This is a genomic window from Micromonospora sp. CNZ297, from assembly GCF_007827625.1.
In genome coordinates, this window is record NZ_VISU01000004.1 from 1 (window position 1) to 56061 (window position 56061).

Annotated in this window: 60 protein-coding genes (1 of these 60 only partly in view); 24 read left to right on the forward strand and 36 right to left on the reverse strand. The window is 73.1% G+C overall.

The genetic code is table 11. The features are described 5' to 3' along the window. Nucleotides 1–103: 103 nt before the first annotated feature. From dxs to FB454_RS08850, 4 genes are all read right to left on the reverse strand, one after another. Nucleotides 104–2047, reverse strand: a complete 1944-nt coding sequence (gene dxs, locus FB454_RS08835) for a 1-deoxy-D-xylulose-5-phosphate synthase (protein ID WP_013474513.1) — start codon at nt 2045–2047, stop codon at nt 104–106. Nucleotides 2048–2105: 58 nt separating this feature from the next. Beyond that, nucleotides 2106–3266: an anhydro-N-acetylmuramic acid kinase gene (locus tag FB454_RS08840; RefSeq protein WP_145754653.1), complete on the reverse strand. Its 1161-nt coding sequence runs from the start codon at nt 3264–3266 to the stop codon at nt 2106–2108. Between the two features lie 88 nt (nt 3267–3354). Then, complete coding sequence (locus FB454_RS08845; protein WP_145822888.1) at nt 3355–4569, reverse strand: TRAM domain-containing protein; 1215 nt, start codon at nt 4567–4569, stop codon at nt 3355–3357. 92 nt (nt 4570–4661) lie between these two features. Continuing rightward, the gene (locus FB454_RS08850) at nt 4662–6713 is read right to left on the reverse strand and encodes an APC family permease (RefSeq protein ID WP_013474510.1); all 2052 of its coding nucleotides are present in this window, start codon (nt 6711–6713) and stop codon (nt 4662–4664) included. Between the two features lie 158 nt (nt 6714–6871). On the opposite strand from FB454_RS08850, the gene FB454_RS08855 reads away from it, so the two are divergent. Next, nucleotides 6872–7537 carry a potassium channel family protein gene (locus tag FB454_RS08855; protein ID WP_013284798.1) on the forward strand — a complete coding sequence of 222 codons (666 nt, stop codon included), beginning with the start codon at nt 6872–6874 and terminating at the stop codon, nt 7535–7537. Nucleotides 7538–7540: 3 nt separating this feature from the next. Then, the gene (locus FB454_RS08860) at nt 7541–8230 is read left to right on the forward strand and encodes a potassium channel family protein (protein WP_013284797.1); all 690 of its coding nucleotides are present in this window, start codon (nt 7541–7543) and stop codon (nt 8228–8230) included. 10 nt (nt 8231–8240) lie between these two features. Here FB454_RS08860 and FB454_RS08865 read toward each other — a convergent pair whose 3' ends face one another. From FB454_RS08865 to dut, 4 genes are all read right to left on the reverse strand, one after another. After that, nucleotides 8241–8921, reverse strand: coding sequence for a DUF3159 domain-containing protein (locus FB454_RS08865; RefSeq protein WP_145822801.1), 681 nt, complete (start codon nt 8919–8921; stop codon nt 8241–8243). Then, nucleotides 8918–9298 carry an OB-fold nucleic acid binding domain-containing protein gene (locus FB454_RS08870; RefSeq protein WP_013474509.1) on the reverse strand — a complete coding sequence of 127 codons (381 nt, stop codon included), beginning with the start codon at nt 9296–9298 and terminating at the stop codon, nt 8918–8920. Before FB454_RS08870 ends, FB454_RS08865 begins: the two co-directional genes overlap by 4 nt. A gap of 169 nt (nt 9299–9467) precedes the next feature. Then, nucleotides 9468–10088 carry a DUF3710 domain-containing protein gene (locus FB454_RS08875; protein ID WP_145822802.1) on the reverse strand — a complete coding sequence of 207 codons (621 nt, stop codon included), beginning with the start codon at nt 10086–10088 and terminating at the stop codon, nt 9468–9470. Nucleotides 10089–10113: 25 nt separating this feature from the next. Next, nucleotides 10114–10611 carry a dUTP diphosphatase gene (gene dut / locus FB454_RS08880; RefSeq protein WP_030274559.1) on the reverse strand — a complete coding sequence of 166 codons (498 nt, stop codon included), beginning with the start codon at nt 10609–10611 and terminating at the stop codon, nt 10114–10116. 85 nt (nt 10612–10696) lie between these two features. Between dut and FB454_RS08885 the strand changes: the two genes are divergently transcribed. Then, nucleotides 10697–11188, forward strand: a complete 492-nt coding sequence (locus tag FB454_RS08885; protein WP_013284792.1) for a DUF3093 domain-containing protein — start codon at nt 10697–10699, stop codon at nt 11186–11188. Nucleotides 11189–11237: 49 nt separating this feature from the next. Here FB454_RS08885 and FB454_RS08890 read toward each other — a convergent pair whose 3' ends face one another. Together FB454_RS08890 and FB454_RS08895 are read right to left on the reverse strand one after the other, a co-directional pair. Further along, nucleotides 11238–12047, reverse strand: a complete 810-nt coding sequence (locus FB454_RS08890) for a hypothetical protein (RefSeq protein WP_145822803.1) — start codon at nt 12045–12047, stop codon at nt 11238–11240. Between the two features lie 135 nt (nt 12048–12182). After that, nucleotides 12183–12479 (reverse strand): DUF4193 domain-containing protein, encoded by a 297-nt coding sequence (locus FB454_RS08895; protein WP_013284790.1) that lies wholly within the window; start codon nt 12477–12479, stop codon nt 12183–12185. Between the two features lie 439 nt (nt 12480–12918). Between FB454_RS08895 and FB454_RS08900 the strand changes: the two genes are divergently transcribed. Further along, nucleotides 12919–13434 carry a LytR C-terminal domain-containing protein gene (locus tag FB454_RS08900; protein ID WP_030274563.1) on the forward strand — a complete coding sequence of 172 codons (516 nt, stop codon included), beginning with the start codon at nt 12919–12921 and terminating at the stop codon, nt 13432–13434. A gap of 69 nt (nt 13435–13503) precedes the next feature. On the opposite strand, the gene FB454_RS08905 is transcribed toward FB454_RS08900, so the two are convergent. Then, entirely contained in the window at nt 13504–14325 is an 822-nt protein-coding gene (locus tag FB454_RS08905; protein WP_071096249.1) for an inositol monophosphatase family protein, read from the reverse strand. 286 nt (nt 14326–14611) lie between these two features. Between FB454_RS08905 and FB454_RS08910 the strand changes: the two genes are divergently transcribed. After that, the gene (locus FB454_RS08910; RefSeq protein WP_041784477.1) at nt 14612–16213 is read left to right on the forward strand and encodes an RNA polymerase sigma factor; all 1602 of its coding nucleotides are present in this window, start codon (nt 14612–14614) and stop codon (nt 16211–16213) included. Nucleotides 16214–16457: 244 nt separating this feature from the next. After that, nucleotides 16458–16691 (forward strand): DUF7455 domain-containing protein, encoded by a 234-nt coding sequence (locus FB454_RS08915; RefSeq protein ID WP_013284786.1) that lies wholly within the window; start codon nt 16458–16460, stop codon nt 16689–16691. A 152-nt stretch (nt 16692–16843) separates the two neighbouring features. Here FB454_RS08915 and FB454_RS08920 read toward each other — a convergent pair whose 3' ends face one another. From FB454_RS08920 to FB454_RS08930, 3 genes are all read right to left on the reverse strand, one after another. Continuing rightward, nucleotides 16844–18565, reverse strand: a complete 1722-nt coding sequence (locus FB454_RS08920) for a DEAD/DEAH box helicase (RefSeq protein WP_145822889.1) — start codon at nt 18563–18565, stop codon at nt 16844–16846. Between the two features lie 190 nt (nt 18566–18755). Then, nucleotides 18756–19406 (reverse strand): TRIC cation channel family protein, encoded by a 651-nt coding sequence (locus FB454_RS08925; protein WP_145822804.1) that lies wholly within the window; start codon nt 19404–19406, stop codon nt 18756–18758. Nucleotides 19407–19446: 40 nt separating this feature from the next. Continuing rightward, nucleotides 19447–19665 carry a DUF3039 domain-containing protein gene (locus FB454_RS08930; protein WP_013284783.1) on the reverse strand — a complete coding sequence of 73 codons (219 nt, stop codon included), beginning with the start codon at nt 19663–19665 and terminating at the stop codon, nt 19447–19449. A gap of 88 nt (nt 19666–19753) precedes the next feature. Between FB454_RS08930 and FB454_RS08935 the strand changes: the two genes are divergently transcribed. Together FB454_RS08935 and FB454_RS08940 are read left to right on the forward strand one after the other, a co-directional pair. Next, nucleotides 19754–20686: a pseudouridine-5'-phosphate glycosidase gene (locus tag FB454_RS08935; RefSeq protein WP_013284782.1), complete on the forward strand. Its 933-nt coding sequence runs from the start codon at nt 19754–19756 to the stop codon at nt 20684–20686. Next, nucleotides 20683–21579 carry a carbohydrate kinase family protein gene (locus FB454_RS08940; RefSeq protein ID WP_047891703.1) on the forward strand — a complete coding sequence of 299 codons (897 nt, stop codon included), beginning with the start codon at nt 20683–20685 and terminating at the stop codon, nt 21577–21579. The genes FB454_RS08935 and FB454_RS08940 overlap by 4 nt, the downstream gene beginning before the upstream one ends. A 39-nt stretch (nt 21580–21618) precedes the next feature. Here the strand turns inward: FB454_RS08940 and FB454_RS08945 are convergent, their stop codons facing one another. Continuing rightward, nucleotides 21619–21975 (reverse strand): DUF3099 domain-containing protein, encoded by a 357-nt coding sequence (locus FB454_RS08945; RefSeq protein ID WP_013284780.1) that lies wholly within the window; start codon nt 21973–21975, stop codon nt 21619–21621. Between the two features lie 106 nt (nt 21976–22081). Between FB454_RS08945 and FB454_RS08950 the strand changes: the two genes are divergently transcribed. Both FB454_RS08950 and FB454_RS08955 read left to right on the forward strand, forming a co-directional pair. Next, nucleotides 22082–22393 (forward strand): hypothetical protein, encoded by a 312-nt coding sequence (locus FB454_RS08950; RefSeq protein ID WP_225319724.1) that lies wholly within the window; start codon nt 22082–22084, stop codon nt 22391–22393. Continuing rightward, nucleotides 22383–22694, forward strand: a complete 312-nt coding sequence (locus tag FB454_RS08955) for a hypothetical protein (protein WP_013284778.1) — start codon at nt 22383–22385, stop codon at nt 22692–22694. The genes FB454_RS08950 and FB454_RS08955 overlap by 11 nt, the downstream gene beginning before the upstream one ends. A 4-nt stretch (nt 22695–22698) precedes the next feature. On the opposite strand, the gene FB454_RS08960 is transcribed toward FB454_RS08955, so the two are convergent. The 3 genes from FB454_RS08960 to FB454_RS08970 all read right to left on the reverse strand — a co-directional run bounded on the left by FB454_RS08960 (nt 22699) and on the right by FB454_RS08970 (nt 25927). Continuing rightward, complete coding sequence (locus tag FB454_RS08960) at nt 22699–23931, reverse strand: low temperature requirement protein A (protein ID WP_145822805.1); 1233 nt, start codon at nt 23929–23931, stop codon at nt 22699–22701. 72 nt (nt 23932–24003) lie between these two features. Then, nucleotides 24004–24588, reverse strand: coding sequence for an HhH-GPD-type base excision DNA repair protein (locus FB454_RS08965; RefSeq protein ID WP_145754667.1), 585 nt, complete (start codon nt 24586–24588; stop codon nt 24004–24006). Nucleotides 24589–24706: 118 nt separating this feature from the next. Further along, complete coding sequence (locus FB454_RS08970; protein WP_013284775.1) at nt 24707–25927, reverse strand: S8 family peptidase; 1221 nt, start codon at nt 25925–25927, stop codon at nt 24707–24709. Nucleotides 25928–26106: 179 nt separating this feature from the next. Between FB454_RS08970 and FB454_RS08975 the strand changes: the two genes are divergently transcribed. Further along, a complete protein-coding gene (locus FB454_RS08975) occupies nt 26107–27591 on the forward strand; it encodes a DUF7782 domain-containing protein (RefSeq protein WP_186461563.1) in 1485 nt (494 codons plus the stop codon). Then, nucleotides 27591–28013: a D-aminoacyl-tRNA deacylase gene (dtd, locus tag FB454_RS08980; RefSeq protein ID WP_013474500.1), complete on the forward strand. Its 423-nt coding sequence runs from the start codon at nt 27591–27593 to the stop codon at nt 28011–28013. Before FB454_RS08975 ends, dtd begins: the two co-directional genes overlap by 1 nt. A 3-nt stretch (nt 28014–28016) precedes the next feature. Here the strand turns inward: dtd and FB454_RS08985 are convergent, their stop codons facing one another. Next, a complete protein-coding gene (locus FB454_RS08985; RefSeq protein ID WP_013284772.1) occupies nt 28017–28805 on the reverse strand; it encodes a sporulation protein in 789 nt (262 codons plus the stop codon). Between the two features lie 220 nt (nt 28806–29025). On the opposite strand from FB454_RS08985, the gene sigB reads away from it, so the two are divergent. The 4 genes from sigB (at nt 29026) to FB454_RS09005 (ending at nt 31349) form a co-directional block, all read left to right on the forward strand. Further along, a complete protein-coding gene (gene sigB, locus FB454_RS08990) occupies nt 29026–30012 on the forward strand; it encodes an RNA polymerase sigma factor SigB (RefSeq protein ID WP_145754670.1) in 987 nt (328 codons plus the stop codon). A gap of 103 nt (nt 30013–30115) precedes the next feature. Continuing rightward, the gene (locus tag FB454_RS08995; RefSeq protein WP_198039690.1) at nt 30116–30457 is read left to right on the forward strand and encodes an ArsR/SmtB family transcription factor; all 342 of its coding nucleotides are present in this window, start codon (nt 30116–30118) and stop codon (nt 30455–30457) included. Next, nucleotides 30454–30945 (forward strand): SRPBCC family protein, encoded by a 492-nt coding sequence (locus FB454_RS09000; protein WP_145754672.1) that lies wholly within the window; start codon nt 30454–30456, stop codon nt 30943–30945. Before FB454_RS08995 ends, FB454_RS09000 begins: the two co-directional genes overlap by 4 nt. Further along, the gene (locus tag FB454_RS09005) at nt 30942–31349 is read left to right on the forward strand and encodes a VOC family protein (protein ID WP_013284768.1); all 408 of its coding nucleotides are present in this window, start codon (nt 30942–30944) and stop codon (nt 31347–31349) included. Before FB454_RS09000 ends, FB454_RS09005 begins: the two co-directional genes overlap by 4 nt. 55 nt (nt 31350–31404) lie before the next feature. Here the strand turns inward: FB454_RS09005 and FB454_RS09010 are convergent, their stop codons facing one another. The 3 genes from FB454_RS09010 to FB454_RS09020 are packed head-to-tail and all read right to left on the reverse strand — an operon-like array spanning nt 31405 to nt 36072. Next, the gene (locus FB454_RS09010) at nt 31405–33960 is read right to left on the reverse strand and encodes a bifunctional GNAT family N-acetyltransferase/acetate--CoA ligase family protein (protein WP_145754674.1); all 2556 of its coding nucleotides are present in this window, start codon (nt 33958–33960) and stop codon (nt 31405–31407) included. 25 nt (nt 33961–33985) lie between these two features. Then, entirely contained in the window at nt 33986–35167 is a 1182-nt protein-coding gene (locus FB454_RS09015; RefSeq protein WP_013474498.1) for an acetoin utilization protein AcuC, read from the reverse strand. Nucleotides 35168–35214: 47 nt separating this feature from the next. Continuing rightward, the gene (locus tag FB454_RS09020) at nt 35215–36072 is read right to left on the reverse strand and encodes a sulfurtransferase (protein ID WP_145754676.1); all 858 of its coding nucleotides are present in this window, start codon (nt 36070–36072) and stop codon (nt 35215–35217) included. A gap of 97 nt (nt 36073–36169) precedes the next feature. Here FB454_RS09020 and FB454_RS09025 point away from each other — a divergent pair, with 97 nt between their 5' ends. Then, complete coding sequence (locus tag FB454_RS09025; protein WP_145754679.1) at nt 36170–36856, forward strand: iron-dependent transcriptional repressor DtxR; 687 nt, start codon at nt 36170–36172, stop codon at nt 36854–36856. A 40-nt stretch (nt 36857–36896) separates the two neighbouring features. Here the strand turns inward: FB454_RS09025 and FB454_RS09030 are convergent, their stop codons facing one another. The 4 genes from FB454_RS09030 to FB454_RS09045 form a co-directional block, all read right to left on the reverse strand. Continuing rightward, complete coding sequence (locus tag FB454_RS09030) at nt 36897–37445, reverse strand: hypothetical protein (RefSeq protein WP_145754681.1); 549 nt, start codon at nt 37443–37445, stop codon at nt 36897–36899. Nucleotides 37446–37532: 87 nt separating this feature from the next. Further along, nucleotides 37533–37766 carry a DUF5522 domain-containing protein gene (locus FB454_RS09035; RefSeq protein ID WP_071096262.1) on the reverse strand — a complete coding sequence of 78 codons (234 nt, stop codon included), beginning with the start codon at nt 37764–37766 and terminating at the stop codon, nt 37533–37535. A 29-nt stretch (nt 37767–37795) separates the two neighbouring features. After that, nucleotides 37796–39238, reverse strand: a complete 1443-nt coding sequence (locus FB454_RS09040) for an alpha/beta fold hydrolase (protein ID WP_145754684.1) — start codon at nt 39236–39238, stop codon at nt 37796–37798. A gap of 103 nt (nt 39239–39341) precedes the next feature. Continuing rightward, entirely contained in the window at nt 39342–39983 is a 642-nt protein-coding gene (locus FB454_RS09045; protein ID WP_145754686.1) for a class I SAM-dependent DNA methyltransferase, read from the reverse strand. A 276-nt stretch (nt 39984–40259) separates the two neighbouring features. On the opposite strand from FB454_RS09045, the gene FB454_RS09050 reads away from it, so the two are divergent. From FB454_RS09050 to FB454_RS09060, 3 genes are all read left to right on the forward strand, one after another. Further along, the gene (locus tag FB454_RS09050; RefSeq protein ID WP_145754746.1) at nt 40260–40853 is read left to right on the forward strand and encodes an RNA polymerase sigma factor; all 594 of its coding nucleotides are present in this window, start codon (nt 40260–40262) and stop codon (nt 40851–40853) included. Continuing rightward, entirely contained in the window at nt 40850–41806 is a 957-nt protein-coding gene (locus tag FB454_RS09055; RefSeq protein WP_145754689.1) for a hypothetical protein, read from the forward strand. The genes FB454_RS09050 and FB454_RS09055 overlap by 4 nt, the downstream gene beginning before the upstream one ends. Nucleotides 41807–42029: 223 nt before the next feature. Then, nucleotides 42030–42563: a hypothetical protein gene (locus tag FB454_RS09060; protein ID WP_145754692.1), complete on the forward strand. Its 534-nt coding sequence runs from the start codon at nt 42030–42032 to the stop codon at nt 42561–42563. A gap of 25 nt (nt 42564–42588) precedes the next feature. Here the strand turns inward: FB454_RS09060 and FB454_RS09065 are convergent, their stop codons facing one another. From FB454_RS09065 to FB454_RS09085, 4 genes are all read right to left on the reverse strand, one after another. After that, nucleotides 42589–43536 carry a DUF2332 domain-containing protein gene (locus FB454_RS09065; protein WP_145754694.1) on the reverse strand — a complete coding sequence of 316 codons (948 nt, stop codon included), beginning with the start codon at nt 43534–43536 and terminating at the stop codon, nt 42589–42591. Nucleotides 43537–43585: 49 nt separating this feature from the next. Beyond that, on the reverse strand, nt 43586–43765 hold the full coding sequence (locus FB454_RS09070) for a hypothetical protein (protein ID WP_145754696.1): 180 nt from the start codon (nt 43763–43765) through the stop codon (nt 43586–43588). Nucleotides 43766–43976: 211 nt separating this feature from the next. Beyond that, the gene (locus FB454_RS09080) at nt 43977–44156 is read right to left on the reverse strand and encodes a hypothetical protein (protein ID WP_145754701.1); all 180 of its coding nucleotides are present in this window, start codon (nt 44154–44156) and stop codon (nt 43977–43979) included. Next, nucleotides 44153–44341, reverse strand: a complete 189-nt coding sequence (locus tag FB454_RS09085) for a hypothetical protein (RefSeq protein WP_145754704.1) — start codon at nt 44339–44341, stop codon at nt 44153–44155. Before FB454_RS09085 ends, FB454_RS09080 begins: the two co-directional genes overlap by 4 nt. Nucleotides 44342–44422: 81 nt before the next feature. On the opposite strand from FB454_RS09085, the gene FB454_RS09090 reads away from it, so the two are divergent. Continuing rightward, nucleotides 44423–45313 carry a DUF5753 domain-containing protein gene (locus tag FB454_RS09090; RefSeq protein WP_486485406.1) on the forward strand — a complete coding sequence of 297 codons (891 nt, stop codon included), beginning with the start codon at nt 44423–44425 and terminating at the stop codon, nt 45311–45313. Nucleotides 45314–45330: 17 nt separating this feature from the next. Then, nucleotides 45331–45519, forward strand: coding sequence for a DUF397 domain-containing protein (locus FB454_RS09095; RefSeq protein ID WP_013284754.1), 189 nt, complete (start codon nt 45331–45333; stop codon nt 45517–45519). 107 nt (nt 45520–45626) lie between these two features. On the opposite strand, the gene FB454_RS09100 is transcribed toward FB454_RS09095, so the two are convergent. The 3 genes from FB454_RS09100 to nrdR all read right to left on the reverse strand — a co-directional run bounded on the left by FB454_RS09100 (nt 45627) and on the right by nrdR (nt 49435). Next, on the reverse strand, nt 45627–45863 hold the full coding sequence (locus FB454_RS09100) for a DUF2188 domain-containing protein (protein ID WP_013284753.1): 237 nt from the start codon (nt 45861–45863) through the stop codon (nt 45627–45629). A gap of 139 nt (nt 45864–46002) precedes the next feature. After that, nucleotides 46003–48900, reverse strand: coding sequence for a vitamin B12-dependent ribonucleotide reductase (locus FB454_RS09105; RefSeq protein WP_145822806.1), 2898 nt, complete (start codon nt 48898–48900; stop codon nt 46003–46005). Between the two features lie 34 nt (nt 48901–48934). After that, complete coding sequence (gene nrdR, locus FB454_RS09110) at nt 48935–49435, reverse strand: transcriptional regulator NrdR (RefSeq protein WP_013284751.1); 501 nt, start codon at nt 49433–49435, stop codon at nt 48935–48937. 489 nt (nt 49436–49924) lie between these two features. On the opposite strand from nrdR, the gene lexA reads away from it, so the two are divergent. Beyond that, nucleotides 49925–50707 carry a transcriptional repressor LexA gene (lexA, locus tag FB454_RS09115; RefSeq protein ID WP_128137231.1) on the forward strand — a complete coding sequence of 261 codons (783 nt, stop codon included), beginning with the start codon at nt 49925–49927 and terminating at the stop codon, nt 50705–50707. Nucleotides 50708–50763: 56 nt separating this feature from the next. Here lexA and FB454_RS34815 read toward each other — a convergent pair whose 3' ends face one another. Together FB454_RS34815 and hflX are read right to left on the reverse strand one after the other, a co-directional pair. Then, nucleotides 50764–52518, reverse strand: a complete 1755-nt coding sequence (locus FB454_RS34815) for a hypothetical protein (RefSeq protein WP_184977137.1) — start codon at nt 52516–52518, stop codon at nt 50764–50766. A gap of 50 nt (nt 52519–52568) precedes the next feature. Then, a complete protein-coding gene (gene hflX / locus FB454_RS09130) occupies nt 52569–54032 on the reverse strand; it encodes a GTPase HflX (RefSeq protein ID WP_145754708.1) in 1464 nt (487 codons plus the stop codon). Nucleotides 54033–54227: 195 nt separating this feature from the next. Between hflX and FB454_RS09135 the strand changes: the two genes are divergently transcribed. After that, nucleotides 54228–55700: an NAD-dependent malic enzyme gene (locus FB454_RS09135; RefSeq protein WP_013284747.1), complete on the forward strand. Its 1473-nt coding sequence runs from the start codon at nt 54228–54230 to the stop codon at nt 55698–55700. Nucleotides 55701–56033: 333 nt separating this feature from the next. Here the strand turns inward: FB454_RS09135 and dapF are convergent, their stop codons facing one another. Next, on the reverse strand, nt 56034–56061 hold the 3' portion of the coding sequence (gene dapF, locus FB454_RS09140; RefSeq protein WP_145822807.1) for a diaminopimelate epimerase. The gene runs 818 nt beyond the window's last position; only the last 28 of its 846 coding nucleotides appear in the window; the start codon falls outside the window, past its right edge; its stop codon occupies nt 56034–56036.

The following is a 56061-nucleotide window of genomic DNA, read 5'->3' on the forward strand; positions in this document are numbered from 1 at the left end:
ACCCCCCGGATCATCCGAACGACAGGGGCAGGAAGTCATACCGGGCCGGGCGACCGAGGAGTCCCCGGCTGGGGACGATCAAAAAGGTAACGGGCAGGTCGGGTCAGCTCTGGGCTCGGGCTCCGTTTGTGGCCGGGTCGACCGGGGCGGCGTCCAGGCCGGAGATCCAGCCGGTGACGTCACGCGCCACGTCCTGGGCGGTCAGCCGCAGGTCGGCCAGGATCTGCGCGCGGCTGCCGTGCGGGTGCCAGTCGGCCGCTACGCCGAGGTCCTTGACCGGTACGCGGACGTCGGCGTCGCGCATCGCCTGGGCCAGCGCCGAGCCGACGCCGCCGATGCGTACGCCGTCCTCCACGGTGACCACGAGCCGGTGCGCGGATGCCAGCTCGACCAGTTCGGCCGGCACCGGGCGCACCCAGCGCGGGTCGACCACTGTCACGCCGTAGCCCTGCTCGGCGACCCGGGCGGCGACCTCGACGCCGAGGCCGGCGAACGAGCCGACCGCTACCAGCAGCACGTCGGTACGCGCCGACTCGGCCAGCACGTCGACCGGGCCGACCCGGCGTACGGCCGGCAGGTCGGCGGCGACGGTGCCGGTCGGGAAGCGCAGGATGGTCGGGCCGTCGTCCACGGCGACCGCCTCGCGCAGCTCCTCGCGCAGCGTGGCCGAGTCGCGGGGCGCGGCGATCCGCAGGCCGGGCACCACGCCGAAGACCGACATGTCCCAGATGCCGTAGTGGCTGGGCCCGTCCGGGCCGGTGATGCCGGCCCGGTCCAGCACGAACGTGACCGGCAGCTTGTGCATGGCCACGTCCAGCAGGACCTGGTCGAACGCCCGGTTGAGGAACGTGGCGTAGACCGCGACCACCGGGTGCAGCCCGCCCATGGCGAGGCCGGCGGCGGAGGTGGCCGCGTGCTGCTCGGCGATGCCCACGTCGTACACCCGCTCCGGGTACTTGCGGGCGAGCGTGGCGATGCCGGTGGGCTCGGCCATGGCGGCGGTGATGCCGACCACGTCGGGACGCTCGTCGGCGATCGCGACCAGCTCGTCGGCGAAGACGTTCGTCCACTTCACCGACGGCACGGCGAGCAGCTTGCCGGTCTCGGCGTCGAACGCGCCGGGGCCGTGCAGGCAGTCGGCCTCGTCGTCCTCGGCGGGACGGTAGCCGTAGCCCTTGCGGGTGACCGCGTGCACGATCACCGGGCCGCCGAAGTTCTTCGCGGCGCGCAGCGCCGCCTCGACCGCCGGTACGTCGTGACCGTCGACCGGGCCGACGTACTTGATGCCGAGGTCCTCGAACATGGCCTGCGGGGCGACCGCGTCCTTGATGCCCTTCTTGACCGCGTGCAGCACCTCGTACATCGGCTTGCCGACGAACGGGGTGTTGCCGAGCGCGTCCTTGACCGTGTCGAGCACCTTCTCGTAGCCGGGGTTGAGCCGCAGCGACGACAGGTGGTCGGCGAGGCCACCGATGGTCGGCGAGTAGGACCGGCCGTTGTCGTTGACCACGATCACCAGCGGGTTGCCGGCGGTGGCGATGTTGTTCAGCGCCTCCCAGCACATGCCGCCGGTGAGCGCGCCGTCGCCGACCACGGCGACAACTGAGCGCTTCTCGCCGCGCAGCGCGTACGCCTTGGCCAGGCCGTCGGCGTACGACAGGGCGGTGGAGGCGTGCGAGTTCTCGATCAGGTCGTGCTCGCTCTCCGCCTGGCTGGGGTAGCCGGAGAGGCCACCGCGCTGGCGGAGCTTGTCGAAGCCCTCCTGCCGGCCGGTGAGGATCTTGTGCACGTACGCCTGGTGGCCGGTGTCGAAGAGGAGCCGGTCACGCGGGGAGTCGAAGACCCGGTGCATCGCCAGGGTCAGCTCGACCACACCGAGGTTGGGGCCGACGTGGCCGCCGGTGCGGGAGACCTTGGCGATCAGGAAGTCACGGATCTCGGCGGCGAGGATGTCCAGCTGCTCGGCGGTCATCCGCTTCACGTCCTGCGGGCCGCGGACGGTGCCCAGCAGCCGACCGTGGTTGGCCGTGCCCTCTTCAACACTCATGACCGGAGAGTCTATCGGCCGCGGAACAGTCCGCAGCCTGGCCGTGCATCGACCCAGGTCAGGCGTCCACCACGAGCCGCCGGGGCGCGGGTGGGCGCGGCGCGGCGACGGACGGGCCCGCAGGGGTCCAGGAGCCGAGCACGGCGGCCCGGGACGCCCCGGTCACCGACGGCACCGCGCCGGGTAGCCCGTGCCAGGACAGCCAGCCCAGCAGCGCGAACGCGTACGCCTCCTTGGCCTGGGCCGGTACGCCCAGCTCGTCGGTGGTGCGCAGCCGCCAGCGTCCCGCGCCCAGGGCCGCCAGCCGCGCCCGGAGTGTGGGATTGCGCACTCCCCCGCCGGCGGCCACCACCTCGGTGACCCGGTGCCGGTCGCAGGCGTCCGCGACGGTTCGGGCGGTCAGCTCGGTGAGCGTGGCCAGCACGTCGTCGGCCGCCACCGGCTCACCCAGCCCGCTCAGCGCGGCGTCCAGGTAGCCGCCGTGGAACAGCTCCTTACCAGTCGACTTGGGCGGCGGCGCGGCATAGTACGGCTCGGCGAGCAGCCGGGCCAGCAGCGCCGCGTGCACCCGGCCGGCCGCGGCCCGCGCCCCGTCGACGTCGCAGGGCCGGTCCAGGAAGCGCCGGGCGGCGGCGTCCAGCAGCGCGTTCGCCGGGCCCACGTCGTACCCGAGGACCGGTGCCCCGGGCGCGACCACGGTGAGGTTCGCGATCCCGCCGAGGTTCAACGCGGCCCTGGCACCGGCCTCCGGGTCGAGCAGCAGCGCGTCGAACGCCGGGACCAGCGGCGCGCCCTGGCCGCCGGCCGCGACGTCCGCCGAGCGCAGGTCGTGCAGCACCGGTACGCCCACCCGGGCGGCAACCCGGGCCGGCGCGCCGAGCTGGAGCGTGCCGCGTACCCGGCCGTCCTCGACCCAGTGGAAGACCGTCTGCCCGGGCGACACCACCGCGTCGGCGGTGCCCCCGGCCAGTTCGACGCCGGCCGCCGCCGCCTCCGCGAACACCTCGCCGAGCCGGTTGTCCAGCCGGCAGACCGCCTCGATCGTGGTGGCCGCCGGGGGCAGCAGCGCGCCGATCTCGGCCCGCAGGTCGTCCGGGTACGCCAGCTCCCGGTGCCCGAGCGGCCGCAGCCGCAGCGTGTCGCCGTCGGCGGTGAACTCGGCCGCCACCACGTCCACGCCGTCGTAGGACGTGCCCGACATCAGCCCGACGATGCGCAAGGAAGGGCCCCTTCTTAACGGATCCGGTAGTGGAAGGGCCCCTTATTAACGCGATCAACGCGACCAACGCGCGGAGCCGGGGACAAGATCAACGCTGTGGAGGCAGGAACAGGCCGACCAGCTCCACGTGCTGGGTCATCGGGAACAGGTCGAAGCCGCGCAGCGCAGCCAGCCGCCACCCCGCCTCGGCGAACGTGCGCACGTCCCGGGCGAAGGCCGCCGGGTCGCAGGCCACGTAGGCGACAGCACGCGGCCCGGCGGCCACCACACCGCGGACCACCGCCGCGCCCGCGCCCGAGCGCGGCGGGTCGAGCACCACCAGGTCGACCGGCCCGGTGATCCGGCGCCGGGACAGCGCCGCCTCCACCCGCGCGGCGACCACCTCGACGGCGCGCAGGTCGGCCAGGTTCTGCCGGGCCGCGGCCACCCCGTCCGGCGCCGACTCGACGAGCGTCACCCGGGCCCCGTCGACCCGTTCCGCGAGCGCGGCGGCGAACAGGCCGGCCCCGCCGTACAGGTCCCAGGCCGTCTCCCCCGGCCGCGGGTCGAGCAGGTCGAGGACCGCGCCGGTCAGCGCGTCCGCCGCGGCCGGGTGCACCTGCCAGAACCCGGAGGCGGGCAGCGTGAAGGACCGCCCGGCCGCCGTCTCCCGGACCCGCTCCGGCCCGCTCACGGCCGTCGGAACCCCATCGGTGTACGCGACCACGGCGACGTCCCCGCCGGTGCTGGCGACCGTCTCCACCGCGTCGGCGTCGGGCCAGCGGGCACCGGTCGGCGGGAGCACCGGCAGATCCTGGATCGCCGGGTGCGCGATCAGGCACCTGTCGATCGGCACCACCTCGTGCGAACGGTGCTTGAGCAGCCCGGCCCGGCCGGCCGCGTCGACCGCGTAGCGGACCCGGGAACGCCAGCCCAGCGGCCCGCCGGGCAGCGCCTCGATGCGTACGCCGAGCGCGTCCACCTGCTCCGCGGTGAGGCCGCCCAGCCGGGTGAGCTGCTCGCGCACCACGGAGAGCTTCCAGTCGAGCTGGGCGGCCGGGGCGACGTGCTGGAGGTCGCAGCCGCCGCACCGGCCCGGACGGGCGTACGGGCACGGCGGGGTGACCCGGTCCGGCGAGGCGGTGAGGATCTCCACGGCATCGGCGCGGGCGAAGCCCCGGTGCAGTTCGGTCACCTCGGCCACCACCCGCTCACCGGGCAGCGCGTGCCGGACGAAGACCACCTGCCCGCCGACCCGGGCCACGCAGTGCCCGCCCGGCGCGACCGCGTCGACTGTCAGCTCGACCCGCTCGGCCTCCTCCAGCCCCGGCCGCTCCGCCGACGCAGGACCGGAGGGCGCAGCCGTCGGCGCGGAACCGGACCGCCCGGCCGCAGGACCGGAATGCTCGTCGCCGCTCACGGCCGCTCCTCGCGCTCGGTGCCGGGTGTGGACGCCACCGGCGGCGGCAGGGTGCTCTGCGGCGCCACCCGGGGGCCGCGCGCCGGGCCCCGGCTCAGCGTGGCGTCCAGCCGGTCCAGGTTCTTGCCGGCGGTGGACGCGAGCTGCCAGGGCACGCTGGTCACCATCACGCCCGGCTCGAACAGCAGCCGCCCCTTGAGCCGCAGCGCGCTCTGGTTGTGCAGCAGGTTCTCCCACCAGCGCCCCACCACGTACTCGGGAATGAAGACGGTGACCACGTCGCGCGGCGACTCACGGCGCACCGACGCGACGAAGTTGAGGATCGGGCGGGTGATCTCCCGGTACGGGGAGTCGATCACGGTGAGCGGCACCGGCAGCTCGCGGCGCTCCCAGTCGGCCTGGAGGTCGCGGGTGTCCTGCTCGTCCACGTTCACGGTGACCGCGGTGAGCGTGTCCGGCCGGGTGGCCCGGGCGTACGCGACGGCCCGCAGCGTCGGCTTGTGCAGCTTGCTGACCAGCACGATGGCGTGGTTGCGGGCGGGCAGCACGCCCCGCTGCTCGGTCGGCTCCAGTTCCTCGGCGATCCGGTCGTAGTGCCGGCGGATGCCGAGCATCACCACGTACATCACCGCCATCGCGACGATCGCGATCCAGGCGCCGAGCAGGAACTTGGTGGCCAGCACGATGATCAGCACCACGCCGGTCATGACCATGCCGAACGTGTTGATCGCCCGGGAACGGAGCATGCGGCGGCGCGCCTCCGGGTCGCGCTCGCGGCGCAGGTGCCGGTTCCAGTGCCGGATCATGCCGGCCTGGGAGAGCGTGAACGAGACGAACACCCCGACGATGTAGAGCTGGATGAGCTTGGTCACCTCGGCCTGGAAACCGATGATCAGCACGATCGCGAAGACGGCCAGGAAGAGGATGCCGTTGGAGAACGCGAGCCGGTCGCCGCGGGTGTGCAGCTGGCGGGGCAGGTAGCGGTCCTGCGCGAGGATCGAGCCGAGCACCGGGAAGCCGTTGAAGGCGGTGTTGGCGGCCAGGAACAGGATCAGCGCGGTCATCCCGGCGACCACGTAGAGCAGCACCGAGCCACCGCCGAACACGGTCTCGCCGAGCTGGGTGGTGACAGTCTTCTGCACGTACCCGTCCGGGCCGGAGATGATCTGCGTGCGCGGGTCCTCGACGAACTGGAGGCCGGTGAGGCGGGCCAGCCAGATGATGCCGACGAGCATGGCCACCGCGATGCCGCCGAGCAACAGCAGCGTGGTCGCCGCGTTCTTCGACTTCGGGCTCTTGAACGCCGGTACGCCGTTGGAGATCGCCTCCACGCCGGTGAGCGCGGCGCAGCCCGAGGAGAACGTCCGTAGCAGCAGGAACACCAGCGCGAACCCGGTGACGCTGTGCTCGGCCTGGATCTCCAGGCCGGCGCTCGGCGCGCGCAGGTCGTCGCCGAGCACGAAGACGCGGATCAGCCCGGTCAGCAGCATGCCGCCGATCACGATCACGAAGCCGTACGTGGGGATGGCGAAGGCGGTGCCCGACTCGCGCAGGCCGCGCAGGTTGATCGCGGTGAGCAGCACCACCGCGCTGACCGCGATGAGCACCTTGTGGGTGGCCACGAACGGCACCACCGAGCCGAGGTTCGCCACGCCGGAGGAGACCGAGACGGCGACCGTGAGCACGTAGTCGACGAGCAGCGCGCTCGCCACCGCGAGGCCGGCCTTGGGCCCGAGGTTGACAGTCGCCACCTCGTAGTCGCCACCGCCGGAGGGGTAGGCGTGCACGTTCTGCCGGTAGCTCGCCACCACCGTCAGCATGACCACGACGACCGCGAGCGCGACCCACGGCGAGAAGATGAACGCCGAGGCGCCGGCGATGGACAGCGTCAGGAGGATCTCGTCCGGGGCGTACGCCACGCTGGAGAGCGCGTCCGAGGCGAAGACCGGCAGCGCGATGCGCTTCGGCAGCAGGGTGTGCTGGAGGCGGTCGGACCGGAACGGTCGACCGAGGAGGAGTCGCTTCAGCAGCGAGGTGGGTCGGGCCACAACCGCCAAGCGTACGACCACCGGGTCCGGGGCGCTGGGGTGGTCGATCTCCCCCGCGTGCGGCCGCGCGGTACGGTTCGGTCCCCCGTCCGGCAGGGGGACGTGGCAGGCTCGCAGACGACGGGTCGGCGGGCGGCGCCGTGGGAGGAGCGGACACCGTGCATGTGGTGATCATGGGCTGCGGGCGGGTCGGGTCGACCCTGGCGCACAGCCTGGAGTCGCGTGGACACTCGGTGGCGGTGATCGACCAGGACGCGGACGCGTTCCGCCGTCTCGGGCCCGACTTCGCCGGCATCACCGTCACCGGTGCGGGCTTCGACGGCGAGGTGCTGCGTCAGGCCGGCATCGAACGGGCCGACGCGTTCGCGGCGGTGTCCAGCGGCGACAACTCCAACATCATCTCGGCCCGGCTGGCCCGGGAGACGTTCGGCGTGTCCCGGGTCGCGGCCCGCATCTACGACCAGCGCCGCGCCCAGGTCTACGAGCGGCTCGGCATCCCCACCGTGGCGACCGTCCGGTGGACCGCCGACCGGATGCTGCGCCACCTCGTCCCCGAGGGCAACGTGGAGATCTTCCGCGACCCGACGAGCACCGTCTCGATCATCGAGGTGCCGGTGCACAAGGACTGGATCGGCCGTCCGCTGCGGCAGCTGGAGCAGGCAGTCGGTGCCCGGGTGGCCTACCTGAACCGGTTCGGGATCGGCACGCTGCCCACCGCCTCCACGGTGATCCAGGAGGGCGACCAGGTCTACATGCTGGTGACCGACGACATCAACGGCCCGGTCACGTCGGTGGCGGCGGCGCCGCCGGAAGGGGGGCACTGAGCCATGCGGATCGCCATCGCGGGCGCCGGCAACGTGGGCCGCTCGATCGCCCAGGAGCTGATCGACAACGGCCATCAGGTGATGCTGATCGAGCGGCAGCCGAAGATGCTGCGGCCCGACCGGGTGCCGGCCGCGGACTGGGTGCTCGCCGACGCGTGCGAGCTGGCCAGCCTGGAGGAGGCCGACGTGGCCGGGTGCGACGTGGTGGTGGCCGCCACCGGCGACGACAAGGTCAACCTGGTGGTGTCGCTGCTGGCCAAGACCGAGTTCGCGGTGCCCCGCGTGGTGGCCCGGGTCAACCGGGCGGAGAACGAGTGGCTGTTCACCGAGCAGTGGGGCGTGGACGTCGCGGTGAGCAAGCCGCGGGTGATGGCGGCGCTGGTCGAGGAGGCGGTCACCGTCGGCGACCTGGTCCGGCTGATGACGTTCCGGCAGGGCGAGGCGAACCTGGTCGAGATCACGCTGCCGCCGACCGCGCCCTACGTGGGGCAGGCGATCCACGCGGTGCCGATCCCCCGGGACGCGGCGCTGGTGGCGATCGTGCGCGGCAAGCGGGTGCTGGTGCCGACCCCGGACGACCCGATCGAGGCCGGCGACGAGCTGGTGTTCGTCTGCACTGCGGCGGTGGAGGACGACGTGCGCGCGGTGATCCTCGGCCCGCCCAGCGCGGACCGGCACCGCGACCGTGCCTGAGGCGGCGGCGTCAGGAGCCTGGTAACGGGGTGGGTGCGGTCTCCCGGGTGACCCGGCGCACCACCCACACCGTGATCAGCAGCAGCAGCGCGTACGGCGGGTAGCCCAGGGCGAGCCGGGCCACGCCGAGCGCGGTGTCCTGGTGGGCCAGGTAGAGCCCGGCCTGTACGCCGACCTTGGCCAGCCACACCACGCCCCACAGCACGGTGAGCTGGGTGAAGGTGCGTACCAGCTTGGGGTCGTCGCGCCACTCGGAGCGGCCCTTGGCGACCAGCACCGACCAGATCCAGCCGACCAGCGGCTGCCGGATCGCGGCCGACAGCAGCAGCGCCAGGCCGTACCCGATGCCGTAGAGGATGCCCGGCAGGTAGAAGTCGCGCTCGTCGCCGGTGCGCAGCGCCAGCAGCGCGCCGACGCCGACGCCGAACAGCCCGTTGACCGCGTGCCGCACCGGCTTGCGCTGGGCCAGCCGCAGCCCGGCGATCAGCAGCGCCACCACCACCGAGGCGTACACGGCGGGGCGCAGCTCGCCGATCACGTTGGCGATCACGAAGACGACCACCGGGATGCTCGACTCGACCAGCCCGCGCCATCCGCCGAGCTGGTCGGCCATCTGCTCGGCGAGGCTGGGCAGCCGCTCCTCGTCCTGCGGGCCGAGACCCGACGGGGTGTGCTGCTGTCCGGTCGTCACTTCGGCGACTCCAGCTCGTAGTACGGGTTGTAGATCACCTTGCGGTCGTCGCGCACCGCCACCCGGCCGCGCGCGGTCAGGTGCCGGCCCGGCTCGATCCCGGAGATGTGCCGGCGGCCCAGCCAGACCAGCGTCACCACGTCGTTGCCGTCGTAGAGGTCGGCTTCCAGCGTGGGCAGGTTCGTGCGGGGCGTGTAGACGACGGTACGCAGCCGCCCGGCCACCGACACCACCTGACCCCTGTTGCACTGGTGGGCGGGCGTGCCGCCGGACTCGGCGCTCTCTCGGCGCAGCTCCTGCGCCTCGATCTCGGCCTCGCTCGCGGTGAGCCGGTGCAGGAGCCGCCGCAGCGACCCCCGGCTCTCGTCGGTCGTCATGACCTCCGCGTCACCCTCTCCACAGCGGGGCCCCGCGGGCGGCGGAACCGTCCCGCCAGCGTACGCGCAGTGGCCGCCCGGCGGGAGCGGCGTGGCGCGTACCGCCGGCCGGGACCGGACACGCCGCGGGCCCGGCGCCGGTACGACGCCGGGCCCGGGCACGTGTGGATCAGACCTCCTGCGAGTCGGCGGCCTGCTGCTCGGCGACCTCGCGGGGCAGCCGCAGCGGCAGCGGCTCGCGCACCGGCTTGGCCTCCTGGCCGCGGTCGACGACCAGGCCGTCCAGGCAGGCCGCGAGCGGGCCGGCGGCGGCCGGGTCGGTGGCGGCCGCGCCCTGGAAGACGCCGCGCACCATCCAGCGTGGGCCGTCGATGCCGACGAACCGCAGGTCGGTCGGCCCGTCCGGGGTAACCACGCGGGCACGCAGCTCGGGCCCGTGCTCCCCCTCGACCTCCTGGGCGGTCGCGCCGTCGCTGACGAGCGACTGGCGGATCTCCTCGCGCACCTCGTCCCAGATGCCCTCGGAGCGGGGCGCGGCGAAGACGCCGAGCTGGAGCGCGTTCTGGCCGTGCACCAGCACGACCTGCTGGATCACGCCCTGCGGGTCGGCCTGGACCCGCACCTCGACGTCCGGCACCGCCGGGATCCGCAGGCTGCCCAGGTCGAGGCGAGGCGCCTCCGGGGCCTCGCTGACGTCGTACGGGCCGCGGTCCGGCGCCGACGGGGTCTCCTCGGCGTCGAGGACCCCATTGTCACGCGCCTCGTCGGCCCGCTTCCGGGAGAAGATCACTGCGCCCACCCTCCGCTGTTCACACTCACCCTGCCACCTCTTCGCTCTGCCCGCCGGACGGCGCCGGGACCAGCCCGGCGTGCCCGCCGGTGGACCCGTGCCCGCCCGTGCCACGCCGGGACTCGGGCAGCTCGGCCACCGGCCGGAACTCGGCCCGGGCGACCCGCTGGACCACGAGCTGCGCGATGCGGTCACCCCGGCTGATCTTGGCCGGCGTGTCCCGATCGTGGTTGATCAGGTTGACCAGGATCTCACCCCGGTAGCCGGCGTCGACCGTACCGGGCGCGTTGAGCACCGTCACGCCGAGTCTGGCCGCGAGTCCGGATCGGGGGTGCACCAGCCCGACGTAGCCGTCCGGCAGCGCCACCGCCACGCCCGTGGGCACCAGGGCCCGGCCGCCGGGGGGCAGCTCGACGTCCGCGGCGGCCACCAGGTCCGCACCGGCGTCGCCGGGATGGGCGTACGCCGGCAGTGGCAGCTCCGGGTCGAGCAGCCGCACGGGCACGGGTACGACGTCTGTCACGGTCATCCTCTTCCGTCCGGTCCTGCGGGGTGCCCCTGCCATCCTGCCGGTTGCCGGGCCGCTCGCGCGCCGTACCCTCGTCTGTGTGCGTCAGTCGTCATCTCCGGCCGCCCCGACGGCCACCGCCGCGCCGTACGCGGAGCGTCTCGGGCTGCCCTGGTGGGCCTGGCCGGCCGGGCTGGCCGCGGCCGGTCTGCTCGCGGTCGAGCTCTGGATGGGCGCGACCGGGGTGCGCGCCTGGCTGCCGTTCGTGCTGCTGATCCCCGCTGCGGTGGCCGCACTGTGGTGGCTGGGCCGGATCCGGGTCGAGGTGCGTGACGGCGAGCTGCGGGTCGACGACGCCCACCTGCCGGTGCGGTACGTCGCGGACGTGGTGCCGCTGGACGCGGCCGGCCGGCGCGAGGTGCTCGGCGTCGGCTCCGACCCGCTCGCCTTCGTGGTGCAGCGGCCGTGGATCGGTGGCGCGGTGCAGGTGGTGCTGGACGACCCGGCCGACCCGACGCCGTTCTGGGTGGTCAGCACGCGGCACCCGGTCCAGCTGGCGACCGCCCTGCTGGCCGCCCGCGACGCGGCCTGACCGTCCACCGCGGCCCACCGCGACCCGGCCCGGCCCGGCCCGGGACCGGTCAGGACGGCGCCTCCGGCAGGGCACGCGCGGTACGCCGCAGGTCCTTGCGCAGTTGCTCGCCGAGCGCGCGGGTGGCCCGGCGGTTGAGGTAGCCGGCCACGGCGGCGCCGGTCAGGAACGGCCCGAGCGTGGTGAGGTTGCGCCCGAATCGGCGCATCAGGCTGTCCCGCAGTTCCCGGCGGGCGGCGGTGCCGAGCACCGCGCTCACCCCGACGCCCGGCATCATCGGGTTGACCCCTCGCTGGGTGGCCCAGGACTGCACGAGCGCCACGGCACGGCCGGTGCCGCCGGCCGGCAGCGGCACCCGGTGGACCTCGTGCAGCTCCCCGATCAGTTTCAGCTCGATCGCCACCACGGCCACCGTCTCGGCGGCCAGCAGGACGGGAGCGGAGAGCAGGGTGGGCGTGACCGCCCATTCGACGGCGGCGACCCCGCCGCCCGCGGCACCGACTCCGGCGGTGGCGCGGGACGCGTTGCGGACCAGCCGGTCGGCGAGCGCCTCGTCGTCCAGGCCGGGAAAGTGCCGCCGCAGCGTGGCGAGGTCGCGGATCGGCACGTGCGGGGCGACCTCGGCGACCGTGTCGGTCATCCAGCGCACCGCCGCGCGGGGCTTGAACAGGTCGGTGATCCCGCGGGCGCGGGCCTGCCCGACCAGCCGGGTCAGCAGTTGCCGCCGGCGGGCGGGCGCGATGTCGTCGGCGGTCAGGGCGGCGACGGTGGCGCCCAGCTCCGCGGTGTCCGGGCTGTCCGGGCCCGGTACGTCCGGGCCGGGCTTGTCCGGGCCGGCTTCTTCGCTGCGCTCGCTCACCCGTCCGCCCTCCTGCTCCGCGCGGCGTGGCAGCCGCCCGTACGAGTCAAGCAGCTCCCGGCCGAGCGCGCACGGCGGCGGCTCGAACAGCGGCGGCCCCGTCGAGGAGGCCGCCGCTGGTGTCCCCGGTCGGGATCAGACGCACTCGCGGCAGATCAGGTCGCCGTTGCGCTCGACCGCCAGCTGGCTGCGGTGGTGGACCAGGAAGCAGCGGGCGCACCGGAACTCGTCCTGCTGCATCGGGAGGACCTTGACCGTGAGCTCCTCGTCGGCCAGATCGGCGCCGGGCAGCTCGAAGCTCTCGGCCACCTCGGCCTCGTCGACGTCCACGGCGCCCGACTGTGAGTCGACCCGCCGGGCCTTGAGCTCTTCCAGGCTGTCCTCGCCGAGGTCGACCTCGTCGCGACGCGGGGCGTCGTAGTCGGTGGCCATCGGTTTCACTCTCCAATATCGATATTGTCGCTGCCGGTTGTAACGCCGGACGACGCCGTTTCGGTTCCCCTGACCGGCCACCATCTCTGTCGGGCACCCGACCCGAAGAGCGGTGGGCCGGGCTCGCCGGTGCGAAATGCCCCCGGTGAGCGCGGAACCTTACCCCCCCTGTGGGCGAGGCATGTATACCGCCCTCGCGGGAGAGATGTACGCCTCTGCGCCCGAAGTTGTTCCCAATGTGACTCAGGCGACACGAAGATAGGGGTAGTCCTACCGGTTCACCGCGTGGCGCGCCGGTATGTCGGACTGTTTCCACGCCTGAGCCGGACAAGCGTTAACCTCAGCGGCGTACTGGACGGCCGACAGGTCGCGGCCCGACCGCGTCGCCCGCCACCACCCAATCACTGTCCGGGGAGCGCCCAGGATGAGTTTTGCGCGAGTGCGGGCACTCGTTGTCGTCGGACTGCTGGCGGTCGTCGCCCTGGTCTTCGTGGTCGTCGCCGTGCTGAAGGACAGTCAGGGCACAGCCGGTACGGCGGCCGCCTGCCCCGATGGCTGGCCGCTGGTCGACCTGCGCCTGCGGGAACAGAAGGACGTCAAGATCAACGTCTACAACGCCACCGACGAGGCCGGCCGGGCCGGCAGCGTCGCGGACGACTTCCGCAACCGCAAGTTCCAGGTCAAGAAGGTCGGCAACGAGACCAAGGCGTTCGACGGCGTGGCCGAGCTGCGGTTCGGGCCCAAGGCCGTGGGCTCGGCGCACCTGCTGCGCGCGTACTTCCTCAACGAGGCCAACCAGAAGTTCGACCCCAAGCGCAAGGACGACGTCGTCGACGTGGTGCTGGGCAACCAGTTCCAGCAGCTCGCCACCACCACCGAGGTCAACCAGTCGCTCGGCGACCTGGGCGCACCGCAGGCGCCGACCGGCACCTGCCCGATGCCGATCGAGAAGTAGGCGACGGGCGCACCGACGGCACAGGGCGGTCTCCCCCGGGGAGGCCGCCCTGTCGCGTGTCCGGCGCCGTCACGGCCCGCCCGAGGCGTCCAGGTCGGCCAGCCGGTCGTGCAGCGGCCCGTGCAGCACCGGCGGCGCGGCGAGCACCAGGTCCGGGCCGGCCGGGAGGCCGGACAGGCCGGTCACCAGCAGCCCGGCCTCCCGGGCGACCAGCCCGCCCGCGGCCAGGTCCCAGTCGGCCAGACCCTTCTCGTAGTACGCGTCCACCCGCCCCTCGGCGGCCAGGCAGAGGTCGAGCGCGGCGGCGCCCATCCGGCGGATGTCCCGGATGTGCGGGATCAGCTCGGTCACCACCCGCGCCTGGTGGGCCCGGCGGTCGGCGTCGTAGCCGAACCCGGTGGCGACGAGCGCCTGCCCGAGGTCGGTGGCGGCGGAGCCGTGCAGCCGCTGCCCGTCGCGCCAGGCGCCGCCGCCGAGCGTCGCGGTCCACTCCTCGCCGGTGACGATGTTGCGGACCACACCGGCGACCACCTCACCGGCCACCTCGGCGGCCAGCGAGACGGCGCAGTACGGCAGCCCGTACAGGTAGTTCACGGTTCCGTCGATCGGGTCGAGGATCCAGCGCACGCCGTCGGGGCCGGCCGGGCCGGTCTCGCCCGCGCCGTACTCCTCGCCCAGCACGGCATCGCCGGGCCGGCGCTGCCGCAGCGCGGCGACCACCTGCCGCTCCACCGCCCGGTCGGCGGCGGTGACCACGTCGGTCACCGTGCTCTTGGTCGCGGCCACCGAGACGCCCTCGACCCGCATCCGGTACGCGGTGGTGGCGGCCTCCCGGGCCACATCGACAGCGATCGTGAGCAACTCCCGCGCCGTGGGCGTCGAGATGATCATGTCTCTCCCCTTCCGGCACGATCGGGACCGGCCGTCTCGTGCGCGGGTATCATCCTTACAAAGTCCACATCTGCGCCGAATCTGCGGTCCCGGACCGCAGGTCCGCCGTGCGGCGCGGGATGATCGCGGCAGACGGCGTTACAATTCACCCTGCCCACGCGCCACGGACCGCCAGCGACCGGACGGCCCGGGACACGGGGGTCCTCAACGACTCGCCCGGCGCGGCCGTCCCATGCTGCGCCGGACGACCCGGCCGTGCTCGCTCTTTCGCCTCCGGAAGGTCTTCGTGACAGATCCCCGCCAGACCGGCGCCGACGTTCGCTCGCTCACCGACACCCTGATCGCCCACGCGCAGAGCGCCGGCGGCCAGCTCACGTCGGCCCAGCTCGCGCGCACCGTCGAGTCCGCTGAGGTGACCCCGGCCCAGGCCAAGAAGATCCTCCGCGCACTCTCCGAGGCGGGCGTGACGGTGGTGGTGGACGGCTCGGCGAGCACCCGCCGCCGCGTCGCCGCCGCCCGGTCCGCCACCCCGGCCTCCCGCGCGACCACGGCCAAGACCACCAAGAAGGCCGCCGCGCCCGCCCCCAAGCAGGCGCCCGCCGCCGAGGAGTCGCCCGCCCCGGCCCCCCGGAAGGCGACCGCGCGCAAGGCCACCACCGCCGACGTGGCCAAGGCCGCAGCCCCGGCGAAGGCCACCAAGACGACCCGCGCCACCAAGGCCACCGTGGCGGCGAAGACCGCAGCGGCCAAGCCGGCCAAGGCCGGCGGCAAGGGCGAGGGCCCCGACGGCGAGATCGATCCGGAGGAGCTGGCCGCCGAGATCGAGGACGTGGTGGTCGAGGAGCCGGCCGAGCTGACCCAGGCCGCCGAGGCCGACGCGGCCAGCTCCGCCACCGACAACGACTTCGAGTGGGACGACGAGGAGTCCGAGGCGCTGAAGCAGGCGCGCCGGGACGCCGAGCTGACCGCCTCCGCCGACTCCGTGCGGGCGTACCTGAAGCAGATCGGCAAGGTGCCGCTGCTCAACGCCGAGCAGGAGGTCGAGCTGGCCAAGCGGATCGAGGCCGGCCTCTACGCCGCCGAGCGGCTGCGCGCCGCCGACGAGGGCGAGGAGAAGCTGGTCCGCGACCTCCAGCGCGACCTGATGTGGATCTCGCGGGACGGCGAGCGCGCCAAGAACCACCTGCTGGAGGCGAACCTGCGGCTCGTGGTCTCGCTGGCCAAGCGCTACACCGGCCGTGGCATGGCCTTCCTCGACCTCATCCAGGAGGGCAACCTCGGCCTCATCCGCGCGGTCGAGAAGTTCGACTACACCAAGGGCTACAAGTTCTCCACCTACGCCACCTGGTGGATCCGCCAGGCCATCACCCGCGCCATGGCCGACCAGGCCCGCACCATCCGCATCCCGGTGCACATGGTCGAGGTGATCAACAAGCTCGGCCGCATCCAGCGCGAGCTGCTCCAGGACCTGGGCCGTGAGCCCACCCCGGAGGAGCTGGCCAAGGAGATGGACATCACACCGGAGAAGGTGCTGGAGATCCAGCAGTACGCCCGGGAGCCCATCTCGCTCGACCAGACCATCGGCGACGAGGGTGACAGCCAGCTCGGCGACTTCATCGAGGACTCCGAAGCGGTCGTCGCGGTCGACGCGGTGTCGTTCTCGCTGCTGCAGGACCAGCTCCAGCAGGTCCTGCAGACGTTGTCCGAGCGTGAGGCGGGCGTGGTGCGCCTGCGTTTCGGCCTCACCGACGGCCAGCCGCGCACTCTGGACGAGATCGGCCAGGTGTACGGCGTGACCCGGGAACGCATCCGGCAGATCGAATCCAAGACCATGTCCAAGTTGCGGCACCCCTCGCGTTCCCAGGTGCTCCGCGACTACCTGGACTGACCGCGTACGTCAACAAATCGTGCCGGTTTGATCACCAGCCGTAGAACACTCTTTGGTGATCGTTCGGTTGCCTGTTTGTGATCGTTGACGTGGCACCCTTGGTGCACGGCACACTGTCCTCCACGCCAGGTGTGACCTCGGTCCCCCGCGGGCACACAGGGAAGGCAGGGCCCGAGATGGGTGTTGCACGATAGGTGAGCAACCGAAGAGAGTGTTCATCGGTGACGACCAGAGGAGGAAGGCGATGACCCCGACCCTCACGCCGCCGCCCGAGACGGTGAGCCCCCCGGCCGCCGATGAACGGTGCGACCGCTGCAATGCTGCCGGCAAGCTCCGCATCACTCTGGCGGGTGGGAGTGAGCTGGTGTTCTGTGGGCACCACGCGAACAAGTACGCGGAGGATCTCGTGAAGATCACCGTGCGGTACGCGTCGGACCCGGAGTTCAGCTGGCGAGGCGCCGATCTCATGGCGAACTGAGGTCCGACAAGAAGTCCACAACCCGACATGACCGGCCGGAGGCACCCGCAAGGGGAGCCTCCGGCCGGTTTTTCGTGCCGGGTGCCAACGGTGCGCGACGGTGTTAAGAAGGGGCCCCTGCTCTACCGGAGGCGTTAACAGGGGGCCCTTCCTTACAGGGTCTGCACGGTGGCGATGCGCTCCTCGAGCTGCTCGATCGTCGCCTGCGCGCTGGGCGGGCCGCCGCAGATCCGGCGCAGCTCGGCATGGATCTTGCCGTGCGGCTGGCCGGTGTGGTGGTGCCGGGCGGCCACCAGAGCGTTCAGCTGCCGCCGTAGCGCCACCCGGCGCTGGGCGGCACTCATCGGTGGGGGCGCCGCCGCCGGGGCCGCAGCGGCCGGCTCAGCGGTCCGCTGGGCGGCGCGGCGCTTCTGCGCGGCGAGCTGCTCGGCCTGCCGCTTGGTCAGCAGCAGCGAGACCTGGTCGGCGGTGAGCAGACCGGGCAGACCGAGGTATTCCTCCTCCTCGGGCGTGCCGGCCTGGGCGGCGGTGCCGAACGAGGCACCGTCGAAGATCACCTGGTCCAGCTCGGCGGTCGCGGAGAGCGCCGCGAAGTGCTTCTCCAGCTCCCCGCTGGCGCCGTCGTCGCGCTGGGCGCGCTCCAGCAGGTCGTCGTCGAAGCCCTCGCGGTCCTTCGGCTTGCCGAGCACGTGGTCCCGCTCGGCCTCCATCTCGCTGGCGAGCCCGAGCAGGTGCGGCACGCTGGGCAGGAACACCGACGCGGTCTCGCCGGAGCGGCGGGCCCGGACGAACCGGCCGATCGCCTGCGCGAAGTACAGCGGGGTGCTGGCACTCGTCGCGTACACGCCGACGGCCAGGCGGGGGATGTCGACGCCCTCGGACACCATCCGCACCGCGACCAGCCACCGCTGCTGGGAGGCGGCGAACGTCGCGATCCGCGCGGACGCGCCCTGGTCGTCGGAGAGCACCACGGCGGCCTTCTCACCGGTCACCTGCTCCAGCAGCTTCGCGTACGAGCGGGCCACCTGCTGGTCGCTGGCGATGACCAGGCCGCCCGCGTCGGGCATGCCGTTGGCGCGCAGCACGGTCAGGCGGGCGTCGGCGGCGCGCAGCACCTGCGGCATCCAGTCGCCGGCCGGGTCCAGCGCGGTACGCCACGCCTGGGCGATCAGGTCCTGCGTCATCGGCTCACCGAGGCGGGCGGCCAGCTCCTCGCCGGCGTTCGTGCGCCAGCGGGTCTCCCCCGAGTACGCCAGGAACAGCACCGGCCGGACCACGCCCTCGCGCAGCGCGTCGGAGTAGCCGTAGACCGAGTCGGCGCGGGAGCGCAGCAGCCCGTCGCCGCCGCGCTCGTAGCTGACGAACGGGATCGGGTTGTCGTCGGAGCGGAACGGCGTACCGGTGAGCATCAGCCGGCGTACCGCGGGCTCGAACGCCGCCTTCACGCCGTCGCCCCAGGTACGCGAGTCGCCGGCGTGGTGGATCTCGTCGAGGATGACGAGCGTGCGCCGGGTCATGGTGCGCCGCCGGTGCACCTGCGGCGCCATGCCCACCTGGGCGTAGGTGACCACGGCGCCGTGGAAGTCGGCGGCGGAGTGCAGGTCGGCGTTGCGGAACGCGGCGTCGAGCTGGATGCCGACCCGTGCGGCGGCCTGCGCCCACTGGGTCTTCAGGTGCTCGGTCGGCGCGACCACGGTGACCGCCTCGACGGTGCCGTCGGCGAGCAGCTCGGCGGCGATCCGCAGCGCGAACGTGGTCTTACCGGCGCCCGGCGTGGCGACCGCTGTGAAGTCCTCGGTCCGGCGGCGCAGGTACTCCACCAGCGCCTTGCGTTGCCAGGCGCGCAGGGGCGGGAACGTGTCGAGCGCCGGCATCCGCGGTGGCACGCGTAGCTCCTCTCCGCCGCGGACGGCGGCGGGCCCGACCGGGGCCACGGGAGCCGCCGCCCATGAAAACGCCCTCGCGCATCCGTGCCGCGAAGGCCGGTTCAGCATAACCAGCGCGGACCGTACGCCCCACTCGACGCCACGCCTGTCACATCCGCCCACCCCGGCGCGGATCGGGTCAGGGCAGTGGTCCCCGGGTGCCGGTGCGCGGCGGCCGCAGCGTCGCCACCGGGGCGGACCAGCGGCGGCGCAGCGCGATCAGGCGCAGCCCGAACACCAGCAGCGCGGCGCCGGTGAGCGGTACGGCGGTGGCCTGTCCGCACGCCGACAGCAGCGCCACCGCGATCGAGCCGGCGAGCGCCGCGAGCGCGTAGATCTCCCGGCGCAGCACCACCGGGATCTCGCCGGTGAGCAGGTCCCGGCCGAGCCCGCCGCCGATCGCGGTGAGCATGCCGATCATGCAGGCGCCGACCGCCGGCACGGCGGCGTCGAGGGCCTTGAGCGTGCCGGTGACTGTGAACAGGCCGAGACCCGCCGCGTCCAGCACCAGCACTGTGGTGCGCAGCCGGGCGAGCTGGGGGTGCAGCCAGAACACGGCCGCGGCGACGACTGCGGCGGTGGCGGCGTAGCGCCAGTCGGCGAACGCCAGCGGGGGCACCTCGTCGATGGCCAGGTCGCGGAGGATACCGCCGCCGAGCGCGGCGACCACGCCGACGAAGACCACCCCGAACAGGTCGAGCCGTTTCGCCACCGCCGCGGAGGCGCCGGAGGCGGCGAAGACCGCCACGCCGGTGAGGTCGGCGAGCAGGAGGGCGGTGGAGGTGGTCACCGCCGCAGGTTACGTGCAGGGGCGGCGGAGCCGCCCGGGATCACTCGGCGTACGAGTCGTAGATCTCCTTGCACTTCGGGCACACCGGCGAGCCCGGCTTGGCCGCCTTGGTGACCGGGAACGTCTCGCCGCAGAGCGCGACCACGTAGGTGCCCATGACGGCACTCTCGGCGATCTTCTCCTTGCGGACGTAGTGGAACATCTCCGGACCAGTGTCCGCGTCCTTCAGCTCGGGACGCTCGAGAACCTCTGTGCTCACGACTACACCTCCGGCGTTCCAGTTTTGCAGGTCGGTCCGCCCCGGTCCACCTGGGCCCCGGCCGGAAGCGGCCCGTACGGTAACCGACGTGACCAACTTTCACATCAGTCTCGGTAGTGAGGTGGCCGACGCCCTGCGGGACGGCCGCCCGGTCGTGGCGTTGGAGAGCACGATCGTCTCGCACGGGCTGCCCCGCCCGGACAACCTGCGGGTGGCGCGCGAGATCGAGCAGGCGGTACGGGACGCGGGGGCGGTGCCGGCCACCATCGGCATGGTCGCCGGCGAGCTGCGGGTGGGGCTGGACGACGCCCAGCTCACCCGGCTCGCCACCGTCGACGGCGTGAGCAAGCTCTCGGTCCGCGACCTGGCCCCGGCGGCGGCGACAGGTGCGGACGGCGCGACCACCGTCGCGGCCACCAGCGCGGTCGCGGCGGCGGCCGGGATCGGCGTGTTCGCCACCGGCGGGCTCGGCGGCGTGCACCGGGAGGCGGCGCAGACGTTCGACGAGTCGGCCGACCTGGTCACGCTGGCCCGGACGCCGATCGCCGTGGTCTGCGCCGGGGTGAAGTCGATCCTCGACGTGGGTGCCACGCTGGAGCGCCTGGAGACGCTCGGGGTGGGCGTGGTCGGCTACCGCACCCGCCGCTTCCCCGGCTTCTACCTCACCGACGCGGGCTTCGACCTGGACTGGTCTGTCGATTCGCCGGAGCAGGTGGCGGACGTGCTGGCCGCCCGCGCGGCGCACGGCGTGCACCACGGCGGCCTGGTGGTGGCCAACCCGCTGCCCGCCGACGAGCAGCTCGACCCGGCGCTGCACGACCGCACGCTCGCCGAGGGCCTGGCCGCGCTGGCCCGCGAGGGGATCACCGGCAAGGCGGTCACCCCGTTCCTGCTGTCGCACTTCCACTCCGCCACCGAGGGCGCCAGCCTGGCGGTGAACGTCCGGATCATCCTGCGTAACGCCGACCTCGCGGCCCGGATCGCGGTCGCCGCGGCGGCCCGCCCCACCGGTACGGCATGAACGCCAGGCCGCGCATCGTCGTCGTCGGCGACGTGATCACCGACGTGCTCGCGGTGCTGTCCGGGCCGCTCGCGACCGGCTCGGACACCGCGGCCGGCATCCGGTTCAGCGGCGGCGGGCAGGCGGCGAACACAGCGGCCTGGCTCGCCGGGCAGGGCGCCGCGGTGACGCTGGTCGCCGCCGTCGGCGACGACGAGACCGGCCGGGAGCGGGTGGCCGAGCTGAGCCGGATCGGTGTCGACTGCGCGGTGGAGCGGCACGAGGGCTACCCGACCGGCACCGTCATCGTGCTCACCCACGACGGGGAGCGCACGATGGTCAGCCAGCGCGGCGCGAACCTGCGGCTGACCGCCGGGCACGTGGACGCGGCACTGGCCGCCGCGCCCGACGCCGGGCATCTGCACCTGTCCGCGTACACCCTCTTGGACGTCGGGTCGCGCGGCGCCGGCCTGCGCGCGCTGGCCACCGCTCGCGAGCGCGGGCTGACAGTCAGCGTCGACGCGGCGTCCGCGGCGCCGCTGCGGCGCGTCGGCGGGGCGTTCCTGACCTGGGTACGCGACGTCGACCTGCTGCTCGTCAACACGGACGAGGCGACGGTGCTGGCCGGCGGGCTGGACCCGGCGGCGCAGGCGCGGGCGCTCACCGCGGTGGCGCACCGGGTGGTGGTCAAGCGCGGCGCGGCGGGCGCGGTGTGGGTGGAGCGCGGCGGTGTGGTGGAGTTCGCGCCCGCGCCCGGGGTGGACGTGGTGGACGTGACGGGTGCCGGGGACGCGTTCGCGGCCGGGCTGCTCACCGCGTGGCTGGCCGGGGCCGACCCGCGTGCGGCGCTGGGCCGCGCCGGTGACCTGGGCGCGCTCGCCGTGACGACAGTAGGCGCCCGCCCGGCTCCCTGACGCCGGCGGCCGGTCCGGGCGGTGCTCCGCCCGGGCCGGTCAGGGCTCGGCGTCGATGATCTTGTGCGGATTCTCCTCGGCGGTCAGAGCCGTGGGCGCGGGCTCCTCGCGGCGCCGGTTCTGGAACCGGTTCGCCAGGCGGTGCTCCTCCTTCGGCGGCCGGTCGTTCGCCAGCAGCACCGCCAGCCAGGGCACGAGCACCATGCCGAGCGCGCACAGCGGCAGCCAGAGCCAGAGCAGCGGGGCCTTCGCGCCGACCAGGATCGCGCCGGCCACCAGACACGCGACCCGGATGGCCATCATCAGCACGTACCGCTTCTGCCGGCTGTTGAGCTGGTCGTCCTGGCTGCGCGGGGCGTCGGTGATCAGTATCGGCTGGTACGCCTGACGCTTCACCACGGACCTCCTACGAGGGGATAGGGCCCATCCTGTCACTCCGGACGGATGATCGACGAAATTCGTGACAGCCGGGTGCGTGTTACGTGCGTGGTACGCTTCGCGCGTGGCCAACCGGTTCAGCTTCACCGACGAGGCGCTGGCGAACCTGCGGGTCTACGACGTCACACCCGGGGAAGTCTGGGAGGCCCTGCACAGCAAGCGCCGGGTCATCCGCCACCTCGGGGACGACGTGATGGTGGTCTACGCCACCGACCACCGGGGCCGGCGGCTCGCCGTGCTGCTGGCCGAGGCCGACGGCACCGACAACGACTGGGACATCCTCTCCGCCCGCGAACTGAGCGACGTCGAGGCCAAGCGCTACGACGAGGCGGTGCGGAGATCACGCCGACGAGGAGGCGGTCACGATGCACCGTGACGAGGCGACCAAGCGGTTCCACGCCGGAGGCGACGCGTTCGCCGACCTGATCGACGACACGTCGCCGGCACAGCTGCCCACCCCCGACACCGATGTGCCGATGGTCAGCCGGTCGGTCCGGCTCCCGCTGGAGACGTACGAGCGGGTCCGCGCCGCCGCCGACGCGCGCGGCATCGGGGTGACCACACTGATGCGGCAGTGGATCGAGGCCGGCCTGGCCGACCTGGACGACTCGGCCACCGTCTCGCTGGCCGACGTACGCCGCGCGCTGGCGTCGCTGTCCCGCCCGACCGCCGCCTGACGGCTCACGCCTCGGGGCCGCCCTCGCCGAGCGCCTCCCGCCCGATCGGCGAGGCGGAGGACTCCGGCGGCCGGTGCCAGGCCCGGCGGGCGTCGGCGAACGCGACGAGCGCCAGCACGAGGGCCACCGCGCCGAGCGCGAACATCGCCGGCACGGTCGCCAGCGCGGGCAGGAGCAGCACCAGGGCCAGCAGCCCGGCCAGCCGGGGGCGGGACACCCGGCCGAAGATCTCGTACTCGAACCGGGAGCGGGCGGCCAGGAACAGCGCCGGGCCGCCCACCACGAAGACCAGCCAGTTCGGCCGGGCCGTGTCGTACGGGTGGGCGATCACCAGCTCGTAACCGACCGCGGCGCTGAGCACCCCGAGCACCATGAACAGGTGGGTCTGCGCCGCCGACTCGGCCAGCCGCCCCGGCGTGCCGGCCATCCGCAGCGCCTCCGCCACCAGGTGACCGGCCCGGTAGAAGTAGATGCGCCAGAGCAACGCCGTGATCACGAACGAGATCGTGAACGCCACCGCCGCGTCGCCGGAGAACTCCTTCCCGCTGTAGGTCACGCCGATCACCAGGATCGACTCGCCGAGCGCGATGAGGAAGATCTGCTGGTAGCGCTCTGCCAGGTGCTCCCCGGCGACGAGCCACTGCCGGATGCGCGACGCCCCGATCCACGGCAGCGGCCAGCCCAGGAACGTGCCGAGGCGGTCCACCGCCAGCGCGACGACCCACAGCGCCAGGCGCGGACCGGGCATCAGCGCGCCGGCGATCCACAGCGGGGCGCTGACCCCCGCCCAGACGGCGAGCCGCAGCGGGACCAGACGCCGCGGGTGGGCACGCAACGCCACCGCGATCAGCAGCGGCCGCCCGACCATCACCACCACGTACGCGAGCGCGAACGGCAACGCCCGCTCCTCCAGGGCGCGGGGCAGGGTCACGCCCAGCACCAGGCTGCCGAACATGGTGCCGACCACCACGACCTGGATGACGGCGCGCTCCGGCTCGTACCGGCTGGTGACCCAGGTGGTGATCGTCCAGACCTGCCAGAGCACCAGGAACAGCAGCAGGGTCCTGCCCACGTCGGCGGCCACCGCACCGGCGGAGCCGTCGACGCCGTTGATCAGCCGCTGGGAGACCCGGGTCAGCGCGAACACGAAGACCAGGTCGAAGAAGAGCTCCAGGAAGGTGGCCCGCCCGGGGCTGGACGCGGTACGCAGCAGCGCCCCGCCCCGCTGCTCGGTCATCGTCCGCCCCTGTCCCCCGTCCTGGCGACCAACGACAGGGACGGCGGGCCGGTTGCGGCGGCGTACGGCGGATCAGCCCTTCGCGGCCTTCGCCTCCGCCTTCATCCGCTGCTTGAACTCGCGTACCCGGCGCAGCGACTCGGGATCGGTCACGTCCGCCACCGAACGGTGGGCGTCCGCGTCGCCGTAGTCGCCGGCTGCCTCGCGCCAGCCGTCCGGGGTGATCCCGAACCGCTTGCCGAGCAGCGCGACGAAGATCTGCGCCTTCTGCCGGCCGAACCCGGGCAGCTCACCCACCCGGCGCAGCAGCTCCCGGCCGTCGGTCACGTCGGACCAGAGCCGGGCCGGGTCGCCGTTGTAGCGCTCGACGAGCGCCCGGCACACCTCCTGCACACGGGCCGCCATCGCCTTGGGGAACCGGTGCAGCGCGGGCGGCCGGGCGAAGATCTCCACGAGGGCGTCCGGGTCGTACCCGGCCAGTTCCGCGGCGTCGGGCTCGTGGCCGAGGCGCTGCGCCAGCACGTACGGGGAGGAGAACGCCTTCTCCATCGGCACCTGCTGGTCCAGCACCATGCCGAGGAGCAGGGCCAGCGGGCTGCGTGCCAGCAGCTCGTTGGCCTGCGGGTCGATGGGCAGTGACAGCGTCATGGGGACCATAGTGCCGCGCCGGCCGCCGGTCGGGGGCGGCGACTCCCCGACGACGTGACGCGGCCCGGCGGACCCCTGGGAGGTCCGCCGGGCCGCGGCCCACGGAGTGGTCAGGTCGCCCGTGTCGTCAGTTGACGACGAAGAGCAGCCGGTTCGGCGAGCCCGAGCCCGGGCTGGTCACCTTGCCGGTGGTGGCGTTGCTGGTCAGGTAGCTGGCCACCTGAGCCGGGGTGTAGGAGGTGTTCGCGGACAGGACGAGCGCCGCCGCGCCGGCCACGTGCGGGGACGCCATCGAGGTGCCGCTGATCGTGTTGGTGGCGGTGTCGCTGGTACGCCACGCCGAGGTGATCGACGAACCCGGGGCGAAGATGTCCACGCAGGAGCCGTAGTTGGAGAAGGACGACCGCGCGTCGGTGCTGGTGGTCGAGCCGACGGTGATCGCCGAGGCGACGCGGGCCGGCGAGGAGTTGCACGCGTTGGCGCTGGAGTTGCCGGCCGCGAGCGCGTACGTGATGCCGGAGTTGATCGAGTTCGCCACCGCGTTGTCCAGCGTGGTGCTGGCGCCGCCGCCGAGGCTCATGTTGGCCACGGCCGGCTTCACCGCGTTCGAGGTGACCCAGTTGACGCCGCTGATCACGCCGGCGGTGGTGCCGCTGCCGGAGCAGTTGAGCACCTTGACGGCCACCAGGCGCACGCTCTTGGCCACGCCGTACCTGGTGCCGCCGACCGTGCCGGCGACGTGGGTGCCGTGGCCGTTGCAGTCGGTGTTGTTGGTGTCCACCGTGTTGGTGCCCCAGGTGGCCCGGCCGCCGAAGTCGCTGTGCGTGGTGCGGATGCCCGTGTCGATGATGTAGGCGCGCACGTTGCTGGCGGTGTTCGGGTAGGTGAAGGTGCTGTTCAGCGGCAGGTTGCGCTGGTCGATCCGGTCCAGGCCCCAGGTGGCGCCGGTCTGGGTGCCCTGGGTGGTCATCACGCGGTCCTGCTCGACGTACGCGACGGCCGGGTCGGCGGCCAGGCGGCGCGCCTGGGCGGGGGTCATCTTCGCGCTGTAGCCGGTGAGAGCGGAGCTCCACACCGTGCCGACGTTGCCGCCGTAGCGCTTGGCCAGGCCGGCGGCCCGGTCCGGGACGGCGGTACGGGCGGCGAGGGTGTTCGCGGTGCCGACCGCGTCGCCCTTGAGCACGACCACGTAGCTGCCGCTGACGGCGTCCGCGGCGCCGGCGTACCGGATCTCCCCGGTGGGCGCGGCGAGAGCGGGCGTGGAGGCGGCGGCGGCGAAGGCCGCGGCGGCGGCCGTGACGGCGAGCGCACGCAGCGCGCGCCGCCGGGGAAGGGACACGTCGGGCATCGTCTGGCTCCCTACCGGGCGGCCCGGTTTGTGGCCGGATCGCCCCATCGACGGATGTTGGCAGGAATGCTAACCAGAGATCGATACACATGAAAGAGATAGTTGCCGATAGATGCGGTCCACGTTATGGATCGGCGGGTGCGCGCCACGCCGGACCGCGCCCGAGGCAGGATGAGCACGTGGACCGTCACGACATGCTGCTCTCCCCCGCCGCGGTCGACGCGCTGCGCACCGCGCTCACGCTCGCCCGCTTCACCGCCAACGGGATCGCCGACCGCCTGGGCCCGCAGGGCACCGGCGCGGTGGCCCGCAACGACTACCGGGCCGCGCTGCGCGCCACCGAGGACCGGGACCGGCTGGCCACGCTGATCCGCGTCTTCATCTGCGACCAGACCGAGCCGGAGGCGGCGGTGGCCGCCGCGCTGGCCCCGCTCGCCCTGGACGAGGCGCTGGCCGGAGGCATCGTGGAGCGGCACGGCGACGGCCTGCGCGCCGGGGTCGACCTGGAGCCGTACGGGGACGACTGGTGGGTGCTCGCCGACGTGCCGGCCAGCGCGCGGCCCGGGCGCCCGCTGCACGCCGAGCACGTGCTGGGCATCGGCGGCGCCACCCAGACGCTGATCTCGGCGGCCGTCCGCCCGACCGTGGACACCGCGCTCGACCTCGGCACCGGCTCCGGCGTCCAGGCGCTGCACCTGGGCACCCACGCCCGCCGGGTCACCGCCACCGACGTCTCCGAGCGGGCGCTGCGGTTCGCCGCGACCACCGCCGCGCTCAACGGTCAGGACTGGGAGCTGCTGCGCGGGGACATGGTCGCGCCGGTGGCCGGGCGCCGCTTCGACCTGGTGGTCAGCAACCCGCCGTTCGTGGTCGGCCCGGGCACCACCACGCACGTCTACCGGGACTCCGGTCGGGTCGGCGACGCGATCGGCGCGGAGCTGGCAGCGGCCGCGCCGGACCTGCTCACCGAGGGCGGCACCATGCAGTACCTGGCGAACTGGGTGCACGTCACCGGCGAGGACTGGGCCGAGCGGGTCACCGGGTGGTTCGCCGGCACCGGCCTGGACGCCTGGGTGATCCAGCGCGAGGTGGCCGACCCGATGGCGTACGTGAACCTGTGGCTCACCGACGTCGGCGAGAGCGCCGACCCGCAGCGGATGGCGGCCTGGCTGGACTGGTTCGACGCGCACAAGGTGGAGGCGATCGGCTTCGGCATCGTCTCGCTGCGCCGCTCCGGCCACGACCAGCCGGTCGTCCGGGTGGAGGACCTGCGCCAGCGGGTCGAGCCGCCGCTGGGCGACCGGATCGGCGAGTGGTTCGCCCGGCAGGACTGGCTGCGCACCCGGGACACCGAGGGCCTGCTCGCCGCCCGCTACCGCGCCGCCGACGGGCTCCAGCTGCGGCAGGAGGCCACCATGGGCGACGACGGCTGGGCTGTGGACCGGCAGGTCCTGGCCATGCCGCGCGGGCTGCGCTGGTCCGAGGAGATCGACCCGCTGGTGCTCGCCCTGGTCGGCGGCGCCGACGGCCGGCTGCCGCTGCGCGACCAGCTCGCCCTGCTGGCCGCCGCGCACGACGTGGCCCCGGACGAGCTGGCCGAGGCGGCCGGACCGATCGTGGCGCACCTGGTCGAGCGCGGCATCGTCGAGCCGGTGACCGACTGATGCGGGCGGTGGTGCAGACCGTCGGCCGGGCCCGGGTGACTGTCGACGACGAGGTGACCGGTGAGATCGCCGACGGGCTGCTGGTGCTGCTCGGCGTCACCCACACCGACACCCCGCAGGTGGCCGCCACCATGGCCCGCAAGCTGCACGAGCTGCGCATCCTCGACGACGAGCGCAGCGCCGCCGACGTCGGGGCGCCGCTGCTCGTGGTCAGCCAGTTCACGCTCTACGGCGACGCCCGCAAGGGCCGGCGACCGAGCTGGACCGCCGCCGCGCCCGCCGAGGTGGCCGAACCCCTGGTGGACGCCGTGGTCGAACAGTTGCGCGCCCGGGGTGCGAAGGTGGAGACCGGCCGCTTCCGCGCCCACATGCTGGTGGAGAGCGTCAACGTCGGTCCCCGGACCCTCGTGCTCGACCTCTGAGGCCTAGAAGAACAGCCCTCGACGGGACAGCGACTGACGCAGCCAGCCGTCGAGCTGGGCGGCCCAGTCCGTCCGGTCCGCCGTCGCGTGGTCCACCGTGAACCGGCCGAACGCGTCCCGGCCCTCGGTGAACAGGCCGCCCCGCTTGTCCAGCTCCAGCACCACGTGGACCTGGCGCGGATCGGTCACGAAGGTGACCTCGAGCTGGTTCATCGCGCCCGCGTACTGCGGCGCCGGGTAGAACTCGATCTCCTGGTAGAAGGGCAGCTGCTGGTGCAGGCCGTAGATGTGTCCACGCTCGACGTCGGCCCGCGCGAACCGGAAGCCCAGCCGTAGCAGCGCCTCCAGCAGCCGCTCGTGGGCCGGCAGCGGGTGCACCGCCACCGGGTCCAGGTCGCCCTTGTCCATCGCCCGAGCCACCTCCAGCTCGGTACGCAGACCCATCGTCATGCCGTGCAGGTGCTGGCCGTACAGGTCGGTCAGCGGCGTCTCCCAGGGCACCTGGAAGCGGAACGGCACGTCGTGCCGCTGCCCCGGCTCCAGCCGGAACGCGCCGGTCACCTGGGCCCGGCCGAACTCCTGGTTCACGTCGTACTCGCTGTCGGAGCTCTCCACCTCGACCCGCGTGACCAGGCCGAGTGCGATGTAGCTCACGTCCACCGGGTGGTCGCCGCCGACCACCTGGATCCGGCCCGCCAGCTCGCCGCCGGGGCGGCAGTTCGGGTTGGCCAGCACCGTCTCCACCGACGGTCCACCCACACCCATCGCCTGCATGAGCCGCTTGAAGACCACCACGTTCTCCGATCGTCAGTGCCGTGCCGGCCCCGACGGCCGGTCGGTGGCACGGTAACCGCGCCGGGCAAGGGAACGCCGGATTCCGGCCGGGATTCCTGTCGGGTCTCCGATCGCCTCACTCCCGTCTCACGCCCCGACCGCCAAGCTGTTTGTCATCGGCCACCACCGCGTGGGCGGCACGGGACCGGTAGGCACGTCGGACACGGGGAGAACAGAGATGACCCAGCAGATGATCGAGCACCAGGACATGGACGTCGCCCTCACGGACCTCGACGCCACCGACGAGCGCGGCGTCTCCACCGATCTGGTCCGGGCGTACCTGAACGGCATCGGCCGCACCAAGCTGCTCACCGCGGCGCAGGAGGTCGAGCTGAGCAAGCGGATCGAGGCCGGCCTCTTCGCCGAGGAGAAGCTGGCCACCTGCACCCCCGTCTCCGCCGAGCTGCACGCGGACCTGGCGCTGATCGCGGCCGAGGGCCGCGCCGCCAAGGACCACCTGCTGGAGGCCAACCTGCGGCTGGTGGTGAGCATCGCCAAGCGCTACACCGGTCGCGGCATGGCCTTCCTCGACCTCATCCAGGAGGGCAACCTCGGCCTGATCCGCGCGGTCGAGAAGTTCGACTACACCAAGGGCTACAAGTTCTCCACCTACGCCACCTGGTGGATCCGCCAGGCCATCACCCGCGCCATGGCCGACCAGGCCCGCACCATCCGCATCCCGGTGCACATGGTCGAGCAGGTCAACCGGATGGTCCGGGTGCGCCGCGAGCTGTCGGTGACGCTGGGCCGCGAGCCCACCGTCAGTGAGGTCGCCACAGCGCTGGAGATCCCGGAGTTCCAGGTGATCGAGCTGATCTCCTACGACCGGGAGCCGGTCAGCCTGGACCAGGCCGTCGGCGAGGACGGCGAGAGCGCGCTCGGCGACTTCGTCGCCGCCGTCGACCCGCGTACCGAGCCGGGCGACGCCGCCACCAACGGCGAGCTGCGCAACGAGGTCCGCATCGTGCTGGCCACGCTGTCCCAGCGGGAGCAGGCGGTGATCCGGCTGCGCTTCGGCCTGGACGACGGCCGGCAGCGCACGCTGGACGAGGTCGGCCGCGAGTTCGGCCTGTCCCGGGAGCGGATCCGGCAGATCGAGAAGGTCACGCTGCTCAAGCTGCGCGACCCGGAGCGGGCGAACCGGCTGGAGGCGTACGCCTGCTGACCCACCCCAGCCCCGACAGGCCCCGGCGGTTCGCCGGGGCCTGTCGCGCTTGACCCGGGCGCTCCCACCGTATACAACCGACTGGTTACACAACCAGGAGGTTATGAAAGTGCCCGCGGATCTGCTCGACGCCACCTTCGCCGCGCTCGCCGACCCCACCCGGCGTGCCATCCTCGCCCGGCTGGCCGCCGGGGAGGCGACTGTCACCGAGCTGGCCGAGCCGTTCGCGATGAGCCAGCCGGCCGTCTCCAAGCACCTCAAGGTGCTCGAACGCGCCGGCCTGGTCACCCGGGGCCGGGACGCCCAGCGCCGTCCCTGCCGGCTCGACGCCCGGCCGCTGCGGGAGGCGGTCGCGTGGCTGGCGGACTACCGGGACTACTGGGCCGAGAGCTACGCGCGACTGGACGAGGTGCTCGCCGAACTGACCGCCGGGGAGCAGCGGTGACCGGCCTGACCGTGTCCCTGCCCGGCGACCGGGAGATCCGGCTCAGCCGCGACTTCGCCGCTCCCCGCCACCTCGTGTTCGCCGCCTTCACCCGCCCCGAGCTGCTGGTCCGCTGGTGGGGCGCCCGGGGCTGGCACCTCGTCGAGTGCGAGGTGGACCTGCGGGTGGGCGGGCGCTGGCGGTTCGTCTCCCGAGGCCCGGACGGCGATCTGATGGGCCAGGGCGGCACGTACCGGGAGGTCGACCCGCCGGCGCGGCTGGTCTGCACCGAACTCTTCGACGACCAGTCGTATCCGGGCGAGACGCTGGTCCGCCACGACTTCACCGGCTCGGCGGACCGGACCACAGTCGTCACCCACCTGCGGTATGCCACCGCGCAGGGGCGCGACACCGTCCTGCGCTACCCGATGACCCGCGGCCTGGCCGAGGCGTTCGACCGGCTCGCGGCAGTGCTGCACACCGATTCGACGACAGGAGCGACAACGTGAACTGGACACTGGAAGTGGTGGTGGTGCCGGTCTCCGACGTGGACCGGGCCAAGGAGTTCTACGCGCAGCGGCTCGGCTTCGTCCTCGACCACGACACGGATCTGGGCGGCGCGGGGCGGATCGTCCAACTCACTCCCCCGGGCTCCGGGTGCTCGATCGTCCTCGGCCGGGGCGTCGTACCGGAGATGCCGCCGGGCTCGCTCAAGGGCGTGCAACTCGTCGTACCGGACCTGGAGCGGGCGCGCGCCGAACTGGTCGAGCGGGGCGTCGAGGTGAGCGAGATCCAGGTGATGGGCCAGAACCCGCGCCCGGTGCCGCATCCGCTGGACAACGTCGGCTTCGTGTTCTTCCGCGACCCGGACGGCAACGAGTGGTCGGTGCAGCAGATCTCCGAGCGTGGGTGAGCGGTGTTAAAAGGGGGCCCCTTCTCTACCGGAGGCGTTAAGAAGGGGCCCTTCCTTACAAGCGGCGCGGGCCGGTGTCCGGGCGGGCGGCCTCCGCGCCGGTGCGCACGGTGGCGTGCAGCACCGAGATGCCGTCCGGCCGGGCCAGCACCGGGTTGAGCGTGAGCGACCGCACCCGGGGCTGCTCGTCGGCCAGGCGGCCGACCCGCACCAGCAGGTCGACAAGGGCCGCCCGGTCCACCGGCGCGGCGCCCCGGTGCCCGCGCAGCAGCGGCGCCGCGCGGGGCTCGTCGACCAGCTCGGCGGCGTCCCGGTCGGTGAGCGGGACCGCCCGCCACGCCCGGTCGCCCAGCAGCTCGGTCGCCACGCCACCCAACCCGAACCCGACCACCGGCCCGAACGCCGGATCCTCCACCAGCTCCACCACGCACGCCACACCCGGCGCGACCATCGGCTGGACCAGCACCTCCGCGCCGAACACCGGGGCCATCTCGGCGTACGCGCGGCGCAGCGCGGCGGCGTCGGCCAGGTCGAGGCGTACCGCGCCCAGGTCGAGGCGGTGCCGCAACCCGGGGGCGGCAGCCTTGAGCGCCACCGGCCGGCCGAGCCGTTCGGCAGCCGCCAGCACCTCCTCGGCGCTGCCGGCCGGCACCGACTCCACCACGTCGATCCCGTACGCGCGCAGCAACGCCGCCGAGTCGGCGCCGTCGGGCCGCAGCGCGGCGTGCCCGGCCGCCCGGTCCACGTCGGCCAGTTCGGGCAGCACCCCGGCGGGCCGGCGCAGCCAGTCCGCGTACGCGGTCACCCGGCCCAGCGCGCGTACCGCCTCCTCCACGCTCGGGTACGCCGGCACCCCGGCCGGCACCAGCCCGGCCAGGAACGTCGCCACCACCGGCTTTCCGGTGACCCGCGCGTCGGGCAGCGCCGCCGCGAAGTCGGCCACCGGGTCGGCGAGCTGGCCCGGCAGCGGCGGCGCGAACACCGCCACCACGGCGTCCACCCGCTCGTCGGCCACCGCGTCGCCGAGCGCGGCGGCGTACGCGGCGGCGCCCGCGCTCGGCCCGACGTCCTGCGGGTAGCCGTCGGCGACTGTCAGTTCCTGGGCCGCGCAGGCGGTCGCGGCCAGCCCGGTCAGCGCCGACGAGTTGCCCACCACCGCCACCCGCCGCCCGGCCGGCAGCGGCTGGTGGGCCAGCAGCACGCCCACGTCGAGCAGTTCGGACACGGTGTCCACCCGGATCACCCCGGACTGGGCGAACAGCGCGCTCACCGCAGCCGCGTCCAGCGCGGGCGCGTCCCCCACGCCCGGCGGCCGGGCCAGCGAGGCGAGCGCCACCACCGGCTTGCGGCGGCCGATGCGCCGGGCCAGCCGGGCGAACTTGCGCGGGTTGCCGAACGTCTCCAGGTAGAGCGTGATGACGTCGGTGGCCGGGTCGTCCTGCCAGTACTGGAGCAGGTCGTTGCCGGACACGTCGGCCCGGTTGCCGGCCGAGACGAAGCTGGACAGCCCGAGCCCGCGCCGGGACGCCTCGGCCAGCAGCGCCACCCCGAACGCGCCGGACTGGCTGAACACGCCGACCCGGCCCGCCGCGGGCAGCACCGGCGCGAGCGTGGCGTTGAGGCGTACCGCCGGGTCGGTGTTGGCGACGCCGAGGCAGTTCGGGCCGACCACCCGCATGCCGGCCAGGTGCGCGGCGCGGACCAGCGCGCGCTGCGCCGCCGCGCCGGCCGGGCCGGACTCGGCGAACCCGGCCGAGATCACCACCAGGCCGTGCGCGCCCGCGCGGGCCGCGTCGCGGACCACGTCGGTCACCGCGTCCGGCGGGACAGCCACCACCGCGAGGTCGACGTCCTGGCCGGCGTCGGCCGCCGACGGGTACGCGGGCAGCCCCGCCACCGTCGCCGCGCTCGGGTGCACCGGCACGATCGCCCCGGCGAAGCCACCGTCGCGCAGGTGCCCGAGCAGCGCCGCGCCGACGCCCTGGCCGGTGGTGCTGGCGCCGTAGACGGCGATGCCCCGGGGCGCGAGCAGCCGGGCGATCGACCGCGCCTCGGTGCGGTGCTCCCGGCCGCGCTGCACCTCCAGGGTCGCCTCGGTGGGCGCGATCGGGAAGCTCAGGTGCACCACGCCGTCGGCGTACTGGCGCTGGACCTGGTAGCCGAAGTCGGCGAAGACCCGCAGCATCGCCCCGTTGGCCGGGAGCACCTCGGCGACGAAGTGCACGATGCCGTTGCGCCCGGCCGCGTCGGCCAGGTGCTCCAGCAGCACCGATCCGATGCCCCGGCCCTGGTAGGCGTCCTCGACCACGAACGCCACCTCGGCCTCGGGCGAGGCGGGGCCGAGCCGCTCGTACCGGCCGACGGCGACGATCCGCTCGCCGGCGAGCACCACGAACGCCTCCCGGTCGCGGTGGTCGACGTTGACGAAGCGCTTCAGGTCGCGTTCCGGGATACGCGGGTACGGCGAGAAGTACCGCAGGTATCGGGTGCGCTCCGAGAAACGGCCGTGCATGGCCACGATCTCGGGCGCGTCCTCCGGGCGGATCGGTCGCAGCTGGACGGTCGTGCCGTCACTGAGCAGCACGTCCAGCGGTTGCTCGACGGTGGTCACCGGTCGGTCCTCCCCTGCCGCCGGCTCAGTCGCGCGGGTCGTGCGGATCGAGCCCGAGCAGCGGGAAGACGGCCTTGCGGGTGGCCGCGACGGCCCGGTCCACCGCGTTCGGCTCGCCGCTGGGCTGCCACGGCTGGTACGACGGGTCCACGTCGTCGGTCATCCGCAGCGGCACCTCGTGCCCGGGTCGCCGCCGCGCGGCCAGGTCCCGCCAGCCCGGCGGGGTGAGCGTGGCCGGGTCGACCGGCTCGCCGGTGGCGATCGCCAGCAGGTGCGTCCACGCCCGGGGCACCACCTCGACCAGCGCGTACCCGCCGCCGCCGGTGGCGACCCAGCGGCCGTCGCACAGCTCGTCGGCGAGCGCCCGCAGCGCGCGGTAGGTGGCCCGCTGCCCGTCCACCGACAGGTGCAGGTCGGCCAGCGGATCCTTGCGGTGCCCGTCGGCGCCGCACTGGGTGACCAGCACCTGCGGCCGGAACGCGCGCAGCACCGACGGCACGATCGCGTGGAACGCCCGCTGCCAGCCCGCGTCACCCACACCCGGGGGCAGCGGCACGTTCACCGCGGTGCCCTCCGCGCCCGGGCCGCCGGTCTCGTCCGGGAACCCGGTGCCGGGGAACAGCGCGAGCGGCGTCTCGTGCAGGCTGATCGTGAGCACCCGCGGGTCGCGGTAGAAGATCTCCTGCACGCCGTCGCCGTGGTGCACGTCCACGTCCACGTACGCGATGCGCTGCGCGCCGAGGTCGAGCAGCCGCGCGATGGCCACGGCCGGGTCGTTGTAGACGCAGAACCCGGCGGCGCGGGCGGGCATCGCGTGGTGCAGCCCGCCGGCCACGCTCACCGCGCGCCGGGCGTCGCCGCGCCACACCGCCTCGGCGGCGGCCGTCGTGGCGCCGGCGATCAGCGCGCTCGCCTCGTGCATCCCGTCGAAGACCGGGTTGTCCGACGTGCCCAGACCGAAGCCGGCGAACAGCGGGTCGCGCGGCGCGGACCGGACCGCGTCCAGGTAGGCCGGATCGTGTACGCGGGTGAGCAGCGCGTCGTCGGCCGGCTCGGGCTTGACCAGCCGTACGCCGGGCCGGTCCAGCACACCCAGTTCACGGGCGAGCGCCATGGTCAGTTCGACCCGGACCGGGTCGAGGGGATGGTCGCCCATGTCGTAGGCGAGGAGAGCCTCGTCCCACACCACCACCGTGTCGTCGGCCATGCGGCCATCGTCGCACGTGGTCCGGGACGCGCCCACCGGTCGTGCGCTCACCGGCCGGACGTGCCGCCGGTCGCGACCGGACGGTCCGGGTCGGCCACCCACTCGCTCCACGAGCCGACGTACAACGCGGCGTCCGGGCGACCGGCCAGGTGCAGCGCGAGCACGGCCTGCGCGGCGGTCACCCCGGAGCCGCAGTACGCACCGACCGGCGCGTCCGCGTCCACCCCGGCGGCGGCGAACCGCTCCCGGAGCGCCTCGGCGGCGGGGAACCGGCCCTGCGTGACGTACTCCGGGGCGGGCAGGTTCACAGCGCCCGGCACGTGCCCGGCGACCGGGTCGACCGGCTCGTGCTCGCCCCGGTAACGCGGCGCGGCCCGTACGTCGATCAGCACGCCGGGCCCGGCGGCGGCGAGCCGGGCGGCAGCGGCGGCGTCCAGCACCGGCAACGCGCCGGGCGCCACCGTCACGTCGCCCGGGACCGGGGCGGGCACGCTCGTGTCGACCGGCAGGCCGGCTGCCGTCCAGGCCGGGAAGCCGCCGTGCAGCACCCGCACCTGCCGGTGCCCGGCCCAGCGCAGCGTCCACCAGGCGCGGGCGGCGGACATGCCGTCGCCGCCGTCGTACACCACGACGGGACGACCGGCGCGGACGCCCGCGGCCCGCAGCGCGGCCTGCAACGCCGCCGGGTCCGGAAGCGGGTGTCGCCCGGCGGCGCCGGGCGGCCCGCACAGCTCGGTGTCCAGGTCGACGAAGACGGCGCCGGGCAGGTGGCCGGCGGTGTAGTCGTCGCGTCCGGGCGGGCCGGTCAGCCGCCAGCGGACGTCGAGCAGGGTCGGCGGGTCGGCGTGATCGAGTTCGGCGGCGAGCCGGTCGGGCTCGACCAGCAGGTCTGCGGTGGCGGGCATGCGGCCCAGTCAACACCATTCGGCCCGCCACCTCCGGCTTCGCCTGCGTCGATGGTCGGTGGGAGCGGGTACCATCGGAGCCCAGGAGGCCGCAGACGTGAAGCACGACCTTGTTGACACCACCGAGATGTACCTGCGCACCATCCTCGAACTCGAGGAGGAGGGGGTGCCGCCGCTTCGTGCCCGCATCGCCGAGCGGCTGAAGCAGAGTGGTCCGACCGTCAGCCAGACCGTCGCCCGCATGGAGCGCGACGGCCTGCTCACCGTCGAGGGCGACCGGCACCTGACTCTCACGCCGCAGGGCCGCAACACCGCCGTGTCGGTGATGCGCAAGCACCGGCTGGCCGAGTTGCTGCTGGTGAACGTGATCGGGATGCCCTACGAGGAGGCCCACGAAGAGGCCTGCCGGTGGGAGCACGTGATGAGCGACGCGGTGGAGAAGCGGGTCTTCGACCTGCTCAACCGCCCGACCCGCTCGCCGTACGGCAACCCGATCCCGGGCCTGGCGGAGCTGGGCGACCCGGGCCAGGCGCTTGCCGACGCCGTCGAGGGCGAGCGCAACCTGGCCTTCCCCGGCCTGTCCGGCCCGGTCGTGGTGCGGCGGATCTGCGAGAGCGTGCAGACCGACTCGGACGTGCTCCGGCAGTTGCACGCCGCCGGCGTCGACCCGGGCGCGACCGTGACGGTGGCGCAGGAACGCGACGCCGTCTCCATCGACCGCTCCGGCGATCGGGTACGCCTTCCCCGCGAGGTGGCGTCCCGGGTGTTCGTCGCGGCCCGCTGAGGCCGGCTTCCGGTCAGAGCTGCCTTGGTGCGACCCGCGATCAGAGCTGCCTCGTGTCGATCACCTTGGCCAGCGTGACCAGCTTGCCGGCCGTCTTGTCCGCCTCCGCCTTCGCGGTGCCGGCCGGGGCGGTCCAGCGCAGGGTGGCGAGCCGCCCCTCGGTGGCCAGCCAGCCGACCTCGGCGGCCGGCCCGGACTTCGCGGTCTTGGGCAGCGTGCGCCGGTAGGCGGCCTTGCCCAGCTTGGTGATCTTCGCCGCGCCGCCCGGCTGCACGTCTAGGGCGAACGTGGCCGCGTCGATCGACGTCTCGGTCACCGACAGCGTCAGCTCCGGCAGCACCGCCCCGGCCGCCCGGACCACGCACGTGTGGGTGTCGCCCCGCTCGGTGGCCGCCGCCACGTCGAACGTGCCGCCGGTGTGCTCGGCGATCACCGCGAAGTCGAGCAGCCGGCACGCCCCGCCCGAGGACGCCGCCGCGACCGGCACCGGCGGAGGCGGGGCCGGCGGCCCGGACCGGGTCGGCCCCTCGTCGGCGCAGCCGGCGGCGAGCAGGACGGCCGCAACGGCCAGCCAGATACGTGCACGCACGGGAGACCTCCGCGGTCGGCGGCGGGTCCGACCCGCCGGAGTTCCGTCGGACACCGTACGGCGTGCCCCAGCGGGGACGGAAGCCCCCTAATCGGCCACGTACGGACAGTGCCGGCAGCCTCGCCCGCAGCACGTGCCACGCCGCGCCAGGAAGCCCGCGCTGAGCACGAACAGCCCCGTCTCCGGATCCAGGTAGCCGGCCTCCCCGGCGGCCAGGGCGGCGGCGTGCGCGGCGAGGATGCGCTCCCGCCCGGGGTGGTCCGGCGACAGCCGCGACGGGTGCGGTTCGGTAAGGGGCCGTCCCGCCAGCTCGTCACGCACCGCTGAAGTCTACGGACGCCCGGCCCGCCCTAGTTTCCGCCCGGGCCGCCGCCGGTCCCGAGGCGTTCCAGGTACGGCACGAACGCCTCGGGCCGCTCGAACATCGAACGGTGCCCGGCGCGCGGGATCACCAGATGGTCCTTGCGCGGCGCCTGGAGCTGCGCGTACCACTCGTCGAACAGGCGCAGCCGGCCCGGCACCTCCTGCGCGCCGTCCACGAAGTACGCCGGCACCGCGAGCTGCCGCACGTCACGCCGGAAGTCGATCTCCTGCAACCGGGGGTACAGCACGTCCCAGCCGTCCAGGAACCCGAACAGGTGCACCTTCTCCAGCAGGCTGTATTCGGAGACGCCCAGGTTGCCGACGGTCCCGGTCTCGTCCTCGCTCGCGCCTTCCCGGTCGACCGGGAAGGCCCCGGCCTCGTTGGTCAGCAACGGCTCGTACGCCCAGAGGTCGCGGTAGGGCGGCGGCCCCTGCGCGGTCATCCGGTCCGCGAGCGCCGTCCGGCCGGTGCGGCGGGCCCAGGCCACGGTGTCGGCGTACTGGCTGCGGTCGGCCTCGCGCAGGCTCACCACCTGCCCGACGCCCACGTACGCGGCGAACAGTTCCGGGTGCTGTCGCACGGCGAGCAGGCCGGCGATGGTGCCGCCGGAGTGCGCGACCAGGTGGATCCGATCCCGGCCCAGCCGTTCCCGCAGGTGCCGGGCCACCGCGACCAGGTCGTCCACCTCGTCGTCCAGGCGCCAGTCCGACGGGGCGCGGAACCCCGACCAGGACCGCGGCCCGCCGGCACGGTCCCACACGGCCACCACGAAGCGCTGCTCCAGTTCGGGCAGATGGCGACGGACCGCGCCGATCTCCGAGCCGCCGGGCGGACCGGGCACCACGAGCAGCACCGGAGCGCCGCGGTCCGTACCCCTGATCAGCAGGCCCAGCTCGCGCCCGGAGGAGTCGACGGTGTCGAAGCGGGCGATGCCGCCGGGGATCGGCTCGGTGCGGCCCGGCACGGCCACGCCGACGGTGACGAGCGCGAGCAACGCGGCCAGCAGACCGACGCCGATCCGGCCCAGCCGGCGCGGCACCGGCCGGCGCGGCGGCACCGCGTCGAGGCGGCGAGCCAGTCCGGCGCCGTAGGCGGCACCGACCAGCAGCGGCAACAAGCTCAGCAGACCGTGTACGCCCCGGCCGGCGAGCAGCGCCACGACGCCGAAGCCGGACAGGCGCGGACGGTCGACGGTGGGCCCACGCAGCCGCAGCCGGACCAGCTCGACAGCCACCGCGAAGATCACCGGCGCGACGAGCATCAACCAGCGGGACCGGCTCAGCCACCCGGCGGCCAGCCCGACGACGAGGCTCACCGCGACGGAGGCGAGTGCCGCACCCACCGTGCCGGGCCCGCGCGGGGTCCACCAGCCGGCGACAGCGCCCCAGAGCAGGGGCAGCGTCGACGCGAGGAGCATCCGGGTGCGCATGCCGTCTCCCTCCGCCGAGATCGTCAACCCTAGCCAGGGCGGCCACTCTTCGCTGTCCCGTCCTCACGTGTGGTACAGATCGGGTGTCGGCTGTGGTGAATGTTCAGCCGGCCGGACGCTGCGCGAGCAGGAACGCCTGGGACTGCCGCTCCCTGCCGACCGGCGCGCGGACCGTCGTCGCCGACACCGCGAACCCGGCCGCGGTGAGCTGTGCGACCAGCCGATCCGGGGACAGCCAGTAGACGTCGAAGGCGACGCAGTGGCCGTATGCCTGCTCCCGTCGGTCGAGCCGGTCGCCGGCCTTCACCGCGAGCAGCAGGTGACCGCCCGGAGCGAGCACCCGGTGGAAACCGGCGAACACCTCCGGCAGCAGTTCCGGTGGCAGATGGATGACCGAGTACCAGGACACCAGCCCGGCCAGTGATCCGTCCGGCACGGCCAGCTCGGTCAGCGAGCCGACCTCGAAGCGCAGGTCCGGGTACGCGCGGCGGGCCACCGCCACCATGCCGGGCGACAGATCGACGCCGCTGATGTCGAGGCCGAGCCGGTGCAGGTGGGCGGTGACGCGACCGGTACCGCAGCCCACCTCCAGCACGGGCCGCCCCGGCCCGACCGTCTCGGCGAACGCGGCCAGCAGGGCCCGGTCCAGCGGCGGCTCGACCACGTCGGGCAGCAGCCGCGCGTAGTCCTCGGCGACGGCGTCGTACGCCGCACGGGTCTCGGCGAGCCACCGCGGTTCGGTCACCCCGCGACCCTAGTAGCCGGCCGGACCACCTCCCGCCCCCGCTCCGTCGATCATGAAGTTGACGGGGGCGAGGTCGGCGTGTCGCGCCGTCAACCTCATGATCGACGGGGCGGGCCTCCGCCGGCTGCACCGCCGATGGGACGGCGTCGCCGGGGGAACTCCGCGCCCCCTGCGCGCTGCTGCCGGCCGATCTGCGGGAAGGGACACGACGACCGGCCCTCGGACCAGCGTGAACCGGTATGCGCCGACCGGGCATGAAGGGATGTGACGAACGAGATGCACCCGGTCGCGGCCCAGGAACGACGACCACCCGGGGCCGGGCCACCCGAGGCGGCAACGGACGGCGACCTGATCCACGGATCCGTCACCGAGCCGGAGCGGTTCGCGCCGTTGTTCGACCGGCACGCCGTCGCCGTGCACCGCTACCTCGCCCGGCGGATCGGCCCGCCCGCCGACGACCTCCTGGCCGAGACGTTCCTCGTCGCGTTCCGACGGCGGGCCGCGTACCGACCGGACGTGGGGGTACGGCCGTGGCTCTTCGGGATCGCGACCAATCTGCTGCGCCGGCACGTACGGGCCGAGGAGCGCCGGTACCGGGCACTGGCCCGGCTCGCCGCAGCGGAGACGCAGCCCGGGATCGAGGACGCGATCGACCGGCTGGACGCCCGCGCCCTGCGCCGCGATCTGGCCGCGGCACTCGCGTCGCTGCACCGGCGCGACCGGGACGTGCTGCTGCTCACCGCCTGGGCGGATCTGTCGTACGAGCAGATCGCCGCCGTGCTCGACATTCCGGTCGGCACGGTCCGTTCCCGCCTGCACCGGGCCCGCCGGCTCACCCGACTCGCGCTCACCTCGAAGGAGCCGACATGAACGAGATCGCCCTGTTGCGGACGCACGGACCGGACGCTCCGGAGGCGTCAGCGGAGACGCTGAACGACGCTCGCAACCGCCTCGTCGACGAGTTCCCGGCCGCATCGGCACGCCGGACCGTCAGACCGGTGCGGCGCCGGACCCTCCTGGTGGCGGCAGCCGCGACGACGGTGACGGTCGCGGTGGGCGTCGGTCTGGCGGCGCGTCCGGTCGACCGCCCGGCGGAGCCGGTCACGCTGGTGGCGGTGACCATGCCCGAGTTCCCGCTGACGTTGCGGTCCCGCCCAGCGGTGCTGGCACCACCGCGGTACAGCTACGAGCCGGACCGGTTCCTCGCCGTGTACCTGTCGGATGGCGGCGCCGACGATGTCTGGCTCTCCGTCCGGGACGAGCGCCCGGATCGCCACGCACTGCCGTCCCGGCGGGTGACCGTCGGCAGCCACCAGGCGGAACTGTACGAGGACGAGCACCCCGCCGCGCCCCGGCAGGTCACCGTGACGTGGGAACAGAAATCGGGTCGGTGGGTGTCGCTGACCGGCCACGGCCGGTTCGCGGCGGACGGCGCGTTGCTGCGGCTGGCCGGGGACGTCGTCGACGAGCCGCAGCCGATACCCCTGCGGGTCCGGGTCGCGCCCCGCGGGTGGCGGATCGCCTCGTTCAAGGACGACACCATCCTCACCCTGCGCGGCAAGTCCCCCGGCGACATGCTCGCCGTGCAGGTGGTGGCTGGCCGCGACCCGGACCTGCTGCACACGGTGATGGGGGCGGTGGAGGAACGCACGGTCACGGTCGGCGGGCGGGACGCACGGTTGGTCCGGGCCGACGAGATGTGGTTCCTGCAGACGGAGGTGCCGGGCGGGGCGGTGGTCAACCTGCAGGCGCCCCTACGGCTCACCGTGGAGCAGGTGATCGCGATCGCCGAGCAGGTGTCGGTGACGCCACGGGGTCGCTGACCGTCCCGTCGGCCCTTCGGCGACGGTGGCCGGACCAGCAGCCCGCCGGTCATGCCGCCGTCGCGCCGATCTCGCAGCCGCCCCCCGCTCCGTCGATCATGAAGTTGGCGGGGCGAGGTCGGCGTGCCGCGCCGTCAACCTCATGATCGACGGGGCGGAGCAGCGGAGGGCGGGGCTGGCGCCGCGCTGCTACGGTCGCCCGCGATCGTCCGAGGAGGACAACATGACGAGATCGGCCGCCTTACTGCTGGTCATCGGGGTGCTCCTGGCCTCCGCCGGCTGCACCGCCGACGAGACGGCGTCGCCGGGGGAACTCCGCGACCCCTGCGCGCTGCTCCCGGCCGACCTGCTGGCGCGGCTCGCGCCCGGCGCTCAGCCCACCGCCTCGGCGAACCTCGGTGACCGCAGCGGCTCCAAGGAGTGCGCGGTCGACCTGACCAGTGGCACCGCCATGCGCGGCGACCTGGTCGTCACCGTGGCCACGGATGCCGAGGGCAGGTACGACGCGACGTGGCGGCGGGACCGGTGCGACCGCATCGCCGCCGAACCGAGCGACGCCGGCCCGGGCGACACCTCCTGCACGGCGGTGCGCCCGTGGGACGGCGGGGAGACCCGGTTCGACGGCTGGGCCTGGCGAGGTGACCACTACGAGGTGCGCGTGGCGTACCAGGTGGTCAAGCCGGAGACGTTGCCGGCCGGCGCGGAGGCCGACCTGCGGGGCGTGCTCGCCTCGGCGGTCGACGCGCTGCCGGACTGAGCCGGGCCGGGCGGTCCGGCGGTCTTCACGGCCGCGCCGCGCCGAACCAGGTGAGCGCCTGGCCGTGGCCCCGGGTCCAGGCCAGGGGGCGACCGTCCAGGGCCAGGACGTTGTGGAACCCGTCGGCGGGCGGCTCGGGCAGCGTCGCGTGCGGCAGCACCGACAGGTCCTCGTTGGCGAGCCAGTGGCCGGGCAGGGTCCGGACCAGCGCGGTGAACGCCTCCCGCCGTGGCGGCGGCACCTGGTACAGCACCGAGCTGTGGAACACCACGAGCGTCGCCCCGGCCGGAGCTTGCGCCGCCAGCGCCGGCAGGTCGTCGACCAGGTCACCGCGCACCAGCAGCGGCGGGTCGGCCGCCGCGACCGCAGCCGCCGCGCGCAGCCGCGCCCGGCGGTGCCGGTGCTCCGGCCAGATCAACGCCTCCAGCCAGGCCACGTCCGCCGGGTCGGTGACGTCGAGCGGGTTCACGTCGAGCCCGGCCCGCCACACCACCTCCGGGCGCCGCACCGGCGGCTCGGTGCCGGTCAAGTCACAGTCGAGCACCGGCTCGCCGTCGCCGACCCGCCGGTCGCCGTAGCGGTACGCGTACCGGTCGGGGTAGAGGCACAGCCCGGCGGACGCACCCACCTCCAGCAACGCCAGCGGCTGCGGCAACGCGGCGAGCACCGGCAGCAGCACCGCGCAGCGCCCCGCCTCGTTCGTCTGGGTCGCCCGCGTCCGCATCTGCGCCGCGACGTCCGGCCAGTGCCCGATCACGTACGCGCGGAACGCCGCCGGGTCGTCCACCGGCCCGCCGCGCAGCCGCACCACCCCGAACAGCAGGTTCGGCTGACGCTTGGCCGGCGGCAGCGTGTCGAGCAGGGCGAGCAGCTCCCGGTCACCGGCCACCGCCCGCGACAACCGCTCGTACGCCGGGGACACGCCGCGCGTCTCACGCTCGGCGAAGACCCGATAGATGTCTGCCGTGCTCATCCCCCGAGCATTCCAGCTCGCGTACACGATGGTCTGTGACCGTGGGCACCTACAGCCGTTTCGGCCGACGGGGACGAAGCCCTCGGGAGATCTCCTCCAGGTGCCGCTGCTGGTGCTCACGCACCATGGCCTCCCAGACCTCCTGGTCGAAGTCAGGATCGAGCGGCACCCACCGGTGCGAGCCGTCGCAGTAATGAAACCGTTCGTCGCCCGGCCGAATGACATTCATCGCACCCACCCGAGGAAGCGCTGATGCAACACCCCGGCCGTCACCCAGGTCAGATCCTCCGCCGCCCACACCAGATAAGACCCCATGTACAAGCCCAACGACACCGGCGCTCCGGCGAACTCGGCCCGCAGCTCACGACGCCGCGTCGGGCAGGGCCACGGAGCGCCACACCCACCGCAGCTCCACACCGGAAGAACCGGCCCGTGGGCGGTCACCGGAGGCCGTCCAGGAAGCGCCGGGTGGCCGTCCGCGCTTGCCGGCGGGCCGCCCATTCGACCTGCTGACAGGGGTACGGGGACAGCCGCGCCCACCACGCCCGGCACCCTGCGCAGAAGCCGTCGACGCCGGGTACGTGTACCGACAGGATCTGCCGGACCTGCGGCTCCGTCACGTCTGCTCCTCTCCCGGCCAGTGGCCGCGACGGATCGGGATGCGATGGCGTACGCGGCACGGCAGTTCCGCGCCGCAGCGGCAGATCCGCCGCCACCGCCGCCAGGACCACACCGGACGGTGTCGCCGGGCGAGGGTCAGCGCGACCGCCACCACGTAGTCCTCGTACGACACACGAGTACGCATGCCGCCCTCCCAAACTTAGACTTCCATTTTGGAAGCCCAACTAGACTAAAGTTGGACTCCTGTTTTGGAACCCTGCCGAGCGTGTCGCGTCATCTCGATGCGGAGGGCGATAATCAGCCGATGGTCAACCCGACAATCCAGCGCAGGCGGCTCGGACTCGCACTCAAGCGGGCTCGGGAGCACGCCGGCAGGACGCAGGACGAGGCGGCAGCAGTCATCGATGCCGCAGCGAGCAAGATCAGCCGCATCGAGCTGGGTCAATCGGGCATCAAGCTGACCGACCTGCATCTCCTGCTCGACCTGTACGGCGTTACGGGCGAGGAAGCTGAGCCGTTACGCGAACTCGCTCGTGCCGGGCGCCAGCGAGGGCGGTGGAGCACATACCGCAACGCCGTACCCGATTGGTTCCGCCAGTACCTCGACCTAGAGGGCGACGCGTCGGAGATTCGCTGGTACCAACCGGAGGTCGTTCCCGGCATCCTCCAGACCGAGCCCTACATCCGCGCGATGAACGCCACCGCCCACCCGCGCCCCAACGACGAGGATCTGGACCGAACGGTTGCCATCAGACTTGAGCGGCAGGCGACCTTGCGTCAGGACGGCGGCCCGGAGCTGAGCTTCATCCTGAGCGAATCCGCGCTCCGGCGGAACATCGGTGACGTCGACACCATGAGCGACCAACTCCGCCACCTCGTGGAGGTGAGCAACCAGCCGAATGTCTCGCTCCAGGTCTTCCCCTTCGACGCGCAGACCTACGAAACGGCGTCCTTCAACTTCATCATTTTGCGCTTCGGCGACGACGCCGGCTCGGATGTGATCTACGTAGAGACGTTCACGGACGCGGATTACCTCGACCGACCGGACGCGGTGCGGGCCTACACTCGGCTGTGGGACCGGCTCCGTGCCGCCGCGCTCGGGCCGGTAGAGTCGCGCAAGCTCATCCGGCAACTGGCGGATGAGCTGGCACGCTGACGGAACTGGAGGTGGCCGTGACAAGCCCGGATCGCCTCGGCCTCAAGTGGCGCAAGTCGAGTCGCAGCGACAACAACGGCGGCGCGTGCGTAGAGGTTGCCGCCGTCAGCGAGAACATCCTGATCCGCGACAGCAAGGATGCGGCCGGTCCCGTTCTACGCTTCGGGCGTCAGGCATGGCAGGCGTTCCTCCGGACTCTGCCCTGAACCCGGACCTGCCGGTACACACACTTCACCGCTGGCCCTTAAGCCAGCCGCGAGGACGAATGAGGGCAAGCGGGGCGCACGCCTTCGCGTACGCCCCGGCCTTCTAGTCAGCGTGAGTCACGTGGCGGATTCGGATCGTTTCCGTAGCTGTCTCGCTCACGGATTTGACCGTTTCTGCCGTGAAGGTAGAACTCCGTCTGGTCCGCCCGGGCTACTGGCCGCCCAGCCCTCTCGGCTTCCGCCTGAGTCGGGTGCAGCGACGATGCCCGCTGATTTCCCTCCCGGACCACAGCCCACTCGCCGTCACGAGGGACGACATGAACAGGTTTGGCCTTATCAGCCATGACTTTCTCCACTCCTACTCGATTAACTTGCTTGACCGAGCCGGGAGGAGCGAAGATCTGTCTCTGCAAGGAAACAGGTCGGGTTCCGTCCCGGCTCACGAGCCCCGGGCGCGCCAACGCCCGGGGCTCGTTGCTTTCGTCAGCTGCAGCCGCTGGTGGAGCCGCAGCCCTCGCAGACGTAGCAGCTACCGGCGGGCCGCATCTTCGTACCGCAGGTGAAGCAGAGCGGCGCGTCGGCGGCCTTGCCGATCACGGCCTCCAGCAGTTCGGTGCTGGAACCCACCGACGGCGCGGGCTTGACGGCCGCGGCGTCGGCCATCTCCTGCGCCGGCTGCGCGATCGGGCCGGTCTTCGGCTCGGGCGCCTCGACCGGGGCGGAGGCGGCCATCGCGGTGAGGTCCGCACCGCTCGCCTCCGCCTCCGCCTCGGCCCGGAGCTGGGCGGCCCGCTCCTTGGCGGTGAAGATGCCCAGCTCGGCGCGGCGGTCGTACGGCAGGAAGTCCAGCGCCAGGCGACGGAAGATGTAGTCCATCACCGAGGCGGCCATCCGCACGTCCGGGTCGTCGGTCATGCCGGCCGGCTCGAAGCGCATGTTGGTGAACTTGCTGACGTACGTCTCCAGCGGGACGCCGTACTGGAGACCGATGGAGATGGCCACCGAGAAGGCGTCCATCACACCGGCCAGGGTCGAGCCCTGCTTCGACATCTTGAGGAAGACCTCGCCGAGGCCGTCGTCAGGGTAGGACGAGGCGGTGAGGTAGCCCTCCGCGCCGCCGACCGAGAAGGAGACCGTCTGCGACGGGCGCTTCTTCGGCAGCCGCTTGCGCACCGGGCGGTACTCGACGACCTTCTCCACGACCTTCTCGACCTCGGCGGCCGGGGCCTGCGTCTCGGCGGTGGCCTTGTTCGGCTTGGCGGCCGACAGCGGCTGGCCGACCTTGCAGTTGTCCCGGTAGATCGCCAGCGCCTTGAGGCCGAGCTTCCAGCCCTCGAAGTAGATCTTCTCGACGTCCTCGACGGTGGCCTGCTCCGGCATGTTCACCGTCTTGGAGATGGCGCCGGAGATGAACGGCTGGACGGCCGCCATCATCCGCACGTGACCCATCGGCGCGATCGAGCGCTCGCCCATGGCGCAGTCGAAGACCGGGTAGTGCTCCGGCTTCAGGCCCGGGGCGTCCACCACGTGGCCGTGGTCGGCGATGTGCTCGACGATCGCCTCGACCTGCTCCTCGGGGTAGCCGAGGCTGCGCAGGGCGCGCGGCACGGTCTGGTTGACGATCTGCATCGAGCCGCCGCCGACCAGCTTCTTGAACTTCACCAGTGCCAGGTCCGGCTCGACACCGGTGGTGTCGCAGTCCATCATCAGGCCGATGGTGCCGGTCGGGGCGAGCACGCTGGCCTGCGAGTTGCGCCAACCGAACTTGTCACCGAGCTTGTTGCCGAGCGTCCACTGCTTGGTGGCCTCGCGCTGCACGGCGGTGGCCACGGTGCCGGTCGCCTTGATCGCGTCGTTGGCGGCGGCGTGCTTGCGCATGACCCGCTTGTGCGGCTCGGCGTTGCGCGCGTAGCCGTCGTACGGGCCGACGATGCCGGCCAGCTCGGCGGAACGGCGGTAGGCGGTGCCGGTCATCAGCGAGGTGATCGCGGCGGACACCTCCCGGCCCTGCTCCGAGTCGTACGGCAGGCCGGAGGCCATCAGCAGCGCGCCCAGGTTGGCGTACCCGATGCCGAGCTGCCGGTAGGCGCGGGTGGTCTCACCGATCTTCTCGGTCGGGAAGTCGGCGAAGCAGATCGAGATGTCCATCGCGGTGATGACGAACTCGACCGACTTGACGAACTTCTCCACCTCGAAGCCGCCGTCGGCGCGGAGGAACTTCATCAGGTTCAGCGACGCCAGGTTGCACGAGGAGTTGTCCAGGTGCAGGTACTCCGAGCACGGGTTCGACGCGGTGATCCGCCCGGTCTCCGGGCAGGTGTGCCAGTCGTTGATGGTGTCGTCGTACTGCAGGCCCGGGTCGGCGCACTCCCACGCGGCCTGGGAGATGGTGCGGAACAGCTTCTTCGCGTCGATCGTCTCGATGGTCTGCCCGTCGAGCCGGCCGCGCAGGTCGAAGCCGCCGCCGTTCTCCACGGCGGTCATGAACTCGTCCGAGACGCGGACCGAGTTGTTGGCGTTCTGGTATTGCACGCTGACGATGTCGGCGCCGCCCAGGTCCATGTCGAACCCGGCGTCGCGCAGCGCGCGGATCTTGTCCTCCTCGCGCGCCTTGGTCGCCACGAACTCCTCGATGTCCGGGTGGTCCACGTCGAGGATGACCATCTTGGCCGCACGCCGGGTGGCGCCACCGGACTTGATGGTGCCGGCGGAGGCGTCCGCGCCGCGCATGAAGCTGACCGGGCCGGAGGCGGTGCCGCCGGAGGAGAGCAGCTCCTTCGAGGAACGGATGCGGGACAGGTTGACCCCCGCGCCCGAGCCGCCCTGGAAGATCCGGCCCTCCTCCTTGTACCAGTCGAGGATGGAGTCCATCGAGTCGTCGACCGACAGGATGAAGCAGGCGCTGACCTGCTGCGGCGACGGCGTGCCGACGTTGAACCAGACCGGCGAGTTGAAGCTGAACACCTGGTGCAGCAGCATCCAGGTCAGTTCGTGCGCGAACACCTCGGCGTCGGCCGGGGTGGCGAAGTAGCCGTACTCCTCACCGGCGGTGCGGTAGGTCTCGACCACCCGGTCGATCAGCTGCCGCAGCGACCACTCCCGCTCCGGGGTCCCCACCGCGCCCCGGAAGTACTTGGTGGTCACGATGTTCGCCGCGTTCACCGACCAGGACTCGGGGAACTCCACCCCGCGCTGCTCGAAGTTGATCGAGCCGTCCCGCCAGTTCGTCATGACGACGTCGCGGCGCTCCCAGGCGACCTCGTCGTAGGGATGCACCCCCTCGGTCGTCCAGACGCGCTCGATCTTCAGCCCCGCCCCGGCCTTGTTCCGTGACTTGCTGGTCGTCACGCCCTCGCCCCCCTCGTCGGCACGGTCACCCACCGCGCCTCGTGTACCTGTCAGAAACCCGAAAATGTCAGCTGATCGCGCCGGCGGCGTCCGCCGCACCGGCACCGGCGCCCTCCCGGGCGCGCGCGGCGGCCCGCAGCGTCTCGATCTCGCGCTCGAAGTCGGCGAGCGAGTCGAAGGACCGGTAGACGCTGGCGAACCGCATGTAGGCCACCTCGTCGAGGTCACGCAACGGGCCGAGGATGGCCAGGCCCACCTCGTGGCTGGGGATCTCGGCCGCCCCCTTGGCCCGTACGGTCTCCTCGACCTTCTGTGCCAGCAGCGCGATCGAGTCGTCGTCGACCGGCCGCCCCTGGCACGCCTTGCGCACCCCACCGATGATCTTCGTGCGGCTGAACGGCTCGGTCACCCCGCTGCGCTTGACCACCGCGAGCACCGCCTCCTCGACGGTGGTGAACCGCTTGCCGCACTCCGGGCACGACCGTCGCCGCCGGATGAGCTGGCCGTCGTCGGCCTCCCGCGAGTCGACCACCCGGGAGTCGGCGTGCCGGCAGTACGGACACCGCATTCGCCCGACCTCCTCCGTCGATCGCGGGCACACCTACCGGCTCCCGGGCACGCGTCGACACGGCGGAGTCATCGTCCGATGACCGTCGCCGAATGCGCGGTGCGGGAGTGCGTTCGGTAGTTGAACCCAACCTGTAGGCAACTTACGCCCGTGTGACTACTACATCTAGGGGTCGACCGTATGCCGAACCCCAAGCGAGGTCAAGTTGACGGGCGTGTCCGGCGAGTCGTCAGGATCACGCCCGGCGCGACGCCGCCGTGGAGCCCAACGGACAGCCTCCCGTGCTAGTCACGGGCGGCCGGGATAGAACACCCGTTCGAGCGGCGTACTCTTCTATCAGAACACCAGTTCGGAAATCCAGGAATTCGGCGCGACACGCCGACAGCAGGTCGTACAGATGTTTGAAAATGGCCGATCTCACCTATACGGTCAGACCACACGCACCACGAGCCGACGAGGCACCCCAGCGCCGACCAGGGAGGGACGGACGTGACCGAGGACCGGGCCAGCCGGCAGAAGAACCCGCAGCCGAACGACGGGGCGGGTCCTCCGGCGACCCGTCGCCCCCGTACCGCCCGCAGCCGCACCGCCCCCGCGGCGGTGCGTCCGGTCACCCCGGTGGTGAGCAGCTTCCCCGACCCGGCGACGGTCGACCTGACCGCGCGGCAGCGGCGGATCCTGGAGTTCATCCGCACCTGGGTCGAGCGCCACGGCTACCCGCCGAGCGTGCGCGAGATCGGCGAGGCGGTCGGGCTGGTGTCCCCGTCCAGCGTCGCCTACCAGCTCAAGGAGCTGGAGAAGAAGGGCTTCCTGCGCCGCGACCCGAACCGTCCGCGCGCCGTCGACGTCCGCGCGCCGGGCGAGGCGGACGACGAGGCGGCCCGCGCGCAGCGGCCCGCCCCGGCGTACGTGCCGATGCTGGGCCGCATCGCCGCCGGTGGGCCGATCCTGGCCGAGCAGGCGGTGGAGGACATCTTCCCCCTCCCCCGCGAGCTGGTCGGCGAGGGCGAGGTCTTCATGCTCCAGGTCAAGGGCGACTCGATGCTCGACGCGGCGATCTGCGACGGCGACTGGGTGGTCGTCCGGCAGCAGCCGAACGCCGAGGTCGGTGACATCGTGGCCGCCATGCTCGACGGCGAGGCGACGGTGAAGACCTACCGGCGGCGCGACGGGCACGTCTGGCTGATGCCGCAGAACCCGGCCTTCGACCCGATCCCCGGCGACGACGCCACCATCATGGGCCGTGTGGTGGCGGTGCTGCGCCGCATCTGAGCGACAGCGACGACGAAGGGGTGACCGGTGGCCGGTCACCCCTTCGTCGTGTCGTCTCAGTAGCGGTCGCCGCGGTACTCCCGGCCACCGCCGGACACCGGGCCGTACTGGCCCCGGCCGTCGTAGCCGTCGTCGCGGCGCCCGCCCCGCGGCTCCTGGCCGCGGCGCGGCGGCTCGGCCCGGCCGCCGTCCCCCCGCGGTCCGCCGCCGTTCGGCTGCCCACGGTGTCCGGCCCCGCCCGGGCCGCCGCCATAGCCGCCACCAGGGCCGCCGCGGCCCTGGCCGCCGCCACCCGGGCCGCCACGACCGGGGCCACCCTGGCCCGCACCGCCGCCCGGTCCACCCTGACCTCCGCCGCCGTAGACGCCGCCGCGCCCTCCGCCGCCGGCCGGGGCACCACCGCCGCCGTAGACGCCGCCGCCACCCGGCGGACGGGCTCCGCCCGGGGGACGGCCACCGCCCTGACCACGGCCACCCTCCTGCGGGCCGCCGCCGTACACGCCGCCGCCCGGCCGGCCACCACCGTAGACACCGCCGGACGCCGGGCGGTCGCCGTTGGCCGCGCCGCCGTACACGCCGCCCTGACCGCCGCCGTAGACACCGCCGCGCGGCGCGGCCGGCCGCTCGCCCGACGGGAAGCCGTTGTTCACCGGGAACTCGCCGCTGCGCTCGGGCTCGTCGGCCGGCGCCCGCGGCGCCGGCTTGCGCCGCGCCCGCAGGATGCCGAACATACCCGCGCCGACCAGGAGCGCGCCGAGCACCCCGACGGCCGCGATCAGGTACGTGATCTCGTCGAGCGAGAGCCCTTCGAGCCACGACTTCTGGGCGGCCGGTTTGGTGTCGGCCTTGCCGCCGTTCGGCAGCGCCTCGGCGCCGGTGGTCGACGGGGTGTAGGTGAGGATGTCGATCGGGTCCGACTCGTCGAGCGTGCCGCCGTCGGAGACGGTGACGAACAGCTTGCCGTCCGGCGTGTAGGAGATCGCCTCGCCGAACGGGTCGGCGAGCGGCGTGACCCGGGGCTTGCCGGTGATGAGCGCCTTGACGATGTCGCCGCCGGCCACGTCGAACTCGAACGCGTCGGCGTACGTGCGCAGCACGACCTTGCTGCCGTCGGGCGAGCGGGCCGCGCCGGTGACGAGCGCCCGCCCGGGCGAGCCGAGCTTGTTCTCGGTGCTGGTCTTCGGGAGCGTGACCTCGCCGACCTTCTTCATCGGGATCGCCTCGGTGTCGCCGCTCGTCTTCAGCTTCACCGTCGGGGTGTAGATCTCCGACTTGCCGGAGAGCTCCTTCGTGATCACCAGCGGCATGTTGTCGTCGCCGACGAGCAGGGCCTCCGCGTCGTGCGGCTCCTTGCCCGGGTAGCTGAGCCGGTGCAGCACCGGCTGTTTCGAGCCGCTCAGCGGCATCGTCCAGACCGCGACCCGCTCCCGGCGGGTCTTCTTCTCCACGTTGTCGCCGGTGTCGGCGATCCAGAGCGTCTTGCGGTCCGGGCTGAGAGCCAGGTCCTCGGTGTCGAGCGGCCCGTCACCGGAGTAACGGACCTCCCTGTCGACCTTGCACTTGGTGTCCAGATAGAAGACCCGCTTGCGGCTGGGGTCGTCCGAGCCGTCGTTGATCACGACGTACCCGTTGCTGGTGGCCACCAGGCCGGACAGCTCGCGGAGCCGGTCGTCCTCGACCGTGCACTTCTTCTTGGGAGCCGCGGCCAGCACGGGGGCCGCGGCGGGAGCCGCCGGGGCCGGCCCGGCCGGCGCCACGACCGCGCCGACCAGGCCGAGCGCGAGCGTGACCGAGGAGACAACGTGCCGCATGACGCTCAGTGTCGCACGGCACGGGTTTCCGGCGGGTGACGCCGGACGGCTCACCGCCCGGCGCCCACCCGCTCGTCGCTGGTCAGCCGGTCACCCGCCCGGTACGGCGCGAGCTCCGCGGCCAGCCCCTCGTTGACCCGCACGTGCACCAGCGTGCCCTCGGGCAGGTGCGCGGTGCTGAGCACCTCACCCTGCCGGTGCACCCGGGCGACCAGGTCACCCCGGTCGTACGGGAGCACCGCGCGCACCTCGACGGCCGGCCGGGGCAGCCGCCGCTCGACGGCCTCGCGCATCTCGTCGATCCCGCGCCCGCTGTGGGCGGAGACGAAGACCGCGTCCGGCCAGAGCCGCTTGAGCCGCAGCATCGTCTCCTCGTCGGTGGCGTCGGTCTTGTTCACCACCAGTAGTTCCGGCAGCCGGTCGGCGCCCACCTCGGCGAGCACCTCGCGTACCGCCCGGACCTGCTCCTCCGGATCCGGGTGCGTGCCGTCGACCACGTGCACGACCAGGTCGGCGTCGGCGACCTCCTCCAGCGTCGAGCGGAACGCCTCGACGATCTGGTGCGGCAGGTGCCGAACGAACCCGACCGTGTCGGACAGCGTGTAGAGCCGGCCGTCGGACGTGGTGGCCCGGCGGGTGGTCGGGTCCAGCGTGGCGAACAGCGCGTTCTCCACCAGCACACCCGCCCCGGTCAGGCGGTTGAGCAGGCTGGACTTGCCGGCGTTCGTGTAGCCGGCGATGGCCACCGCGGGAACCGCGTTACGGGTACGCCGGGCGCGCTTGGTCTGGCGTACCGTCGCCATGCTCTTGATCTCGCGGCGCAGCCGCGCGATGCGGTGGCGGATGCGCCGCCGGTCGGTCTCCAGCTTGGTCTCACCGGGACCACGCAGACCCACGCCGCCGCCGGCGCCACCGCCGCGGCCGCTACCACCGGTCTGCCGGGACAGCGTCTCGCCCCAGCCGCGCAGGCGCGGCAGCAGGTATTCGAGCTGGGCCAGCTCGACCTGCGCCTTGCCCTCCTTGCTCTTGGCGTGCTGGGCGAAGATGTCGAGGATCAGGGCGGTGCGGTCGACCACCTTGACCTTGGTGCGCTGCTCCAGGTTGCGCAGCTGCGACGGCGACAGCTCACCGTCGCAGATGATCGTGTCGGCACCGGTGGACAGCACTACCGCGCCCAGGTCGTCGACCTTGCCCCGGCCGATGTACGTGGCCGGGTCGGGCCGGTGACGACGCTGGATCAGCCCTTCGAGCACCTGCGAACCGGCCGTCTCGGCCAGCGCCGCCAGCTCGGTGAGGCTGTTGTCGGCGTCGGACTGGGTGCCCTCGGTCCAGACCCCCACGAGGACGACCCGCTCCAGCCGGAGCTGACGGTATTCGACCTCGCTGATGTCGGTGAGTTCGGTGGAGAGGCCGGGGACCCGCCGCAGCGCCTGCCGCTCCGACAGCTCGTACTCGCCGGTGGTGGCGTCGAACTCGTCGTCGGTGTAGGGATGGAAGGTCTCCTGCTCGCGCAAATGCGTCTCCTGTCCGTTTTGGGCAACGCCGAGAATTTTCGGCGCGTGACAGCAATCCTGACATGTGACAACGCCGGACGCACCTGTGTTATGCCCGTGACGCTACCGACGGGTAGCGGGGGCGGATGCCGGGCGACCTGGGCGGGCGAGTAGAAATGCCAGTCGAGCCGCTCAGCGCCGACGGAGGAGTTTCTCGTGGCCAACACCCGACTGCCGAGTGCCGGATTCTCCATCACCATCCGGATCGCGGTACCCGCCGACGCCTCCTCCATCGGCCGGCTCACCACCGCCGCCGGTGAGGCCGGGGCCATCGTCACCGCGCTGGACGTGGTCGACTCCGACCCCGCGCACGTGATCGTCGACCTCACCTGCGACACCGCCGACGCCGGCCACGCCGACCAGGTCGTCGACGCGCTCACCGCGCTCGACGGGGTGGACGTCCGCAAGGTCTCCGACCGCACCTTCCTGCTGCACCTCGGCGGCAAGATCGAGGTCACCCCGAAGGTCGCGCTGCGCACCCGCGACGAGCTGTCCCGCGCGTACACCCCGGGTGTGGCCCGGGTCTGCATGGCCATCGCGGAGAACCCGGCCGACGCCCGCCGGCTCACCATCAAGCGCAACACCGTCGCCGTGGTCAGCGACGGCACCGCGGTGCTCGGCCTGGGCAACCTCGGCCCGGCCGCGTCGCTGCCGGTGATGGAGGGCAAGGCGGCGCTGTTCAAGCGCTTCGGCGGGGTGGACGCCTGGCCGGTCGTGCTGGACACCCAGGACACCGACGAGATCGTGGCGATCGTCAAGGCGATCGCGCCCGCGTACGGGGGCATCAACCTGGAGGACATCGCCGCGCCGCGCTGCTTCGAGATCGAGGCCCGGCTGCGCGAGGCCCTGGACATCCCGGTCTTCCACGACGACCAGCACGGCACCGCGATCTGCGTGCTGGCCGCGCTGACGAACGCGTTGCGCGTCGTGGGCAAGCAGCTCGCGGACGTCCGGGTCGTGGTCTCCGGCGCCGGCGCGGCCGGCACCGCGATCATGAAGCTGCTGCTGCGCCAGGGCGTGGGCGACATCATCGCGTACGACCGCCAGGGCGCCCTGCACCGCGGACTGCCGGACCTCAACCCGGCCTGGCAGTGGCTGGCCGAGAACACCAACAAGGAGAACTACTCCGGCGACCTGGCCGGGGCGGTACGCGGCGCGGACGTGTTCATCGGCGTGAGCGCGCCGAACCTGCTCACCGGCGAGGACGTCGCCGCGATGGCGAAGGACTCGATCGTCTTCGCGCTCGCCAACCCCGACCCGGAGGTGGACCCGCGGGAGGCGCGCAAGTACGCCGCGGTGGTCGCCACCGGCCGCTCGGACCAGCCGAACCAGATCAACAACGTGCTCGCCTTCCCCGGCGTGTTCCGCGGCATGCTCGACGCGCACGCCGAGGAGTTCACCGAGGAGATGGCGCTCGCCGCTGCGCGGGCCATCGCGGACGTGGTCGGCGAAGACAAGATCAACCCGACGGTGATCGTGCCGAGCGTCTTCGACTCCCGGGTCGCCCCGGCCGTGGCCGCCGCGGTACGGGCCGCCGCGCAGAACCCGGCCGCGACGCCGGCCCCGGCGGCCGACCCGGGCCCGGCCGACCTCCCCGAGATCGCCGCCAACGCCAGCGCGACCCCCTGACGCACCGCAGCTTGATCGACTCCACTTCCCCGAAGTGGCGGCATCATCACCCTTGATCAACACCAGTTCCCCGAAGTGGCGGCATCAGAGGCTCCGCGATATGACCACTTCGCCGAGCTGGTGTTGATCACGCTGGGCGGCCGTGCGCCGGCGGAAGCGGGGGCCACGGCTGCCAGGGTCGCCGACACCACTCACCATGCGCGTGTTGACCAAGGAGTTCGCGTCACCGAAGCACTGGGAATCCGCCACAAACTCCTTGATCACGGGGGCGGGAGGGCGGGCGGCACCGGGCGGGGCCGGGCCGGGGCGGGGCGGGCCGGGGCAGGGCGCGGGCTACGGGTGCAGGGCGGCGGGGGTCAGG

Coding starts and splice junctions, on each gene's coding strand:
- FB454_RS08860 (WP_013284797.1), top strand. CDS start 7,541: ATGCGGATCGCCATCGCGGGCGCCGGCAACGTGGGCCGCTCGATCGCC.
- sigB (WP_145754670.1), top strand. CDS start 29,026: ATGACCCAGCAGATGATCGAGCACCAGGACATGGACGTCGCCCTCACG.
- nrdR (WP_013284751.1), bottom strand. CDS start 49,435: ATGCGGTGTCCGTACTGCCGGCACGCCGACTCCCGGGTGGTCGACTCG.
- FB454_RS34815 (WP_184977137.1), bottom strand. CDS start 52,518: ATGCGGCACGTTGTCTCCTCGGTCACGCTCGCGCTCGGCCTGGTCGGC.
- FB454_RS08915 (WP_013284786.1), top strand. CDS start 16,458: ATGACCCCGACCCTCACGCCGCCGCCCGAGACGGTGAGCCCCCCGGCC.
- FB454_RS09060 (WP_145754692.1), top strand. CDS start 42,030: ATGACGAGATCGGCCGCCTTACTGCTGGTCATCGGGGTGCTCCTGGCC.
- FB454_RS09015 (WP_013474498.1), bottom strand. CDS start 35,167: ATGGCCGACGACACGGTGGTGGTGTGGGACGAGGCTCTCCTCGCCTAC.
- FB454_RS08965 (WP_145754667.1), bottom strand. CDS start 24,588: ATGGTCCCCATGACGCTGTCACTGCCCATCGACCCGCAGGCCAACGAG.
- FB454_RS09085 (WP_145754704.1), bottom strand. CDS start 44,341: ATGCGTACTCGTGTGTCGTACGAGGACTACGTGGTGGCGGTCGCGCTG.
- FB454_RS08905 (WP_071096249.1), bottom strand. CDS start 14,325: ATGATCATCTCGACGCCCACGGCGCGGGAGTTGCTCACGATCGCTGTC.
- FB454_RS09050 (WP_145754746.1), top strand. CDS start 40,260: ATGCACCCGGTCGCGGCCCAGGAACGACGACCACCCGGGGCCGGGCCA.
- FB454_RS09070 (WP_145754696.1), bottom strand. CDS start 43,765: ATGAATGTCATTCGGCCGGGCGACGAACGGTTTCATTACTGCGACGGC.
- FB454_RS08960 (WP_145822805.1), bottom strand. CDS start 23,931: ATGACCGAGCAGCGGGGCGGGGCGCTGCTGCGTACCGCGTCCAGCCCC.
- FB454_RS09065 (WP_145754694.1), bottom strand. CDS start 43,536: ATGAGCACGGCAGACATCTATCGGGTCTTCGCCGAGCGTGAGACGCGC.
- FB454_RS09100 (WP_013284753.1), bottom strand. CDS start 45,863: ATGGCTGATAAGGCCAAACCTGTTCATGTCGTCCCTCGTGACGGCGAG.
- FB454_RS08870 (WP_013474509.1), bottom strand. CDS start 9,298: ATGACGACCGACGAGAGCCGGGGGTCGCTGCGGCGGCTCCTGCACCGG.
- FB454_RS08970 (WP_013284775.1), bottom strand. CDS start 25,927: ATGCCCGACGTGTCCCTTCCCCGGCGGCGCGCGCTGCGTGCGCTCGCC.
- FB454_RS08920 (WP_145822889.1), bottom strand. CDS start 18,565: ATGCCGGCGCTCGACACGTTCCCGCCCCTGCGCGCCTGGCAACGCAAG.
- FB454_RS09055 (WP_145754689.1), top strand. CDS start 40,850: ATGAACGAGATCGCCCTGTTGCGGACGCACGGACCGGACGCTCCGGAG.
- FB454_RS08895 (WP_013284790.1), bottom strand. CDS start 12,479: ATGGCCACCGACTACGACGCCCCGCGTCGCGACGAGGTCGACCTCGGC.
- FB454_RS08955 (WP_013284778.1), top strand. CDS start 22,383: ATGCACCGTGACGAGGCGACCAAGCGGTTCCACGCCGGAGGCGACGCG.
- FB454_RS09020 (WP_145754676.1), bottom strand. CDS start 36,072: ATGCCCGCCACCGCAGACCTGCTGGTCGAGCCCGACCGGCTCGCCGCC.
- dtd (WP_013474500.1), top strand. CDS start 27,591: ATGCGGGCGGTGGTGCAGACCGTCGGCCGGGCCCGGGTGACTGTCGAC.
- FB454_RS09040 (WP_145754684.1), bottom strand. CDS start 39,238: ATGCGCACCCGGATGCTCCTCGCGTCGACGCTGCCCCTGCTCTGGGGC.
- FB454_RS08995 (WP_198039690.1), top strand. CDS start 30,116: ATGAAAGTGCCCGCGGATCTGCTCGACGCCACCTTCGCCGCGCTCGCC.
- FB454_RS08940 (WP_047891703.1), top strand. CDS start 20,683: ATGAACGCCAGGCCGCGCATCGTCGTCGTCGGCGACGTGATCACCGAC.
- dxs (WP_013474513.1), bottom strand. CDS start 2,047: ATGAGTGTTGAAGAGGGCACGGCCAACCACGGTCGGCTGCTGGGCACC.